General features: G+C 62.2%; 53 protein-coding genes and 3 pseudogenes (1 of these 56 running past the window's edge). 34 read left to right on the top strand and 22 right to left on the bottom strand.

The genetic code is table 11. From position 1 onward, the window contains the following. Positions 1-188: 188 nt before the first annotated feature. From ACF8GF_RS08220 to mfd, 3 genes are read right to left on the bottom strand one after another with little or no spacing between them, the layout of a single operon-like run. On the bottom strand, positions 189-3,506 hold the full coding sequence (locus ACF8GF_RS08220) for an SNF2-related protein (RefSeq protein ID WP_176684850.1): 3,318 nt from the start codon (positions 3,504-3,506) through the stop codon (positions 189-191). Positions 3,507-3,510: 4 nt separating this feature from the next. Then, on the bottom strand, positions 3,511-4,083 hold the full coding sequence (locus tag ACF8GF_RS08225) for a CsiV family protein (RefSeq protein WP_176684851.1): 573 nt from the start codon (positions 4,081-4,083) through the stop codon (positions 3,511-3,513). A 9-nt stretch (positions 4,084-4,092) separates the two neighbouring features. Further along, a complete protein-coding gene (gene mfd, locus ACF8GF_RS08230; RefSeq protein ID WP_176684852.1) occupies positions 4,093-7,542 on the bottom strand; it encodes a transcription-repair coupling factor in 3,450 nt (1,149 codons plus the stop codon). A gap of 167 nt (positions 7,543-7,709) precedes the next feature. Here mfd and ACF8GF_RS08235 point away from each other — a divergent pair, with 167 nt between their 5' ends. The 3 genes from ACF8GF_RS08235 to sthA all read left to right on the top strand — a co-directional run bounded on the left by ACF8GF_RS08235 (position 7,710) and on the right by sthA (position 11,950). Beyond that, positions 7,710-9,173, top strand: a complete 1,464-nt coding sequence (locus tag ACF8GF_RS08235; RefSeq protein WP_176684853.1) for a glyceraldehyde-3-phosphate dehydrogenase — start codon at positions 7,710-7,712, stop codon at positions 9,171-9,173. Positions 9,174-9,352: 179 nt separating this feature from the next. Continuing rightward, positions 9,353-10,351 carry an FAD:protein FMN transferase gene (locus ACF8GF_RS08240; protein WP_209964643.1) on the top strand — a complete coding sequence of 333 codons (999 nt, stop codon included), beginning with the start codon at positions 9,353-9,355 and terminating at the stop codon, positions 10,349-10,351. A 204-nt stretch (positions 10,352-10,555) separates the two neighbouring features. Continuing rightward, complete coding sequence (gene sthA / locus ACF8GF_RS08245; protein WP_176684855.1) at positions 10,556-11,950, top strand: Si-specific NAD(P)(+) transhydrogenase; 1,395 nt, start codon at positions 10,556-10,558, stop codon at positions 11,948-11,950. A 48-nt stretch (positions 11,951-11,998) separates the two neighbouring features. Here the strand turns inward: sthA and ACF8GF_RS08250 are convergent, their stop codons facing one another. Together ACF8GF_RS08250 and ACF8GF_RS08255 are read right to left on the bottom strand one after the other, a co-directional pair. Further along, positions 11,999-12,715, bottom strand: coding sequence for a glycerophosphodiester phosphodiesterase (locus ACF8GF_RS08250; RefSeq protein ID WP_176684856.1), 717 nt, complete (start codon positions 12,713-12,715; stop codon positions 11,999-12,001). Positions 12,716-12,746: 31 nt separating this feature from the next. Further along, the gene (locus tag ACF8GF_RS08255; RefSeq protein ID WP_176684857.1) at positions 12,747-13,331 is read right to left on the bottom strand and encodes a PilZ domain-containing protein; all 585 of its coding nucleotides are present in this window, start codon (positions 13,329-13,331) and stop codon (positions 12,747-12,749) included. Between the two features lie 93 nt (positions 13,332-13,424). Here ACF8GF_RS08255 and ACF8GF_RS08260 point away from each other — a divergent pair, with 93 nt between their 5' ends. Genes ACF8GF_RS08260 through ACF8GF_RS08270 form a run of 3 tightly spaced genes read left to right on the top strand, consistent with a single transcriptional unit; the run spans position 13,425 to position 16,668 of the window. Then, positions 13,425-14,675, top strand: a complete 1,251-nt coding sequence (locus ACF8GF_RS08260) for a lipoprotein-releasing ABC transporter permease subunit (protein WP_176684858.1) — start codon at positions 13,425-13,427, stop codon at positions 14,673-14,675. A gap of 7 nt (positions 14,676-14,682) precedes the next feature. Then, entirely contained in the window at positions 14,683-15,366 is a 684-nt protein-coding gene (lolD, locus tag ACF8GF_RS08265; protein ID WP_392488162.1) for a lipoprotein-releasing ABC transporter ATP-binding protein LolD, read from the top strand. Positions 15,367-15,426: 60 nt separating this feature from the next. Continuing rightward, positions 15,427-16,668 (top strand): lipoprotein-releasing ABC transporter permease subunit, encoded by a 1,242-nt coding sequence (locus tag ACF8GF_RS08270; protein ID WP_392488161.1) that lies wholly within the window; start codon positions 15,427-15,429, stop codon positions 16,666-16,668. Positions 16,669-16,707: 39 nt separating this feature from the next. On the opposite strand, the gene cinS is transcribed toward ACF8GF_RS08270, so the two are convergent. Together cinS and cinR are read right to left on the bottom strand one after the other, a co-directional pair. Beyond that, positions 16,708-18,060: a two-component system sensor histidine kinase CinS gene (cinS, locus tag ACF8GF_RS08275; protein WP_392488160.1), complete on the bottom strand. Its 1,353-nt coding sequence runs from the start codon at positions 18,058-18,060 to the stop codon at positions 16,708-16,710. Continuing rightward, positions 18,057-18,737, bottom strand: coding sequence for a two-component system response regulator CinR (gene cinR / locus ACF8GF_RS08280; RefSeq protein ID WP_176684862.1), 681 nt, complete (start codon positions 18,735-18,737; stop codon positions 18,057-18,059). Before cinR ends, cinS begins: the two co-directional genes overlap by 4 nt. A 201-nt stretch (positions 18,738-18,938) precedes the next feature. Here cinR and ACF8GF_RS08285 point away from each other — a divergent pair, with 201 nt between their 5' ends. Both ACF8GF_RS08285 and queF read left to right on the top strand, forming a co-directional pair. Continuing rightward, positions 18,939-19,448, top strand: a complete 510-nt coding sequence (locus tag ACF8GF_RS08285) for a plastocyanin/azurin family copper-binding protein (RefSeq protein WP_176684863.1) — start codon at positions 18,939-18,941, stop codon at positions 19,446-19,448. Between the two features lie 68 nt (positions 19,449-19,516). Beyond that, the gene (gene queF / locus ACF8GF_RS08290; protein ID WP_392488159.1) at positions 19,517-20,347 is read left to right on the top strand and encodes an NADPH-dependent 7-cyano-7-deazaguanine reductase QueF; all 831 of its coding nucleotides are present in this window, start codon (positions 19,517-19,519) and stop codon (positions 20,345-20,347) included. A gap of 30 nt (positions 20,348-20,377) precedes the next feature. Here the strand turns inward: queF and ACF8GF_RS08295 are convergent, their stop codons facing one another. Further along, a complete protein-coding gene (locus ACF8GF_RS08295; protein WP_003248815.1) occupies positions 20,378-20,641 on the bottom strand; it encodes a DUF4404 family protein in 264 nt (87 codons plus the stop codon). Positions 20,642-20,763: 122 nt separating this feature from the next. Beyond that, positions 20,764-21,327: a phosphonoacetaldehyde phosphonohydrolase-related protein gene (locus ACF8GF_RS08300; RefSeq protein ID WP_176684865.1), complete on the bottom strand. Its 564-nt coding sequence runs from the start codon at positions 21,325-21,327 to the stop codon at positions 20,764-20,766. Positions 21,328-21,528: 201 nt separating this feature from the next. On the opposite strand from ACF8GF_RS08300, the gene ACF8GF_RS08305 reads away from it, so the two are divergent. Further along, positions 21,529-22,236, top strand: coding sequence for a VacJ family lipoprotein (locus ACF8GF_RS08305; protein ID WP_176684866.1), 708 nt, complete (start codon positions 21,529-21,531; stop codon positions 22,234-22,236). A gap of 35 nt (positions 22,237-22,271) precedes the next feature. Here ACF8GF_RS08305 and ACF8GF_RS08310 read toward each other — a convergent pair whose 3' ends face one another. Then, positions 22,272-22,571 (bottom strand): PilZ domain-containing protein, encoded by a 300-nt coding sequence (locus ACF8GF_RS08310; RefSeq protein WP_176684867.1) that lies wholly within the window; start codon positions 22,569-22,571, stop codon positions 22,272-22,274. Positions 22,572-22,841: 270 nt separating this feature from the next. Here ACF8GF_RS08310 and rssB point away from each other — a divergent pair, with 270 nt between their 5' ends. Next, on the top strand, positions 22,842-24,026 hold the full coding sequence (gene rssB / locus ACF8GF_RS08315; RefSeq protein ID WP_176684868.1) for a two-component system response regulator RssB: 1,185 nt from the start codon (positions 22,842-22,844) through the stop codon (positions 24,024-24,026). After that, entirely contained in the window at positions 24,023-24,505 is a 483-nt protein-coding gene (gene rssC / locus ACF8GF_RS08320; RefSeq protein ID WP_021785405.1) for an anti-sigma factor antagonist RssC, read from the top strand. Before rssB ends, rssC begins: the two co-directional genes overlap by 4 nt. A 148-nt stretch (positions 24,506-24,653) precedes the next feature. Here the strand turns inward: rssC and ACF8GF_RS08325 are convergent, their stop codons facing one another. The 3 genes from ACF8GF_RS08325 to dusA form a co-directional block, all read right to left on the bottom strand. Continuing rightward, positions 24,654-26,504 carry an alkaline phosphatase D family protein gene (locus ACF8GF_RS08325; protein ID WP_392488158.1) on the bottom strand — a complete coding sequence of 617 codons (1,851 nt, stop codon included), beginning with the start codon at positions 26,502-26,504 and terminating at the stop codon, positions 24,654-24,656. Positions 26,505-26,684: 180 nt separating this feature from the next. Continuing rightward, positions 26,685-27,611 carry a transaldolase gene (tal, locus tag ACF8GF_RS08330; RefSeq protein WP_021785403.1) on the bottom strand — a complete coding sequence of 309 codons (927 nt, stop codon included), beginning with the start codon at positions 27,609-27,611 and terminating at the stop codon, positions 26,685-26,687. Between the two features lie 156 nt (positions 27,612-27,767). Then, positions 27,768-28,778 (bottom strand): tRNA dihydrouridine(20/20a) synthase DusA, encoded by a 1,011-nt coding sequence (gene dusA / locus ACF8GF_RS08335; protein ID WP_252459324.1) that lies wholly within the window; start codon positions 28,776-28,778, stop codon positions 27,768-27,770. A gap of 94 nt (positions 28,779-28,872) precedes the next feature. Between dusA and ACF8GF_RS08340 the strand changes: the two are divergent. After that, positions 28,873-29,159 (top strand): annotated as a pseudogene (locus ACF8GF_RS08340) (site-specific integrase); the annotation flags it as partial. Between the two features lie 247 nt (positions 29,160-29,406). On the opposite strand, the gene ACF8GF_RS08345 reads toward ACF8GF_RS08340, so the two are convergent. Further along, positions 29,407-30,318 (bottom strand): LysR substrate-binding domain-containing protein, encoded by a 912-nt coding sequence (locus tag ACF8GF_RS08345; protein ID WP_176684872.1) that lies wholly within the window; start codon positions 30,316-30,318, stop codon positions 29,407-29,409. Between the two features lie 133 nt (positions 30,319-30,451). On the opposite strand from ACF8GF_RS08345, the gene ACF8GF_RS08350 reads away from it, so the two are divergent. The 5 genes and pseudogenes from ACF8GF_RS08350 to ACF8GF_RS08370 all read left to right on the top strand — a co-directional run bounded on the left by ACF8GF_RS08350 (position 30,452) and on the right by ACF8GF_RS08370 (position 32,848). Then, entirely contained in the window at positions 30,452-30,796 is a 345-nt protein-coding gene (locus ACF8GF_RS08350) for a hypothetical protein (RefSeq protein ID WP_176684873.1), read from the top strand. Continuing rightward, complete coding sequence (locus ACF8GF_RS08355) at positions 30,793-31,401, top strand: glutathione S-transferase (RefSeq protein ID WP_176684874.1); 609 nt, start codon at positions 30,793-30,795, stop codon at positions 31,399-31,401. Before ACF8GF_RS08350 ends, ACF8GF_RS08355 begins: the two co-directional genes overlap by 4 nt. A 75-nt stretch (positions 31,402-31,476) precedes the next feature. After that, positions 31,477-32,106 (top strand): glutathione S-transferase family protein, encoded by a 630-nt coding sequence (locus tag ACF8GF_RS08360; RefSeq protein WP_176684875.1) that lies wholly within the window; start codon positions 31,477-31,479, stop codon positions 32,104-32,106. Between the two features lie 85 nt (positions 32,107-32,191). Then, positions 32,192-32,317 (top strand): annotated as a pseudogene (locus tag ACF8GF_RS08365) (site-specific integrase); the annotation flags it as partial. Positions 32,318-32,539: 222 nt separating this feature from the next. Beyond that, positions 32,540-32,848 (top strand): chorismate mutase, encoded by a 309-nt coding sequence (locus tag ACF8GF_RS08370; RefSeq protein ID WP_012053142.1) that lies wholly within the window; start codon positions 32,540-32,542, stop codon positions 32,846-32,848. A gap of 45 nt (positions 32,849-32,893) precedes the next feature. Here the strand turns inward: ACF8GF_RS08370 and ACF8GF_RS08375 are convergent. Next, positions 32,894-33,184, bottom strand: a pseudogene (locus tag ACF8GF_RS08375) (LysE family translocator); the annotation flags it as partial. A 222-nt stretch (positions 33,185-33,406) separates the two neighbouring features. Between ACF8GF_RS08375 and ACF8GF_RS08380 the strand changes: the two are divergent. Beyond that, on the top strand, positions 33,407-33,970 hold the full coding sequence (locus tag ACF8GF_RS08380; protein WP_392487654.1) for a TetR/AcrR family transcriptional regulator: 564 nt from the start codon (positions 33,407-33,409) through the stop codon (positions 33,968-33,970). Further along, positions 33,967-34,941: an EamA/RhaT family transporter gene (locus ACF8GF_RS08385; protein ID WP_392487655.1), complete on the top strand. Its 975-nt coding sequence runs from the start codon at positions 33,967-33,969 to the stop codon at positions 34,939-34,941. Before ACF8GF_RS08380 ends, ACF8GF_RS08385 begins: the two co-directional genes overlap by 4 nt. Positions 34,942-35,012: 71 nt before the next feature. Here ACF8GF_RS08385 and ACF8GF_RS08390 read toward each other — a convergent pair whose 3' ends face one another. Both ACF8GF_RS08390 and ACF8GF_RS08395 read right to left on the bottom strand, forming a co-directional pair. Next, positions 35,013-35,852 carry a GyrI-like domain-containing protein gene (locus tag ACF8GF_RS08390; RefSeq protein ID WP_209964732.1) on the bottom strand — a complete coding sequence of 280 codons (840 nt, stop codon included), beginning with the start codon at positions 35,850-35,852 and terminating at the stop codon, positions 35,013-35,015. Between the two features lie 128 nt (positions 35,853-35,980). Next, positions 35,981-36,370, bottom strand: a complete 390-nt coding sequence (locus ACF8GF_RS08395) for a GFA family protein (protein WP_176684880.1) — start codon at positions 36,368-36,370, stop codon at positions 35,981-35,983. Between the two features lie 189 nt (positions 36,371-36,559). On the opposite strand from ACF8GF_RS08395, the gene ACF8GF_RS08400 reads away from it, so the two are divergent. Next, positions 36,560-37,168 carry an alpha/beta fold hydrolase gene (locus ACF8GF_RS08400; RefSeq protein ID WP_176684881.1) on the top strand — a complete coding sequence of 203 codons (609 nt, stop codon included), beginning with the start codon at positions 36,560-36,562 and terminating at the stop codon, positions 37,166-37,168. Positions 37,169-37,267: 99 nt separating this feature from the next. Here the strand turns inward: ACF8GF_RS08400 and ACF8GF_RS08405 are convergent, their stop codons facing one another. Both ACF8GF_RS08405 and ACF8GF_RS08410 read right to left on the bottom strand, forming a co-directional pair. Then, entirely contained in the window at positions 37,268-37,972 is a 705-nt protein-coding gene (locus ACF8GF_RS08405; RefSeq protein ID WP_392487656.1) for an SDR family oxidoreductase, read from the bottom strand. Between the two features lie 99 nt (positions 37,973-38,071). Beyond that, entirely contained in the window at positions 38,072-38,965 is an 894-nt protein-coding gene (locus tag ACF8GF_RS08410) for a LysR substrate-binding domain-containing protein (protein WP_176684932.1), read from the bottom strand. Positions 38,966-39,179: 214 nt separating this feature from the next. Here ACF8GF_RS08410 and ACF8GF_RS08415 point away from each other — a divergent pair, with 214 nt between their 5' ends. From ACF8GF_RS08415 to ACF8GF_RS08460, 10 genes are all read left to right on the top strand, one after another. Then, positions 39,180-39,734: a helix-turn-helix domain-containing protein gene (locus ACF8GF_RS08415; protein ID WP_209964741.1), complete on the top strand. Its 555-nt coding sequence runs from the start codon at positions 39,180-39,182 to the stop codon at positions 39,732-39,734. A 27-nt stretch (positions 39,735-39,761) separates the two neighbouring features. After that, entirely contained in the window at positions 39,762-41,108 is a 1,347-nt protein-coding gene (locus ACF8GF_RS08420; RefSeq protein ID WP_176684884.1) for a glutamine synthetase family protein, read from the top strand. A gap of 72 nt (positions 41,109-41,180) precedes the next feature. After that, entirely contained in the window at positions 41,181-41,954 is a 774-nt protein-coding gene (locus ACF8GF_RS08425; protein WP_176684885.1) for a gamma-glutamyl-gamma-aminobutyrate hydrolase family protein, read from the top strand. A 69-nt stretch (positions 41,955-42,023) separates the two neighbouring features. Beyond that, positions 42,024-43,382, top strand: a complete 1,359-nt coding sequence (locus ACF8GF_RS08430; RefSeq protein WP_176684886.1) for an aspartate aminotransferase family protein — start codon at positions 42,024-42,026, stop codon at positions 43,380-43,382. Positions 43,383-43,565: 183 nt separating this feature from the next. Continuing rightward, on the top strand, positions 43,566-44,120 hold the full coding sequence (locus ACF8GF_RS08435; RefSeq protein WP_176684887.1) for a helix-turn-helix domain-containing protein: 555 nt from the start codon (positions 43,566-43,568) through the stop codon (positions 44,118-44,120). A gap of 123 nt (positions 44,121-44,243) precedes the next feature. Next, on the top strand, positions 44,244-44,759 hold the full coding sequence (locus ACF8GF_RS08440; RefSeq protein WP_392487657.1) for a ProQ/FinO family protein: 516 nt from the start codon (positions 44,244-44,246) through the stop codon (positions 44,757-44,759). A gap of 401 nt (positions 44,760-45,160) precedes the next feature. Continuing rightward, on the top strand, positions 45,161-45,643 hold the full coding sequence (locus ACF8GF_RS08445) for a formate dehydrogenase subunit gamma (RefSeq protein ID WP_209964750.1): 483 nt from the start codon (positions 45,161-45,163) through the stop codon (positions 45,641-45,643). Next, positions 45,637-47,196 (top strand): formate dehydrogenase beta subunit, encoded by a 1,560-nt coding sequence (locus tag ACF8GF_RS08450; RefSeq protein WP_392487658.1) that lies wholly within the window; start codon positions 45,637-45,639, stop codon positions 47,194-47,196. The genes ACF8GF_RS08445 and ACF8GF_RS08450 overlap by 7 nt, the downstream gene beginning before the upstream one ends. Beyond that, complete coding sequence (fdhF, locus tag ACF8GF_RS08455; RefSeq protein WP_392487659.1) at positions 47,193-50,075, top strand: formate dehydrogenase subunit alpha; 2,883 nt, start codon at positions 47,193-47,195, stop codon at positions 50,073-50,075. Before ACF8GF_RS08450 ends, fdhF begins: the two co-directional genes overlap by 4 nt. Beyond that, positions 50,072-50,275 (top strand): formate dehydrogenase subunit delta, encoded by a 204-nt coding sequence (locus ACF8GF_RS08460; RefSeq protein ID WP_021785376.1) that lies wholly within the window; start codon positions 50,072-50,074, stop codon positions 50,273-50,275. Before fdhF ends, ACF8GF_RS08460 begins: the two co-directional genes overlap by 4 nt. A gap of 114 nt (positions 50,276-50,389) precedes the next feature. Here ACF8GF_RS08460 and ACF8GF_RS08465 read toward each other — a convergent pair whose 3' ends face one another. Further along, on the bottom strand, positions 50,390-51,253 hold the full coding sequence (locus tag ACF8GF_RS08465; RefSeq protein WP_176684892.1) for a universal stress protein: 864 nt from the start codon (positions 51,251-51,253) through the stop codon (positions 50,390-50,392). Between the two features lie 154 nt (positions 51,254-51,407). Between ACF8GF_RS08465 and ACF8GF_RS08470 the strand changes: the two genes are divergently transcribed. Further along, positions 51,408-52,025 carry a tRNA-(ms[2]io[6]A)-hydroxylase gene (locus ACF8GF_RS08470; protein ID WP_003248869.1) on the top strand — a complete coding sequence of 206 codons (618 nt, stop codon included), beginning with the start codon at positions 51,408-51,410 and terminating at the stop codon, positions 52,023-52,025. 22 nt (positions 52,026-52,047) lie between these two features. Here ACF8GF_RS08470 and ACF8GF_RS08475 read toward each other — a convergent pair whose 3' ends face one another. Further along, positions 52,048-52,368: a YqjD family protein gene (locus ACF8GF_RS08475; protein ID WP_176684893.1), complete on the bottom strand. Its 321-nt coding sequence runs from the start codon at positions 52,366-52,368 to the stop codon at positions 52,048-52,050. Between the two features lie 127 nt (positions 52,369-52,495). Here ACF8GF_RS08475 and ACF8GF_RS08480 point away from each other — a divergent pair, with 127 nt between their 5' ends. Continuing rightward, positions 52,496-52,759 carry a hypothetical protein gene (locus ACF8GF_RS08480; protein ID WP_003248880.1) on the top strand — a complete coding sequence of 88 codons (264 nt, stop codon included), beginning with the start codon at positions 52,496-52,498 and terminating at the stop codon, positions 52,757-52,759. Positions 52,760-52,776: 17 nt separating this feature from the next. On the opposite strand, the gene ACF8GF_RS08485 is transcribed toward ACF8GF_RS08480, so the two are convergent. Further along, a complete protein-coding gene (locus tag ACF8GF_RS08485; protein WP_176684894.1) occupies positions 52,777-53,259 on the bottom strand; it encodes an LEA type 2 family protein in 483 nt (160 codons plus the stop codon). Between the two features lie 131 nt (positions 53,260-53,390). Here ACF8GF_RS08485 and ACF8GF_RS08490 point away from each other — a divergent pair, with 131 nt between their 5' ends. Further along, a complete protein-coding gene (locus ACF8GF_RS08490) occupies positions 53,391-54,515 on the top strand; it encodes a sigma-70 family RNA polymerase sigma factor (protein ID WP_176684895.1) in 1,125 nt (374 codons plus the stop codon). 228 nt (positions 54,516-54,743) lie between these two features. Beyond that, positions 54,744-55,718 carry the 5' portion of a TonB-dependent receptor gene (locus tag ACF8GF_RS08495; RefSeq protein ID WP_392461046.1) on the top strand. The gene runs 1,452 nt beyond the window's last position, so only the first 975 of its 2,427 coding nucleotides appear in the window; the start codon lies at positions 54,744-54,746; its stop codon lies beyond the right edge, outside the window.

Below are 55,718 nucleotides of genomic sequence, written 5' to 3' on the forward strand. Positions count from 1 at the left end.
CGGGTAAACCCGCGCCTACGACGGCCTGCGTCCAACCTCCGATGTGTGCCCACCACCCATTGCGTTGTAGGAGCGGGTTTACCCGCGAATACGGTAGCGGCGGCAACGGTGAGCGGCAGGTGGAGATTGGTCAGCAGGCCCGGCCCTTTCGCGGGTAAACCCGCTCCTACGCTCCATCCCCCTTTGGCCTACCGCCCGCGCTTTCCGGGCAACGGCGCAAACAGGGCCTCGATTTCTTCATCGCCAAGCCGCCATTGCCCAGCCTGCCCGCCGTCCAGCAGGCTGGCTGCCAGTGCTGCCTTTTCCTGCTGCAGCAGCTGGATCTTCTCTTCCACCGTACCCCGGGTAATCAACTTGAACACGAACACCGGCTTGTCCTGGCCGATGCGGTAGGCACGATCGGTAGCCTGGTTTTCGCTGGCCGGGTTCCACCAGGGGTCGAAGTGGATCACGGTGTCCGCTGCCGTCAGGTTCAAGCCAACGCCCCCCGCTTTGAGGCTGATCAGGAACACTTCGCTGTTACCTTGCTGGAACTGCTGCACTGGCGTGCGACGGTCGCGAGTGTCACCGGTCAGCAGGCTGTAGCGGATCTTGCGCTTCTCGAGTTCCTGCTCGATCAGCGCCAGCATCGAGGTGAACTGTGAGAACAGCAACACCCGGCGCCCTTCGCTGAGCAGTTCTTCGAGCATTTCCAGCAGCGCCCCCAGCTTGCCCTTGTCGGCCTGGTTGCCTTTGCTTTCTACCCCCTTGACCAGGCGCAGGTCGCAGCACACCTGGCGCAGCTTGAGCAACGCGTCGAGGATCACGATCTGGCTGCGTGCGGCGCCATTGCGGGCGATTTCATCGCGGACTTTCTGGTCCATGGCCACTCGCACGGCCTCGTAGGTATCGCGCTGTGCATCACTGAGCTCGACCCAGTGCACCATCTCGGTCTTGGCCGGTAGCTCGGTGGCCACCTGCTCTTTGGTGCGACGCAGCAGGAACGGCCGGATGCGGCTGGCCAGGTGGGTCATGCGCTCGCTGTCACCGTGGCGTTCGATCGGGTTGCGGTAATCCTGATTGAAGCGCTTCAGGTCGCCCAGCCAGCCAGGCATCAGGAAGTGGAAGATCGACCACAGTTCGCCCAGGTTGTTTTCCATCGGCGTGCCGGTCAGGCACAGGCGCTGGCCGGCCTGTAGCTCGCAGACGGCGAGGGCGGCCTTGCTGCTACTGCTCTTGATGTTTTGCGCCTCGTCCAGTATCAGCATGTGCCAGGCCTGGGGGCGCAACTGTTCGAGGTCGCGTGGCATCAGGGCGTAAGTGGTCAGGACCAGATCGTACTCATGGAGCTTGGTGAAGTACTTGCTGCGCCCCGGCCCATGCAGTGCCAGGACGCGCAGGTCGGGCGCGAAGCGCTGGGCTTCGTCCAGCCAGTTGGGTATGAGGCTGGTTGGCATGACCACCAGGGCCGGTGTACTCAGGCGCCCGGATTGTTTCTCCAGCAGCAGATGGGCCAAGGCCTGCAGGGTCTTGCCCAGGCCCATGTCGTCGCCGAGGATGCCGCCGGTACCCATCTCGCGCAGGGCCTGCAGCCAGTTCAGGCCTTGCTGCTGATAAGGGCGCAAGCTGGCCTGCAGCCCGGTGGGCGGTTCTACCTGCAGGTCGCGGGCATCGCGCAGGCGGCGACCCAGATCGCGTACATGCTCGCCACCTTCCCAGTGCAGGGGCAGGCCTTCGATTTCGTTCAGGCGCGCGGCGTCGGCGCGCTCCAAGCGCAGGGACGGGCCTGCCGTGTCCTCATGCAAGTAGAGCTCGCCCAGGGTGCCCATGACGGCCTTGATGCGGCCGTAAGGCAGGGCGACGCGCAAAGCGGGGGCATCGAGACGGCCGCGGTTGAGGTCGATCAGCAGGTGTTCATCGTCACTGCGCCGGGCCAGTTCGCTAGGGCGTAGCAGCTCCGGGCTGCTGCGCAACAGTTGCAACACGATCGGCAGCAGGCTGTGGCGCTGGCCATCGACCACGATGCCTAGTTCCAGGTCGAACCATTCATGGCCGGGCGCTTCGTTGATGGTCGCATACCAGTCGTCCACCTCCTGCAGGTTGAAGGCGAAGTCGCGGTGAATGTCGATGTCCCAGCCGGCTTCGCGCAGGCGCGGCAGGCCTTCGCGGGCAAAGTGCAGCCAGGCTTCGTCGTCCGGCAACTGGTACATTTCGCCGGCGCTGTCGGGTAGGGCCTTGCTCTGGCGTGTGGCGGGTTTGAAACCGAAATCGCGCAGCATCTGGCGCAGCGCCTGCTCGGCTTGAGTCTGGCGGCGAATGCGCTGGCTGGTGCTGCCCGCCAGGCGGGTCAGCGGCTTTTCGTCGGTGCCGCTGGCCTGCAAGCCGTCATAATCGAACGCCAGTGCGGCGCGATGTTGCATTTGCCGCTGCATGCGACCGGTTTTTGGCATGTAGGCGGTGTATTCAAGGCTGCCGAGAGCAAGAAGGGGCTTTGGCTGGATGTTATCGAGCAGTTGCTCCTGCACTTGCGTCGGCGTCGGCACCTTGTGGCTGAGGGCATTGAGCTTGTGGCTCAAGGGTACGACAAGGTGTTCCGGTACATCGGGTGCGATGGTCAGCTGAACGGCGACGTGCGGATCCAGGCTGTGTTCGACCTTGCCCACTTCACGGGTCAGCAGGTTCAAGTAGTAAAGCGGCAGCAGCGGGATGACGCAGCGCAGCGTCTCTTCGCCGCTGTACCACCGCCCCCGGTAGTTTCCGTTGTCCAGGCGTACCCAGCGAAACTCGGCATGGCGCACCGGGCCTTCGTGAAGCAGGGGGAAGTCGGTATCGAAGAACATTCGCCCGGTTTCGAGGGCGCGCTGGAACAACTCACCACCTTCGTGGCCCTTCAGTCTGTAGCCGCGATCCTGGCCGCCACCCTGATTCAGGGCCGAGAGCAGACGCAGAATGCGGGTGTCTTCGTCTGTTACGAAGCGCGGTGGCTCGTAGAGAAAATCGTAAAGTGACTGGACGCGGCTGAAGCGGATGCCATCCTCCGTACGCGTGCCCTTGCGGACAAGCAGGGCGCAGCCGGCATCGTCGGTGAGCTGGAGCTGATAGCACACCATGCGTCCACGCTTGTCTTCGGTAGCGTCGGCTTTGGGCGGGGCCTGCTCCAGGCCGCTCAACCAGTGCTGCAGTTCGGCGGACAAGGTGCCCGGGTTGGCTTGCGTTACCTCACTGTTGGAAAAGCGGTCGCTCACGCAGAAAAGTGCAGCGGCGCAATGCTTGCAGTTGTGTCGTACCGGGCAATCGCATTCGCCGCGCACATGGCACCGGCCGCCCGCAACGTGCAACTCGATGTGTTGCCGGTAGTGGTTGTTGCCGCTTCCCTGGCAATTGGCCGTTATGCTCTGCCCATGAATGCCTTCCAGTTCGACCCTGCCTTCCTCGGCATAGCGCTCACCGCGCTGCAGGGTGGCCTTGCTGAATGATTGAATCCAGTTCGGATAGGCGTTCACCATCTCGGCAGCATCGTGCTTCATGGGCTTACTGCTCCATCATCTCCGGGTCCATCACTGGCATTTTCGGCGTGCCCGGTGGTGTCACCTTCAGCAGCACTGCCAGGTGCCCACCGTCGAGAAAGGTCAGCTGGCCGCCCTTGACGTTGCTGTTGCTCTGCCTGAACTGCTCGCTTTGCAGCACGTTGCCGTTGCCATCCAGCTGGTTGACCCAGAAGTTGGCCTCGACTGTGATGAAGCGGCCTTCAGCGATGCTCAGGTTGCCTTCGATAGGGAAGTGCCCGAACTGTTCGGTGCCTTCGCCCACGGCGATGCGGCTGGGTTCGCTGCCCACCTGCTGCTGCCAGGCTTTGTGCATGAGCACGGTGTAGTCGGCTGTGGCTGCCAGGCGGGTGGCTTCATCTTCCAGTGCCAGGCGGTGCTCGGCGTCTTTGCTCAGGCGTGGGGCGCCAGCGCTCCAGTCTTCGGGGGCGAACGGGCTGGTGAAGGCGGGCACGCTGTTCTGCCGCACCAGAATCATTTCTACCTGATACAGGCCTTCGCCGAAGGCAGCCGGGGCGAACAGCGCCAGCAGCAGGGTCAGGCAACGGATGGCACGCATGGGTCTTCCTTAGGCAGGCTGTGGGGTCAGGCGCTCGAACAGCGCCTCCAGGGTATTGAAACGTTCGTCGGGGCGTTCCATCGGTACCAGGAAGCGGAACTGGGTAGCGCCTTCGAACTTGTAACGTTTGGGCTGGCCCTGGATCAGCTTGATCAGGGTCAGTGGGTCGACCGGGGTTTCGGCTTCGAACTCGAGCTTGCCACCGTTGGGCCCCGCATCGACTTTCTTGATGCCGAGCTTTTCCGCGTGCAGCTTGAGCGACGTCAGGCGCATCAGGTTCTTGGTCGGCTCCGGCAGCAACCCGAAGCGGTCGATCATCTCGACCTGCAGGTCCTTGAGGCCTTCCTCGTCGGCAGCCGAGGCAATGCGTTTGTACAGGATCAGGCGCGCATGCACGTCAGGCAGGTAGTCTTCGGGGATCAGTGCCGGCAGGCGCAGGTTGATCTCCGGGCCGCCGCCCAGTGGCTGCTCAAGGTTCGGCTGGGTACCTTTACGGATTGCCTTGACCGCACGCTCGAGCATTTCCATGTACAGGGTGAAGCCCACCGCCTGGATCTGCCCGCTCTGGCCTTCGCCCAGCAGCTCGCCGGCCCCGCGGATTTCCAGGTCGTTGGTGGCCAGCACGAAGCCTGCGCCCAGGTCTTGCGTGTTGGCGATTGCCTCCAGGCGCTTTTCGGCGTCGGCGCTGACCTTCTGACGGGTAGGTGTGAGCAGGTAGGCGTAAGCCTGGTGGTGGCTGCGGCCAACCCGGCCACGCAGCTGGTGCAGCTGGGCCAGGCCGAACTTGTCGGCGCGCTCGATGACGATGGTGTTGGCGCTGGGCACGTCGATACCGGTTTCGATAATGGTCGAGGCCACCAGCACGTTGAAGCGCTTGTGGTAGAAATCGCTCATCACCTGTTCCAGCTCGCGTTCGCGCATTTGCCCGTGGCCGATGCCGATGCGTGCCTCAGGCACCAGTTCGGCAAGGTCGGCGGCGCATTTTTCGATGGTTTTCACATCGTTGTGCAGGTAGTACACCTGGCCACCGCGCAACAGTTCGCGCAGCAGCGCCTCCTTGACCGTGCTCTTGTTCTGCTCCATGACGAAGGTGCGCACCGACAGGCGGCGTGCTGGCGGTGTGGCGATGATCGACAGGTCGCGCATGCCCGCCACCGCCATGTTCAGCGTGCGCGGAATCGGCGTGGCAGTCAGGGTGAGGATGTCGACCTCACTGCGCAGCGCCTTCAATTGTTCTTTCTGGCGCACGCCAAAGCGGTGCTCTTCATCGATGATGGCCAGGCCCAGGTCTTTGAAACGCACGTCGTCCTGCAACAGCTTGTGGGTGCCGATAAGGATGTCGATCTTGCCTTCGGCTAGGTCCGCGGCGGCGGCGGCCACTTCCTTGGCCGACTTGAAGCGGCTCATCACTTCCACGGTCACGGGCCAGTCGGCAAAGCGGTCGCGGAAGCTGTTGTAATGCTGCTGGGCAAGCAGGGTGGTGGGCACCAGTACGGCCACCTGACGGCCACTGTGCACGGCGATGAACGCTGCGCGCATGGCCACTTCGGTCTTGCCGAAGCCCACGTCGCCGCAGACCAGGCGGTCCATTGGCTTGGGTGCCAGCATATCGGCGCGCACGGCCTCGATGGCGGCCTGCTGATCCGGGGTTTCCTCGAACGGGAAGCCGGCGCTGAAGGTGGCGTAGTCGACGGACGGGTCGGCAAACGCGTAGCCCTTGCGTGCGGCGCGGCGAGCATAGATGTCGAGCAGTTCGGCGGCCACGTCGCGGACCTGTTCGGCGGCCTTGCGCTTGGCCTTCTGCCAGGCCTCCGAACCCAACCGGTGCAACGGTGCCAGGGCGTCGTCGCTGCCGGTGTAGCGGGCGATCAGGTGCAGGTTGGCCACCGGCACATACAGCTTGGCGTTTTCGGCGTATTCCAGCGTCAGGAATTCGGCGGCCTGGCCGTCGATTTCCAGGGTGGCCAGGCCCAGGTAGCGGCCGACGCCATGGTCGATGTGCACCACCGGCGCACCTTCGCGCAGCTCGGTGAGGTTCTTGATGACCGCGTCGTTGGCGGTTTCGCCGCGCTTGTCACGGCGCCGGCGCTGCATCACCCGCTGGCCGAACAGTGGGCTTTCGGCAATCAGGGCCAGGCCTGGGTCGTCCAGCAGCAGGCCGTCGTCCAGCGGGGCGATGGTGATCGCCAGGCGCTCGGCACCGGTAATGAAATCGTCCCAGCCTTCGACGGTCTGTGGGCGCAGCTTCAGCCGTTCGAGCAGTTCCAGCAGCACTTCACGACGGCCTGCTGATTCGGCAGTGAACAGTACGCGGCCGGGGAACTGGTCGAGGAAGTTGGCCAGCTCGGCCAGCGGCTGGTTGGCCTTGGCCTCGATGGCCAGGTTGGGCAGGGCGCGCGCCGGGAAGCGCTCGCGGCCCGCGCCAGGGTCGAGCGCTTCGCTGCTGACCACCACCCGGGGCCACTGCTTGAGCTGGGCGAAGCAATCTTCCACCGGCAGGAACAGCTCGGCCGGCGGCAACAGCGGCCGGCTGAGGTCGCCGCGGCGGTCTTCATAACGCCCGCGCACGTCGTTCCAGAAGTGCTCGGCGGCCTGTTCCACACCGGGTAGCGAGAACACCTGGGTGTCGGTCGGCAGGTAGTCGAACAGGGTCGAGGTTTCTTCGAAGAACAGCGGCAGGTAGTACTCGATACCGGCGGGGATGATGCCGCTGGCCAGGTCCTGGAAGATTGCACTGCGGCGGAAGTCGACGTCGAAGCGCTCGCGAAAACGTGCCTTGAAGCGGGTCACTTCTTCCTTCTGCATCGGGAATTCGCGTGCTGGCAGCAGGCGCACCGAATCCACCTTGTCGATCGAGCGCTGGGTCTCGGGGTCGAAGGTGCGCAGCGTCTCGATCTCGTTATCGAACAGGTCGATGCGATAGGGCAGTTTGCTGCCCATCGGGAACAGGTCGATCAGTGCACCGCGCACGGCGAACTCGCCATGCTCGTAGACGGTGTCGACACAACGATAGCCGCTGGCCTCCAGGCGCGTGCGCATCTGCTCCACGTCGATGGTCTGGCCCACATCCAGCACCAGGCTGCTGCCCAGCAGAAAACGCGTGGGCGCCAGGCGGTGCAGGGCGGTGGTGATCGGCACCACGAGGATGCCGTGGCTCAGCTCCGGCAAGCGGTACAGGCTGGCGATGCGCTGGGAGATGATGTCCTGGTGCGGCGAGAACAGGTCGTAGGGCAGGGTTTCCCAATCGGGGAACGGCAGCACGGGCAGGTCCGGGGCAAAGAAGCGCAGCTCCTGCTCCAGACGGTCGGCGGCCTGGCTGTCGGCCGTCAGCAGCAGGGTGAAGCGGCCAGCGCTGCTGGCGGCTTCGGCGATGGCAAGGCTGAGGGCGGCACCGGGCAGGTTGCCCCAGGTTTGTTTGCCGGCCGTGGCCGACATTTGCGGTAGGCGCAGAACTGACACGGGAGATTGCACTCCAAGCGTTGCGGCAAAGAGACCGATTGTACCGGTGACCGTGTCGGCTGTCAGGCTCGAAAGGGCATGAGCACTGGCTTGTGTCGCTGCGACAGGCACTCATTGCCGGTTCCGCGTTGGGGCGTCATAATGTAGCCCCTTTTTTCTGTCCCTACATGTGGAAGGTTCCCGTGACTCAGAAGCCCGACCAGTGTCTTGGTGAGTGGATTGATCGTGAAGCCCTGGCTGAAGCGATGATCCCGCTTATCGGTCAGCTCTACCGCAATAACAACGTGGTGAGCTCGATTTATGGCCGCAGCCTGATCAACCGTTCGGTTATCTCGATCCTCAAGGCGCACCGCTTTGCGCGCCACCGCCAAACCGACGAAACCGAACTGTCCGTCCACGAGACATTCCCCCTGCTCAAGGCCATGAGCGAGCTGAAACTGGGCGCCGCATCGGTCGACCTGGGCAAGCTGGCCAACAAGTTCAAGCAGGAAGGCAATGGCCGCACTGCCGAGCAGTTCGTCCGTGAAGAGCTGGCCGACGTGGTTGGCCAGCAGAACGCGTCGGCGCGCAAAGGCACCGACGTTGTCCTGTACGGTTTCGGTCGCATCGGCCGCCTGCTGGCGCGCATCCTGATCGAGAAGACCGGTGGTGGTGACGGCCTGCGTCTGCGTGCCATCGTCGTGCGCAAGGGCGCCGAAAACGACCTCGTCAAGCGTGCCAGCCTGCTGCGCCGTGACTCGGTGCACGGTCCGTTCGATGGCACCATTACCATCGACGAAGCCAACAACACCATCACTGCCAACGGCAACCTGATCCAGGTTATCTACGCCAAGAACCCGAGCGAAGTCGACTACACCCAGTACGGCATCGACAATGCGCTTATCGTCGACAACACCGGTGTCTGGCGTGACGCCGACGGCCTGGGCCAGCACCTGGCCTGCCCGGGTGCTGCCCGCGTGATCCTCACCGCACCTGGCAAGGGCGCGCTGAAGAACATCGTGCACGGAATCAACCACGGTGACATCACTGCCGATGACAAGATCATCTCGGCGGCCTCCTGCACCACCAACGCCATCGTGCCGGTGCTCAAGGCCATCAACGATCAGTACGGCATCGTCAACGGCCACGTCGAAACCGTTCACTCGTTCACCAACGACCAGAACCTGATCGACAACTTCCACAAGGGCAGCCGCCGTGGCCGTGCCGCGCCGCTGAACATGGTAATCACCGAAACCGGCGCCGCCACCGCTGCTGCCAAGGCTCTGCCAGTGCTGAAGGGCAAGCTGACCGGCAACGCCATTCGTGTCCCGACGCCGAACGTTTCGATGGCCATCCTGAACCTGAACCTGGAAAAGGCCACCACCCGCGACGAGATCAACGAGTACCTGCGCCAGACCGCCATGCACTCGGAGCTGCACAAGCAGATCGACTACGTGGCTTCGCAGGAAGTGGTTTCGACCGACTTCGTGGGCTCGCGCCACGCCGGTGTGGTTGACGCAGAGGCGACCATCGCCAACGACAACCGCGTTGTTCTGTACGTCTGGTACGACAACGAATTCGGTTATAGCTGCCAGGTGGTTCGTGTGATGGAAGACATGGCCGGTGTGAACCCGCCAGCGTTTCCACGCTGATTCGCTTGTAAGGCAATGAAAAAACGGGAACCTTCGGGTTCCCGTTTTTTTTATTCTGAATGTGTGTTGTCAGTGCTGGCCCTTTCGCGGGTAAACCCGCTCCTACAGGATTATCACTGCCCCTGTAGGAGCGGGTTTACCCGCGAAGAGGCCAGCACCGGCAACCGAGAAACCCTACTGTGCGCACAGCCCTACTGTTCATTCTGCTGCTACTCACCGCCTGCAACCAGGGCCCCACCCTGGAGCGCCTGGGTGGCCCGACCATGGGCAGCAGCTACAGCATCCAGTACGTCCGCGAGCCTGGTGGTCCGGTGCCAGCACAGGTGCAGAGGGCGGTTGAAACCATCCTGCATGACATCGACCACCACTACTCGACCTACCGCGGCGATTCCATCGTCAGCCAGTTCAACCGGTTACCCGCCGGCCAGTGCCTGGCCCTGCCGCCCGATATGCTTGAATTGGTCAGCCTCGGCCAGCACCTTGCCGAACAGAGCGATGGCGCTTTCGATCTCACGGTGGAGCCTTTGCTCGACCTGTGGGGCTTCGGCCCTCAGGCCCGTCACGAGCAGGTGCCCGAACCACAGGCACTGGCCCAGGTACGCCGGCGTGTGGGTTACCAGCACCTGCGCGTCAAAGGTCGAGCCCTGTGCAAGGATGCCCCGGTGCAGCTCGACTTCAACAGCATCGTCGCCGGCCATGCTGTCGACTTGATCGCTGCGCGCCTGCAGGCCATGGGTGTCAGCAGTTTTGTTGCCGAGGTCACTGGCGAGTTGAAGGCGGTTGGCCGCAAGCCTGACGGCGGCCCTTGGCGCATTGCCCTGGAACTGCCCCGCGAAGACCGGCAGGTCGCCCGCCAGATCATCCCGGTCAATAGCCTTTCAGTATCAACCTCGGGTGACTATCGGCACTATTTCGAGCAGAATGGCCGGCGCTATTCGCACACCTTCGATGCCCGCCTCGGGCGACCGGTCGAGCATGACCTGGCGGCCGTTACGGTGCTGGACGCCTCAGCACTGCAGGCCGACGGCTATTCGACGCTGCTGCTCATCCTGGGGCCGCAGCGAGGCTGGGATTTTGCCGTGGCGCATGACCTGGCGGCGGTTTTGGTGACTCGGGCGGAGGGTGGCTTCGTCTCCCGAGCTACGCCCGCGTTCGAACGGGCAGTGAAAGGCCAGTGAAAGCACAAGCAGGGATGATTGCCGCCAGGGAATGGGTGAAGCATATGTAGTGCGGGCGAAATTGGCCTACGACGCGACCAAGGGTTAATGTGCGCGGCGTTCAGGGTTGATTAGACTGCACCCGAATTTTCTCATGGCGCCCCGGCGGCATGATCGTGCCCCGCGAGCGACCGTGGCTTGCGGGCCAGTTCTGAAGGAGTACGCATGGCTGTCTACAACTACGACGTAGTGGTGCTGGGTTCCGGCCCGGCCGGTGAAGGCGCGGCAATGAACGCCGCCAAAGCAGGGCGCAAGGTAGCGATGGTCGATGACCGTCGCCAGGTCGGTGGCAACTGCACCCATCTGGGTACCATTCCGTCCAAGGCACTGCGTCACTCGGTGCGGCAGATCATGCAGTTCAACACCAACCCGATGTTTCGTGCCATCGGTGAGCCACGCTGGTTCTCGTTCCCGGACGTGCTGAAAAGCGCCGAGAAGGTCATCGCCAAGCAGGTGGCATCGCGCACTGGCTACTATGCCCGTAACCGCGTCGACGTGTTCTTCGGCACCGGCAGCTTCGCCGACGAGCAAACCGTGGAAGTGGTGTGCCCGAACGGGGTGGTCGAGAAACTCAACGCCAAGCACATCATCATCGCGACTGGTTCGCGCCCCTACCGCCCGGCCGACATCGACTTCCACCACCCGCGCGTCTACGACAGCGACACCATCCTCAGCCTCAGCCATACCCCGCGCAAGCTGATCGTGTACGGTGCCGGCGTGATCGGTTGCGAATACGCTTCGATCTTCAGTGGCCTGGGCGTATTGGTCGAGCTGGTCGACAACCGTGGCCAACTGCTGAGCTTCCTCGATTCGGAAATTTCCCAGGCACTGAGCTACCACTTCAGCAACAACAACATCACCGTGCGTCACAATGAAGAGTATGAGCGCGTCGAAGGTTTGGATAACGGGGTGATCCTGCACCTCAAGTCGGGCAAGAAGATCAAGGCCGACGCCTTGCTGTGGTGCAACGGTCGTACCGGCAACACCGACAAGCTGGGCCTGGAAAACATCGGCATCAAGGTGAACAGTCGCGGCCAGATCGAGGTCGACGAGGCCTACCGCACCGCCGTGCCGAACATCTATGGCGCCGGTGACGTGATCGGCTGGCCAAGCCTGGCCAGTGCGGCCCATGACCAGGGCCGGTCGGCCGCTGGCAGCATTGTCGACAATGGCAGCTGGCGCTTCGTCAACGACGTGCCGACCGGTATCTACACCATTCCGGAGATCAGCTCGATCGGCAAGAACGAGCAGGAACTGACCCAGGCCAAGGTACCGTACGAAGTGGGTAAGGCCTTCTTCAAGGGCATGGCGCGTGCGCAGATCGCCGGCGAGCCGCAGGGTATGCTGAAGATCCTGTTCCACCGCGAAACCCTGGAAATCCTCGGCGTGCATTGCTTCGGCTACCAGGCTTCGGAAATTGTCCACATTGGCCAGGCGATCATGAACCAGCCAGGTGAGCACAACAACCTGAAGTACTTCGTCAACACCACGTTCAACTACCCGACCATGGCCGAAGCCTATCGGGTAGCTGCCTATGACGGCCTGAACCGGCTTTTTTGAGCGGCTCCGACCGGTGGCCTGAGCCGGTCGGAGAGACCGATTTCAACCCTACCCGAGGGTGGTCTTGGCCAAACCGGGAAAGTCTGTAATCAGGCTGTCCACACCAAAGTCAGCCAGCCGGCGCATCAGTGCCGGCTCGTTGACCGTCCACACCGACACATGCAAACCCTGGCCCTGTGCTTTGAGCAGGCGCTCGGGGGTGCACAGTGTCCAGTTCAATGCCAGCAGCTCGCAGCCATAGTTATGTGCCACCTTCAGCGGGTCGAGCCAGGCGTATTCGGCCACCAGCCCGCGCTTCACGTCTGGCACCAGTTCCAGGGCGGCGCCCAGTACTTCGCGTGAACTGGAGGTGATGGTCACCTTGTCCAGCAGGCCATATTGCTGGGCCAGTTCACGGATCGCCAGGACAGTGGTAGCCGCACGGGTGCGCGAGGCGCTTTTCACTTCCAGCTGCCAGTGCTCGAACGGGCATTTTTTGAACAGCTCTTCCAGTTTCGGGATCGGGCAGGGCTGCACATGGCCCGGGCCGCCTTTGCGGGCATCGATCATGACCAGTTCGGCGGCCGGGTGCTCGACTACTTTGCCGCGCCGGCCAGTGGTGCGCTTGAGGGTGGGGTCGTGGATGACCATCAGTTCGTTGTCGGATGACAGGTGCAGGTCCAGCTCGCAGCGGGTCACGCCATGTGCCAGGCATTGCTGAAAGCTTTTCAGGGTGTTCTCGGGTGCTTCGCCCTTGGCGCCGCGATGGCCGTAGATCAGGGTCACGTTCGTTCCTTCAAATCAGGGAAAAATTGGCTCAGGAGGCGGGGTCGTTCAGTTCCAGCTGCTGGCGCCGTTGTTGTTGCTGGCGCTGCAGGATGTAACGGGCCAGCAGTTGTCGTTGGGCGTCGGTCATGTCGATGAACTCGGTGCCGACCTCGAAGCCGCCCTCCGGGCGAGGGTCGCAATGGCTGACTCTGCCGCGCAGCAGCAGGCCATGGGCGCGCGGCATCAGCACCATTTTCACTTTCACCCGGGTACCGGGGGCAATCGGTGTGGCTTGGACGGATTCGATGCCGCCTTCGGAAATGACCACCGGTAGTGGCTCGCCGACTTCGCCAAGCAGGGTTTGCGCAACCACCGCGCTGAGCAAGTCGAGGCGCTTGCTCTGTGCTCGCAGGAAGGCGGCGAGGGTGCGGTCCTTGTCGCTCAGCTGGCGCAACAGGTGTTGCGACTCGAAGTCTGACAGGTGCAGCTCGCTGAGCAGGTTGAATAACGGCGAATCATCTTGCAACACATCTGGCTCGAGGGCTTCGGCCGCGCTAAGGGGGCTTATTTGAAGTGCGATCCGATCTTCGATGCGGTAGTATTCGCGGCGATCTTCTTCGTCTAATGTCGTCATGGCGAACCCAAGGTAGCGGCGGTGGTCCGAGTGTAAAGCCGCCGTAGGCGCCTCGCCACAAGGACGTTCCCTTTCATCCGAACAAGCCCCGACATGTTCAGACCTCTTTTCGCATTCATCGGCACGCGTTATACCCGTGCCAAACGTCGCAATCACTTCGTCTCGTTCATTTCCCTGACCTCGATGATCGGCCTCGCCCTGGGCGTGGTGGTGATGATCGTGGTGCTGTCGGTGATGAACGGTTTCGACCACGAGATGCGCACCCGCGTGTTGGGCATGATTCCCCATGCCACGCTGGAGAGCGGCCAGCCCATTGCCGACTGGCAGGCCCTTGCCCAACAAGTAAAGCAGAATCCGCAGGTGGTAGCGGTTGCGCCGTTCACCCAGATGCAGGGCCTGCTGACCCATGATGGCAAGGTGCAGAAGGTGCTGCTCAATGGCATCGACCCCGCTCGCGAGCGCGAGGTGTCGATCATCGACAACTTCGTCCAGCAAGGCCGCCTTGACCAGTTGGCACCGGGCGAGTGGGGCATCATGATCGGCGACAAGGCGGCGGCCAAGCTGGGCGTTGCCATCGGCGACAAGCTCACCTTCGTCGCCCCCGAGGTCAGCGTGACCCCCGCCGGCATGTTCCCGCGCATGAAGCGCTTCACCGTGGTCGGCACCTTCCACGTTGGCGCGGGCGAGATCGATGGCTACCTGGGCCTGACCAATATCAGCGACCTGTCCCGCCTGCACCGCTGGAGGCCCGACCAGGTCCAGGGCCTGCGCCTGAAGTTCGACGACCTGTTCCAGGCGCCACGCGTAGCCTGGAGCATCGCCCAGCAGCTGGGCGACCAGGAATTCTATAGCCGCGACTGGACCCGTACCCACGGTAACCTGTACCAGGCGATCCGTATGGAAAAGGCCATGATCGGCCTGCTGTTGCTGCTGATCGTGGCGGTGGCAGCGTTCAACATCATTTCCACCCTGGTGATGGTGGTGAACGACAAGCGCGGCGACATCGCCATCCTGCGTACCCTGGGTGCCACGCCCGGGCAGATCATGCTCATTTTCATGGTTCAGGGCACGGTGATCGGGGTGATCGGTACCCTGATCGGCGCCGTGGTCGGGATCTTCGCGGCGCTGAACGTAAGCGCGGCGATCGCAGGCATCGAGAAACTGATCGGGCACAAGTTCCTCAACGCCGACGTGTACTTCATCGATTACCTGCCGTCGCAGATCCTGGCCCAGGACGTGTACATGGTCTGCGGTGCGGCACTGGTCCTGAGTTTCTTCGCCACCCTGTACCCGGCCTGGCGTGCGGCCCGCACCCAGCCTGCAGAGGCGCTACGTTATGAGTGAGTCGCGCATGAGTGATAAAGCCGTTCTGAGTTGCCGCAACCTGGGCAAGTCCTACGACGAGGGCCCGGAGTCGGTGCAGGTACTGTCCGGGCTCAACCTGGAGCTGCAGGCCGGTGAGCGGGTGGCCATCGTCGGCAGTTCCGGCTCTGGCAAGAGTACCTTGCTCAACCTGCTGGGCGGCCTCGACCGGCCGACCCAAGGCAGCGTATGGCTGGCTGGCGAAGAGCTGTCGGCACTGGGCGAGCGGGCCCGTGGCCTGCTGCGCAATCGTGAGTTGGGCTTTGTCTACCAGTTTCACCACCTGCTGCCGGAGTTCACCGCCATCGAGAACGTGTGCATGCCGTTGCTGATCGGCCGAACGTCCATCCCCGAGGCCCGGGAGCGTGCCGAGGCGCTGCTCAAGCGGGTAGGCCTGGGTCACCGCTTGAGCCACAAGCCGGCCGAACTGTCCGGCGGCGAGCGCCAGCGCGTGGCGATTGCCCGGGCGCTGGTCAACCGCCCCGGCCTGGTGATGCTCGACGAGCCGACCGGCAACCTCGACCACCATACCGCCCAGGGCATCCAGGAGCTGATGCAGGAGCTGTCCGGTGCCTCGCGCACGGCATTCCTGGTGGTCACCCACGACCTCAACCTGGCGCGGCAGATGGACCGTGTGCTGAAGCTCGACGATGGCCACCTGGTGGCCATCTGATCGACTGCCGGGGTGGCAGGTGCTGCCCCGTTTTCCTGTTTTCATTGGGTGATTTCGTACATGTTCAGACCCTTGCCCATCTTTATCGGCGCGCGCTACACCCGAGCCAAGCGTCGCAACCACTTCATTTCGTTCATCTCGATGACTTCGATGATCGGCCTGTCGCTGGGCGTGCTGGCGATGATCGTGGTGCTGTCGGTGATGAACGGCTTCCAGCGCGAAATGAGCTCGCGCATTCTCGGCCTGGTGCCGCATGCCGCCATCCTTGGCCTGCAGCCGCTGGACGATTGGCACAAGGTGGCCGATGCAGCCATGAAGAACCCGGCGGTGATGGCAGTGGCGCCGATTACCGAGATGGAAGGCATGCTGTCGTACAAGGGCGCCATGCAGCCGATCCAGGTGGGGGGTATCGACCCGGCCGAGGAGGGCAAGGTTTCCATCGTTGGCCAGCACATCGTCCAAGGCCGCCTGCAGGGCTTGCAGCCAGGTGAATTCGGCGTGGTCATCGGCGAGCTGACCGCACGCCGCTTCCGTCTGAATACCGGCGACAAGCTGACCTTGATCGTGCCGGAAATCAGCAAGGAACCGGGTGGCATCACCCCGCGCATGCAGCGCCTCACCGTGGTTGGCATCTTCAAGGTCGGCGCCGAGCTGGATGGGTCGCAGGCCTATATCCATGTTGCGGATGCCGCCGAGATGCAACGCTGGGCGCCAGGCCAGGTGCAAGGTGTGCGGCTGAAGCTGCACGACCTGTATGCCGCTCCGCAGGTGTCCAAGGCGATTGCTGCCGGGCTTGGTGACGCTTACCGCGCCGATGACTGGTCGCATACCCAGGGCAGCCTGTTCAGCGCCATGAAGATGGAAAAGACCATGATCGGTCTGCTGCTGATGATGATCATCGCGGTGGCGGCGTTCAATATCATCGCCACCCTGGTGATGGTGGTGAACGACAAGGGGCCGGACATTGCCATCCTGCGTACCTTGGGTGCCACGCCGGCGCAGATCATGGGTACGTTCATGGTCCAGGGCAGCCTGATCGGCATTGTCGGCACGCTGATTGGTGGCGTACTGGGCGTGATTGCGGCGTTCAATGTCAGTCAGATTGTCGGTTGGCTGGAGCGGGTGAGCGGGCAGCACATCTTCACGTCGGATGTGTATTTCGTCAGCAGCTTGCCGTCGCAGTTACAGTGGGGGGATGTGGTGATCATCTGCACCGCCGGCCTGGTGATGAGTTTCCTGGCGACCATTTACCCGGCCTACCGGGCGTCGCAGGTGCAGCCGGCGATTGGCCTGGCGGTTTGATGCTTGCCTGAGATCCTGGGGGCGTAAAGCGCCCCAGGGTTACCGATCTTGAGTGAAGTCGATCACGAATCGGGTCCACCCACCCTCGCACTCCGCCCGTATGCACCCGCCATGGGCCTGCACGATCGACCGGGTAATCGCCAAGCCCAGCCCTGCATGCTCGCTGCTGCCTTCCCGCCGAGCCGGGTCCACCCGGTAGAACCGGTCAAACAGCCGCGGTAGCGCCGCCGGGTCGATAGCCAGCCCGGTATTGGCCACGTTAATCGTCGGTCCCGGCCCCAAGGTTACCTTTATCTGTCCTCCTGCCGGCGTGAAGCGCATGGCGTTGTCCAGCAGGTTGGACAGCGCCCGGCGCAGCATATGCTGGTCACCGAGCAGCACGGCTTCACCCTCGCGCAGCATTTGCACGTCGCTGTCTTCGGCCAGCGGCGCATAGTACTCCAGCAGCGCATCCATCTCGTCATGCAGCGCCAAAGGCGCGTGGCCCGGTACCAGCAGGCCGTGGTCGGCCTTGGCCAGAAACAGCATGTCGTTGATCATCTGCGCCATCCATTGCAGTTCTTCCAGGTTGCCATGCAGCGCCTCGCGGTATTCTTCGAGGCTGCGTGGGCGGGTGAGGGTGACCTGGGTGTGGGTCAGCAGGTTGGACAGCGGCGTACGTAACTCGTGGGCGATATCGGCGGAAAACGCTGACAGGCGCTGGAAGGCATCGTCCAGGCGCTGCAGCATCGCGTTCATGCTGCTGGCCAGTTCGGCCAGTTCTTCGGGCATCTGCGCCACCGGCAGACGGGTGGTGAGGGAGCGCGCTGACACGCTGGCGGCCACCTGGCCCATCTGCCGCAATGGTCGCAGGCCGCTGCGGGCGGCCCAGGCACCCAGTAGTGCGGTGGTTAGCGCCGACAGGCCGACCGTCAGCCATATCAGCCGTTGCATGCCTTGGAGGAAGTGCTGGTGGTGGGTGATGTCGAGGTACAGGGTCAGTCGCGGCGACTGCATGGCGCTCTGCATCAGGGGTACGGACAGGCTGCGGTAGTCGATGCCTGGCGCATGCAGGGTGGCCAGCCCGGTGGCCTGCGCTGCAAGCGGCAGCCCGCTGCGGCTTTCGAACCAGGTAACGCCATTGCTGGCGCTGATACGCAGGGCCAGGTCTGCCTGGTGACTCAGTTCATCGTGCAGGGCAGGCAGGCGGGCCTGGAGTTCATCAGCCGTGCTGACGCCAGCCAGTTGCGTACGGAACAATGACAGGCGCGAGTCCAGCAGTTGTTGGTCGAGCTCGATGAAGTGCTGCTCGCTGGCCCGGCTGAATAACAGGCCGGCGCCCAGCGAGACGGTGGCGGTGCAGGCGGCGAACAGCAGGGCCAGGCGGCTGCCGAGGGAAATCCGGCGCATCACTCGGTGCGCTCTTCAAGTACGTAACCCATGCCGCGTACGGTGTGGATCAGCTTGTTGGGGTGCGGGTCGTCGATCTTCAGGCGCAGGCGGCGGATGGCCACTTCGATCACGTTGGTGTCGCTGTCGAAGTTCATGTCCCATACCTGCGAGGCGATCAGCGATTTTGGCAGCACCTCGCCCTGGCGGCGCAGCAGCAGTTCAAGGAGTGAAAACTCCTTGGCGGTCAGGTCGATGCGCAGCCCGGCACGCTCGGCACGGCGGCGGATCAGGTCCAGACGCAGGTCGGCCAGGCACAGGGTGGTGTCCTGGCTCGGGCTGGTGCCTCGGCGCAGCAGGCTGCGTACCCGGGCCAGCAGTTCGGAAAAGGCGAACGGCTTGACCAGATAATCGTCGGCGCCCAGTTCCAGACCATGCACACGATCCTCGACGGCGTCGCGGGCGGTCAGGAACAGCACTGGGGTATCCAGGCCAGCCTGGCGCACGGCCTGAAGGATCTGCCAGCCGTCGCGGCCGGGCAGCATCACGTCGAGGATCAGCAGGTCGTGGTCGCCAGTCAGGGCGAGGAACTGGCCGGTCTCGCCATCGGTAGCCAACTCGGTGGCAAAGCCGGCCTCGCTCAGGCCTTGGCTCAGGTACTGGCCGGTGCGGGCCTGGTCTTCGACGATCAGCAGTTTCATGCACTGTCCATAATCTGAAAGTTAGCGTAGCCAATGGGCGTTGTTTTACCCTGCTAGCACAGGAGCAATGTGATGGCTGAAATGATACGTGACGATGTGCCCGCTCGCCCAAGCTGACAAAGTTGTAATGTGCCTGTCAGGTAGCTGCCAGTCGCCCCCGGCTAACGTGGCTTCATCCCGATTGTGTAACCCGGAGTCATCATGAAACACCTGCTCATTGCCGCCACCCTTGCCCTGGGTAGCCTGCCGGCTGTTGCTGGCCAGGCGCAGACCTTCGCCTTTGGCGAGCCTGCCCCGGCAGCCAAGGCCACCCGTACGGTCAACGTGGTGCTCAAGGACATCGCCTTCGAGCCCAAAAGCCTGCAGGTAAAAGCCGGCGAGACGGTGCGCTTCGTGCTGGTCAACGAGGGCAAACTGCCGCACGAATTCAACCTGGGCGACAAGGCCATGCATGCCGAACACCAGAAGGAAATGGTCGCCATGCAAGGCAAGATGTTCACCCAGGCCATGAACCACGAAGGCATGGATCACGGCAAGATGATGAACCACGGTGACGGCCATGGTCACGGGGCTGGCAATACCGTGCTGGTCATGCCCGGCCAGCGCGCCGAGCTGACCTGGACCTTCCGTCAGTCGGCACCCATCGAGTTTGCCTGCAACGTGCCGGGGCATTACCAGGCGGGTATGGTCGGGGCATTGACCATTGAGTGACTGGCCCTGCAAGGCGGGGTGCAAAACCGTTAGACTAGAGGTAAATCCGAACCTCTAGGTCAGTTTCCATGCATCCCGCTGCCGAACATTCCCCGCTGGGCAAGTCCAGCGAATACATCGCCACCTACTCCCCGGAACAGCTGTTCCCGATCCCGCGCACTGCCAAGTGGGCCGAGCTGGGCGTCACTGCACAGACGTTGCCCTGGCAGGGTGTGGATTACTGGAACTGCTTCGAGCTGAGCTGGCTGCTGCCTTCGGGCAAGCCGGTGGTGGCGATCGGCGAGTTCGCCATCCCGGCTGACTCGCCAAACATCATCGAGTCCAAGTCATTCAAGCTGTACCTCAACTCGCTGAACCAGACGGTGTTCGCCTCGCTGGGCGAGTTGCAGGCATGCCTGGAAAAAGACCTGTCCTCCGCTGCCGGCAAGCCGGTGGGGGTGAAGGTTCGCACGTTGGCCGAGGTTGAAGCCCAGGGGGTGGTGGCTTTGCCGGGGCAGTGCATCGATGCACTGGACGTGGCCATCAGCAACTACGAGCAGCCACAGCCAGAGCTGTTGCGCTGCAACCCGGAGCGGATGGTGGAAGAAACCCTGCACAGCCATCTGCTGAAGTCCAACTGCCCGGTCACCGGCCAGCCGGATTGGGGCAGCGTGGTGGTCGAGTACAAGGGGCGGGCACTGGACCACGCCAGCCTGCTGACCTATCTGATCAGCTTCCGCCAACATGCCGACTTCCATGAGCAGTGTGTGGAACGGATTTACCTGGACTTGAAGAATCTGCTGCAGCCGGAGCACCTGACGGTCTATGCGCGCTATGTGCGCCGCGGTGGGCTGGATATCAACCCGTACCGCAGCACCGGGGCGATCAGCCCGGATAACAAGCGCCTGGTTCGGCAGTAATACAGGGGCCGCTTTGCGGCCCCCGTTATTTCAGATCCCCATGCTGTGCAGCGAGTTGGCAATGCTGCGCAGGGTGGCTGTGAGGTCGGGGTGGTCGGCCTCGAAGCGTTCGATCGCCAGGTTCACGCCGTCCACCAGGTTGTTGTCTGGCGTGGCTTCTTCAAGTTTCAGTTGCGCCTCGATCTGGCGCGCCTCTTCGTGCAGGGCAGCCAGCTCTTCTTCCGAAAGCGGTACGTTGCGGTCCAGTTGCTCGCGCAAGCTGTTCAGGCGCTCTTGCAATTCGCGGGCAGGCATTGGTTATTCTCCATCAATGGCTTGGCAAGCCATGGACCTCGGCGACGTGGCAAAGGTTCTGGCCTGTCTTCAGGGTAATCTACCTGCTGCCGATTTGCATGATCCGCGTCAAGGCTGCTGTATCAGGGTTTTTCACCCTTGCGTCGGCGCTGGGCGATGTCCTGCAGGCAGGTGTCCAGCGCTTCCAGATGGTCGATCACCGAGTGCACGCCCAGGCTGAACAGCGCCAGCGTCGCCTTGCTGCGTGCCAGATCCTGCTCTTGCGGGCCCAGGGCTTGCCATTGTGCAGAAGTGCGGTCGCATAACGGGCTGCAGGCGGCCAGGCCTATCGTCCACAAGCCGGCGTTAAGGCCAGACTGCAGCAGGCGCGGGTCGCCGCTGACCAATACGCAGCCATCCAGGCGCTCGCTGTCCAGCGCCATCAGTGCCTGCCAGCAAGCGTTTGGCGCTGGCCAGGGCACGCCGTTGACCGCATGCCCTGGCAGCCAGTCGGGCAGCACATGGGCCAGGTGCTCGCTTTGCGTGGTATTGAGGTCATCCAGCCAGATGCACGGCACTTGGCGCTGACGCAGGCTGGCAAGCGTGGCCAGGGCGCCGGGGGCGGGGGAGGGAGCGCCATTGGCGGCCTGCACCAGGCAGCCGCGCAAGCCGAACAGTACAGCAGTGAAGGCAGGCGCAGTGTCCATGGCAACTTCCCCCAAATAGTTCGCAGGCTATGCGTTGATTGTTACCGTCCTGTGACACCGCCCGCTGTGCAACAGTTGTTCACAAAATATTGAGCAAAAATGTGTAAGGCTGTTTATCAGCCCGCAAGTCTCTATACTGCCGCCTTGATAGCAGCGCGACCTGTTGCGCTTGCGGCCGAGAAATTCGATGGAGAAACATCTATGCGTAGGATCGGTGCCAGTGTGATCGAACGAGTCACCCAGGCCTGTGTCTGCGCCAGCATGCTGCTGGCGCCCGTGGCTGCCACCCAGGCCGCCACCGAGGAAGATCCCTGGGAAGCGGTCAACCGCCCGATCTTCCGCTTCAACGATACCCTCGACACCTATGCCCTCAAACCATTGGCCAAGGGCTACCAGGCGGTCACTCCCCAGTTCCTCGAAGATGGCATCCACAACATCTTTCGCAACCTGGGTGACGTGACCAACCTGGCCAACAACGTGTTGCAACTCAAGCCGCATGCGGCGGGCGTGGATACGGCGCGGTTGATCGTCAACACCACCTTCGGCCTGGGTGGCTTCTTCGATGTGGGTACCAAGATGGGCCTGCAGCGCAACGACGAGGACTTTGGCCAGACCCTGGGCTACTGGGGGGTGCCGAGCGGGCCGTATGTGGTCATCCCGCTGCTGGGCCCAAGCACTGTGCGTGACGGCGTGGCCAAGTACCCGGACACCTACACCAAACCCTATCGCTATATCGACCACGTGCCTACGCGCAACTCGATCTTTGCGCTGGACGTGATCGACACCCGCGCCAGCCTGCTCTCGGCCGAAAAGCTGATTCAGGGTGACAAGTACATCTTCATTCGTAACGCCTACCTGCAGAACCGCGAGTTCAAGGTGAAGGATGGCGAGGTCGAAGACGACTTCTGACTTGTGAACCCGGGGCCGCAACGCGGCCCCATTGTTCAATGCATGGCCAGAATCCTCAGCCCGAATTTCTGCTGCCCGCCCGGCTGGTCGGCGATCCATACCACTTCGGTACTGGCATGCAACCCCTTCAGTGCCGGATGGTCGGAGTCGATCCGTACCTCAATGCGATCACCCACCAGAAAGCGCTGCGGCGCCTGCACCTGCATGCCGCCGCTGGACAGGTCCAGGCACACCGCCGTAATCACCTGGCCTTCGTGCAAAAGGCTGATCTCGGTGTCGATGCGCATACGAATGAAGTCGCGTTTCTCGCTGTGGCTGGAGGGCGTGTGGGGCATGCTGCATCCTTCCCGTCGGGTTGCGCTGGTCGACTTTCTTATAACTCCCGGTGATTTGCCCTGTAAAGAGCAGCGAGGTCGACCCCAGCATGCTTGAAACCCCTGCCGGATGGGAGTACCGTCTGCGCCTTACAAGGTACCTCTGACAGTTGCCGGGCAGGTGTTCTTGTCCTACAACTCAAGTAGAGTGTGATCATTAAGAATCCCCGTAGCTGGCCGTCTGCCTTGCCGACACCGCTGCACCAACCTAAATCGGCGCCGTTCGCCCACATGCAGAAAACCAGTGCAACGCTGCTGATCATCGATGACGACGACGTGGTCCGTGCCAGCCTCGCCGCCTACCTTGAAGACAGTGGTTTCAGCGTCCTCCAGGCCGGTAATGGCCAGCAGGGGCTTCAGGTCTTCGAAGAACACCAGCCCGACCTCGTGATCTGCGATCTGCGCATGCCGCAGATGGGCGGCCTCGAACTGATCCGTCAGGTCAGCGAGCGTGCGCCGCAGTTGCCGGTGATCGTGGTGTCCGGTGCCGGCGTCATGAGTGATGCGGTGGAAGCGTTGCGCCTGGGTGCCGCTGACTACCTCATCAAGCCGCTGGAAGACCTGGCCGTACTCGAGCATTCGGTGCGCCGCGCCCTCGACCGCTCGCGCCTTGTGCTGGAAAACCAGCGCTACCGCGACAAGCTCGAAGCCGCCAACCGCGAACTGGAGGCCAGCCTGCACCTGCTGCAGGAAGACCAGACCGCCGGTCGCCAGGTGCAGATGAACATGTTGCCCGAAAGCCCCTGGGTAGCCGGCGAGTTTGCTTTCGAGCACCAGATCATCCCGTCGCTGTATCTGTCGGGTGACTTTGCCGATTACTTCCGCGTGGACGAACGGCGTATTGCCTTCTACCTCGCCGATGTTTCCGGGCATGGTGCATCATCAGCGTTCGTCACCGTCCTGCTGAAGTTCATGACCACGCGGCTGTTGTTCGAATTCAAGCGTGGCGGCAAGATGCGCGAGTTCAAACCTTCGCAGGTGCTTAGCCATATCAACCGTGGGTTGATCAACTGCAAGCTGGGCAAGCATGTGACCATGGTGGGTGGGGTGATCGACGAAGACACCGGCCTGCTGACCTACGCCGTTGGCGGCCATCTGCCGCTGCCGGTGCTGTACACCCCCGAGCACACCCGCTACCTGGAAGGCCGCGGCCTGCCGGTGGGGCTGTTCGATGAGGCCAGCTACCAGGACCTGGTGGTGGAACTGCCCCCGCAGTTCAGCCTCAGCCTGATGTCCGATGGCATTCTGGACCTTTTGCCGGGTGATACGCTCAAAGATAAAGAAGCCGCCTTGCCGGAGATCGTCAAGGCAGCAGGTGGCAGTCTGGATGGGCTGCGTCAACGATTTGGATTGGCTACGCTTGGGGAGATGCCGGATGATATCGCCCTATTGGTGTTGAGCAGGAACCTTCAATGAGTACCGGTAGAATTCAGTTCGCCGAGCAGAGCGGTACCTTCGTACTGAAATTCGTTGGTGAAGTGCGCCTGACCCTGTGTTCGGCGCTGGATGCGACGATCGAGAAGATTTTCACTGCACTGAACTTCTCGGCGATTGTCATCGACCTGACTGAAACCGAGAGTATCGACAGCACCACACTGGGCCTGCTGGCGAAGCTGTCGATCCTGTCGCGGCAGAAGGTAGGCCTGCTGCCGACCGTGGTGACTACCAATCCAGACATTTCACGGTTGTTGCAGTCGATGGGCTTCGATCAGGTGTTCAACATCGTCGATCGGCCGATTCCCTGCCCCGAATGCCTGACCGACCTGCCGTCGCAGGACCAGAGTGAAGAGGTGGTGCGCTCCAAGGTGCTGGAGGCGCACAAGATCCTCATGGGCCTGAATGACTCCAACCGCGAAGCCTTCCATGACCTGGTCAATGCGCTGGAGCGGGGCTGATCTCTGGCCTGTGCCGGCCTCTTCGCGGGTAAACCCGCTCCTACGACGGCCTGCGCCCAAGCACCAATGTGTGTCCACCCCCAATCAGGTGTAGGAGCGGGTTTACCCGCGAAGAGGCCGGCACAGGCTGTAAAAACTCTGAATCTCACTACTCCCGGTTTCTAAACTCTGTAGCCTCACCCCCGCCCGCATCCAGCTGATACACCCGCGCCGGCCGCCCCTGTTCATCAAAAAACACCTGTCCCAGCCCGGCACCATTCCACAGCCGTTCCCCGGCCTTGCTGTGGCTGGGCGTACGCGGCACCACCTCCATTTCTCGGCGCTTGGTAAACCAGTTGAGTGGCGAGCGCGGCGCATACAACCAGCGGTTAAGCCGGTCGAGCACATCCAGCAAGCGCCGGGGAAACTCGTTCTTGATTCCGCTGCTGGTCACCTGCCACAAGTGCGGGCTGCGCTGGCGGTGGCGAATCAGCACCTCATACACGAACGAGTAATGCACATCCCCCGACAGCACCACGTAGTGCCCCGGTGTGCGCGAGTGGCGGAAAATATTGAGGATGACCTGTGCTGAACCGCGGTGGGCCATCCAGTTCTCGGCATCCACCAGCAGCGGGTAGCCCAGCCAGCTGAACACCTTCTGCACCGCTTCAATCAGCTTCACCCCGAAAATCGGCGCTGGTGAGACGATGACCGCCGAGGGATGATCGAGCAGTGCTTGCTGCAATTCACTCAGCGCTTCCCAGTCCAGCAGGCCGGACGGCTTGGCCAGGCTGCTTTCACTGCGCCAGCGGCGGGTGCGAGTGTCCAGGACCAGCAGCGGTGGCTCGGTAGGCAGGCTGAACTGCCAGCCCTGGAAGCGCAGCAGCTCGCCAATCAGCTCATCCTGGTTCTGGCGGGTCAGCGCCTGGCACTGCTTGATCAGCGGATTGCAATCGTCCGGGCTGTTGCCCCAGGCCTGGCAGAGCAGGTAGCCGAGCAAGGCGTTGCCGATGATCCTTCGCGAGAATGGGTGGCCGTAGGCCGTTTCCTCCCACTGCGCCGAGAGGTTCCAGTCGTCGGTGATGTCGTGGTCGTCGAAGATCATCAGGCAGGGCAGGTGGGCCATCACCCGCGCCACCTGACCGAGATTGTCGGCAAACCCCTGAATCAGCGGCAGCTCATGCCGGTATCGGGCTTGATGCTCGTCGCTGAGCCCGCTGGGGATGCCCAGGTCCACCAGCTGCCAAGGCACCGGCGACCACACCAACAGGTACATGGCCATGACTTCGGCCAAGGTCACCAAGTGGTTGTCGGCGTTGCTGGACGAGAAGATCGGCTTGCGCTTGCCGCCGAAAAAACGCTCGCGCAGGGTGTCGTTGCGCTCCAGCGCCGGCAGCAGGTCGGCGCGGTGGTAGTAGCTGGCCGGGTGCTGGTACAGCGCCTGACTGTCGGCTACCACCGCACCCTCCAGTTGCTCGTCGAACAGGCCCAGGCGCGCGATCAGGCCATGGATGGCACGCAGCATCGGGCCGGCGACGTCGTCGGCATATACCTGGTCGCCGGTCATCAGCAGGACGGCGGGGCGATCTTCTGGTCTTGTAGAGGCCTGTAGCAGGCGGTCGGCGCACAGCAGGCCGTCGGCAGCAGGGTGGTGCGGCTTGCGGCAGGAGCCGTGCAGCAAATGGTCGAGGCGCTCACGCAGCACCAGGCTCGGGCGTGGGTTGCCGGGGTAGAGCAGGTGTGGGGCCCAGTCGGCGATACCCTGGCCGTTGATCAGCAGGTCGTAGTCGAGCAGCTGGTTGCAGGGCAGGGGGCTGGCGAATCGGATGTCCAGCAGGTGAACGTGGGCGTGCCGGCCTATCGGCACCACCTGGCAATCGACTTGGGCCGCGCTTGCCAGGCAGACGAATTCGGGCTGCAGCGGTTGGGTAGTGACCAGCCAGATGGCCAGACGCTGGGGTTCCAGGCGGCGCAGTACCGGGCCAGCGAGTACGAGGGGCAACGGGTTAGGGGAGGTCATCGACAGCTCGGGTGGCTATGGCGGCCTGTTCGTGGGCAAGCCCGCCCTTACATCGATCGGTGTAGGAGCGGGCTTGTCCGCGAGCAGGCCCGAGAATTCAATACACAGCTAAGGCGTGGCAAAACAAAACGGGCGGAAAATACTGAACACTTCCCGCCCGTCGGGCAAACCCGAACTGTATCAGGCCTTTTCAGCCATCAACTTCTCCAGCTTTTCCTGGTCCCGCGCAAACTGGCGGATACCTTCGGCCAGTTTCTCGGTGCCCATGGCGTCTTCGTTCATCGCCCAGCGGAACTGGCTTTCGTTCAGGTGCTGCTTGGCTTCACCGGCGTTGCCTGGTTTCAGCACCTGCGGCAACTCACCCTGGTCATCGCTGAGCTGCTGCAGCAGCTCGGGGCTGATGGTCAGGCGGTCGCAGCCGGCCAGTTGTTCGATCTGGCCGATATTGCGGAAGCTGGCGCCCATGACCACGGTGTTGTAACCATTGGCCTTGTAGTAGTTGTAGATGCGCGTGACCGACTGCACGCCCGGGTCCTCGGCGCCCACGTATTCCTGGCCGGTGCTCTTCTTGTACCAGTCGTAGATACGGCCCACGAACGGCGAAATCAAAAACACCCCGGCATCGGCGCAAGCCTGGGCCTGGGCGAAGGAGAACAGCAGGGTCAGGTTGGTCTGGATGCCTTCCTTCTCCAGCTTTTCGGCGGCGCGGATGCCTTCCCAGGTGGAGGCCAGCTTGATCAGCACACGCTCTTTTGGCACTCCGGCCGCCTCGTACAGGGCGATCAGCTGACGAGCCTTGTTCAGCAGGGCTGGCTCATCGAACGACAGGCGTGCATCCACCTCGGTGGAGATACGCCCCGGGATGACCTTGAGAATGCCCGAGCCCACGGCCACCGCAAACTTGTCGCAGGCCAGGTCGACATCACCCTTGGCGTCGGCCTTCACCTGTTTCAGCAGATCGGCGTAACCCGGGATGGCAGCAGCCTTTAACAGCAGCGACGGATTGGTGGTGGCATCGACCGGCTTCAGGCGGGTGATGGCGTCCAGGTCCCCGGTGTCGGCGACCACGGTGGTGAACTGCTTGAGTTGTTCCAGCTTGGAGGTCATGGGCGTGCTCTGTCCTGTGCATTTACTCGACATTACCCGAGCCCCGGCAGCCGCTCAAGGGCCGCCGAAACCCTGCGGACCCGCTGGTCCGCACGGGGCTGTGCGAAAGGTGAAGATTCGAGTCGCAAGCAAGCCCGAGGTTCCCTCCTTCTGAGGTCACCGCCCCTGCAACAACTCCACGGCCTGGTCAAACACCGCCAAGGGTTCAGCCGCCTTGTGAATGTCTGCCGACAGCAACTGGCGGAAGCGCCGCGCCCCTTTGAATCCTTGGGCCAGCCCCAGAATATGCCGGGTAACGTGGTGCATCGCACCGCCACTTTCCATATGCGCCACGATGTAAGGCCGCAGCTGCGCCAATGCCTCGCTACGGCTGACCACCGGCGCATCGCTGCCAAACAGTTGCTGGTCCACCTCGGCCAGCAGATAAGGGTTGTGATACGCCTCGCGCCCCAGCATCACGCCATCGAAGGTTTCAAGGTGCGCCTGGCACTCGTCCAGGGTCTTGATCCCGCCATTGAGCACGATCTCCAGGTCCGGGAAGTCCCTCTTCAACTGCGCTGCGATGTCATAGCGCAGCGGCGGGATCTCGCGGTTCTCTTTCGGCGACAGCCCTTCCAGAATCGCGATGCGGGCATGCACGGTAAAACTCCGGCAGCCGGCCTCACGCACCTGGCCGACGAAATCGCTCAATTCGGCGTAGCTGTCACGGCCGTTGATACCAATGCGGTGCTTCACCGTCACAGGCGTCGATACGGCGTCACGCATGGCCTTCACGCAGTCGGCCACCAGTGCCGGGTGAGCCATCAGGCACGCGCCGATCATGTTGTTCTGCACCCGGTCACTCGGGCAGCCAACGTTGAGGTTGACCTCATCGTAGCCCGCTTCTTCAGCCAGGCGCGCACACGCGGCCAGGTCGGCCGGCACACTGCCACCCAGTTGCAGGGCCAGCGGGTGCTCAGAGGCATCGTGGCGCAGGAAACGGTGGGCGTCGTTGTGCAGCAGGGCACCGGTGGTGACCATTTCGGTGTAGAGCAGGGTATGCCTGGAGAGTAGGCGCAGGAAGAACCGGCAGTGCCTGTCGGTCCAGTCCATCATCGGTGCAACGCTGAAGCGGCGTGACGGCTCAGGGCGTGTGGTTTGTGGCTTTGAAGCTAATTCTAGGGGCATTCTGGTCTACGCATTTATGTACCACTTTTCCGGTTTTTTGGTGAGACAGTGGTGCGATGTAGCACCGCCATTCACGCTTGTACCCCCGGAAATCATGGTAACAATCAGAGCAAGGAAAAAGGCCGATGGAACGGTCAGCTATACCGTCCAGATCCGCCTCAAGAAAAAGGTGTCCTAGTCTACCAAGAAGCCCAGACGTTCGCCCGTAAGCAGGCAGCGCAGGCTTGGGCGAAGCGACGAGAGACAGAGTTGACAGAGTTGACAGAGCATGGTGCCATCGAGCGGGCCAACCGTGGAGGGTACGCAATCAAGGACATGATTGATCGCTACCTGGTGGAAGCCGAGAAAGCCCGGCCGCTGGGTAAGACGAAGCGGCAGACCCGCCTGGTTTGTACGACGCGATACCGAGCCATGCGCCAAGGCGTTCGCGCGCAAAATCCTCAGGAACAATTGGCCCGAAAAAACGTAGGAGCGAGCGCCAGCTCGCGATGCGCCGCGCGGGCGGCGCTCGGTCTGATAACCACCAAAAACCTCATGACGAACACCTCAAGGCCCCCACCGAACCCAATGCCATGACCGTCCGCTCCGGGTCGGTTAGCAGCCCCTTGGCAAGGGCAACAATCGGCCATCATCGGACCGTCTTGCTGCCATGATCCAGTTTGTTCAGATATACAGCGACCTCATGTGTCAGCCAACTTGAGAACACCTGCTGCTTTGTTTCCGAACGCTCGCGGTTGGGTAATACCAGCCAATACGGGTAGGGATAGGGAGCGATCACGGGGGAGAGTTGCACCAACTCCCCTCGTTGGATCGCGTCGTGCACAAGGCTGCGGCGCTCCAGGGCGATCCCCTGGCCCAAGCGCACGGCTTGAAGTACCAGGTTGGAGTCGTTGCTGCACAGGCCGATGCGTGGGACTTCCCTATCCAGCCCGGCCGCTTGACACCACGGTTGCCATGATTCCATGTTGAAAATAATGTTGCTGCCGATGATCTCTTCAGGGGTCTGTGGTAGCGCCCCGCCGTTGAAGTGCGGAGCGGCAACCACCAGCGTCTCGTCATGAAAGAGCAGATGCTGCTCCACCCCGTCCCAGTCGCCCTTGCCCATGCGGATCCCTACGTCGACAGATTCCCGCGTCAGGTCCGATAACGCCAGATTGGCCTGCAGCCGGACGCTGATATGCGGCTGTAATTGCTGGAAGCGTGGCAAGCGGGGCAACAACCAGCTGAGTCCGAACGAAGGGAGAACGGCGACCACCAGTTCCGTTGACTTGGGTTGCGTCTTGATCAGTCGCGTGGCTTCGGCGATTCCGCCCAAGCATTCGCGGATCTGCAAGGCATACAGTCGTCCGTCCTCACTGACCCGCAGACCCCGTCCTTCACGGACGAACAGGGTGACGCCGATCATCTCTTCCAACACCTTGATCTGCTGGCTGATGGCCGAATGGGTGACATGCAGTTCCTTGGCGGCTGCGGTGACGCTCCCCAGCCTTGCAACCGATTCGAAGCAGCGTAGGCAGGTGATTGGAGGAATATTCGACATGTAAGTGTTTCTTACAAATAGTGGAAAAAAAAACTGATTTATAAGTGGCAAGGCTCTCATTAATGTAAGTGACGGTAAAGTCTTCGACTGGCGAGAGGACTGGAGCCATAGACGGTGCGGGGGAGCACGGCAAATGACAACGGGTAATCCTGACTGTGAAGACCGCCAGTGGTTGCAGATTTCATTGACCAGCGCGCAATTGGTTTCGGTGCGGTTTACTCACGACATCTACACGCGTGCGGTGAGCGGCAAGCATTGGATCAGCGCGGACGGTGTCGACTTCGCGATTGGCCCCGGCGAGCGCGTGAAGTTGTCTGCCGGGCTAGCGCTGATTGATGGGGAAGGTCTTCTGCAACTGGAGCCAGTCAGGGCACAGAAGCAGCACCCGGCGTATCCGTTCCCATGGCCGCTGCCCCTGCTGTTCAAACGCCAGACAACGGCATTAGAGGCCAACATCAATCAAGGAAACTATCGATGAAACTCATTGGGATGCTGGATTCACCTTACGTTCGCCGGGTAGCTATATCCCTGGACCTTCTAGGCATCGAGTTCGAACATGCCCCACTGTCGGTGTTCAGCACATTCGAAGAGTTTTCGAGGATCAATCCGGTGGTCAAAGCGCCGACTCTGCTGCTCGATGACGGCTCCGTACTGATGGACTCGACGCTGATCATCGATTATTTCGAGACCCTCAGCACACCCGAGAGCAAGCTATTGCCAAGCCAACCGCAGGCGCTGGCCAGAGCTTTGAGTACATTGGGGCTGGCGCTGACGGCATGCGAGAAGGCCGTCCAGATCGTCTATGAACACAATCTTCGACCGGCGGAAAAGCTTCATCAGCCCTGGGTCGAACGCGTCACCCGGCAGTTGCTGGCGGCGTGCGCGGAGTTGGACAAGCGGTTGGCGGCACAAGCGTCGCACGGCGTGCGCCCAGACCAGGTTGAGGTCACTTGTGCGGTGGCCTGGTCGTTCATGCAGTTGATGCTGCCCGACGTAGTCAAGGCCAGCGATTTCCCGGCCATCAATGCCCATGCGGCCCGCCTGGAACAGACCGATCTGCTCAAGCGTTATCCGATTGCCTGAGCCCTGGCGGAACGGGCCGGGCTCAACCGCGCCGCTGCCCCTCCCGCCACTGATTGGTTTTTGCGAGCCGTATCCATGTACACACTTTATTTCGCGCCGACGGCCAATGGTCACAAGATCCTGATCATGCTAGAGGCGCTTGGCGTGCCCTACCGGATCCATCGGATAAACCTGGCGCAGGGTGAACAACACCAGCCGGACTTCGCGCGCCTGACAATCCACCGAAAGATCCCGTTGTTGGTCGATCACGATCAGGCGCTGATCCTGCCCGAGTCCGGAGCTATCCTTCAATATCTGGCGGAAAAGCACTTGCGATTCCTACCGTGCGTAGGGCCTGAGCGCTATGCGGTGCTCCACTGGCTGGCCTGGCAAATCAGCAGCCTGGGGCCGATGGCCGGGCAGAGCTATCACTTCATTCATCAAGAGGCCGAAGGCAACCAGTACGCAATATCGCGCTATCAGGAACAAACCGTCAATTTGTTCAACACAGTGGAAAAGGCTTTGGCCGGAAGCGATTTCATTGCTCGGATGTACTCGATTGCCGACATGGCCATCTATCCCTGGCTGCGCATCCACGCTCAATTGCAGGTGGATATCCAGACATTGCCCAATGTGACCGGCTACCTGAAGCGAATGGCGGCCCGTGAAGAAGTGCTGACCGCCTATGCCAAGGGGGCAAGGTCAACATCGACGCTCCCGGGATGATGCACCGAGAGTCTCCCTGAAATAGCCCAGACCGGACAAATAGCCGGAATGGCCTCCGCCAATCACACTCGTACCACCGGAAATCATGGCAACGATCAGAGCAAGGAAAAAGGCCGATGGGACGTTTATCTATCCCGTCCAGATCCACCTCAAGAAAAAGGATGTCCTGGTCTACCAAGAGCCCCAAACCTTCGCCCGCCAGCAGGATGCTTGAGCCTGGGCGAAAGATGGTTCGTGTGGAGGATCTGCATTTTCGCGACCTGCGCCACGCAGGCGTGAGCTGGTTGTTCGAAATGGATTGGGATATCCCTGCGGCGTTACACCCTCTGAGGCGTGTGAAGCGAACCTGGCATAGCAGCTACACTGTACGCCCCGATCACCCACGACAGCCTGCTTCAATCCAGCGCAGGCTCATGAAAAGGAAGTCAAGCAAATGGATGTACCTTGCACCTCTCTGGACGAAGTCCGTCAACGGATCGATGAAATCGACCGCAGCCTCGTTTCGCTTCTCGCCAAACGTGGAAGGCTCGTAACGCAAGCAGCAGGCTTCAAGAAAACCACCGATGATGTGCGTGCGCCTGCCCGGGTCGAGCAAGTGATCAAGAAGGTTCGTGAGATGGCTGACGAAACCGGTGCCTCGGCTGAGGTGGTGGAGCAGGTCTACAGGGCGATGATTTCGGCCTTCATCGCTGAGGAACTGAACACCCATGCGAAGCTGGCCGACGAGGCTTCTGCATCGTGATGAAGTGCGGGGCTCATACGCAGCCCCGCCACCTTTTCCTGCTTGCTATCTCTGGCTCAACGCCGCAATTGAGACGCCAGACGCGACGAAGGTGAGGCCTGCGCCCACGTTCAGCCCATTCACCAGTCGTGGCCGCCGGTACAGGTAGCGAGACAGCCCCGTGGCGAAAATGCCCATCAAGGCAAACCCCAATGCAGTGAGTGCAGCGAACCACAGGCCGTAAACCATCATCTGCACACTGACCGACCCGCGTGCGGGGTCGACGAACTGGGGAATGAACGCCAGCACGAACAAACCTGGCTTGGGGTTGAGCGCAGCCGAAAGCAGACCGGTCATAGGCGAACCACACGTTCATGGGAAACACGGCTCTCTCCTTAAGCCTGATGAAGCATCCCTCCTGACGGTGGAATCAGCCCCGGCGCTGCCAAAAATGCCGAAGGCCTAGTTTTTACTGCTGCAGTCTATGTCGTAGCGACCATGCTTCAGGTCGTATCTGGATGCACCTGAATCTTACCGGTCAGTATAGTCAACGCCGTGCCTTTGCCGGAGTGCCTTGAATTGGACAACACCCGTGAGCGCTTGATTGATGCCGCGCTGAAGCTGTTTCTGTCGCAAGGCGTGTACGTCACCGGGGTAACGGCCATTGCCGCGATGGCGGGCGTTACCAAAATGACACTCTACAGTCATTTTCCCTCCAAGGATGCGCTGATAGTGGCGTGCCTTGAGGAGCGTGACCGACGCTGGCGTGAAGAGGTAGCGCGCACCCTGGCTGGGCATCCTGATCCGGTCAGTGGCATGCTCGCCTTTTTCGATTTGTATGAACGCTTTCTTTTGAAAGATAGCGAGCGCGGGTGCCTGTTCGTTAACAGTGCGGCTGAATTCCCCCAGTTTAGCCACCCCGTGCATTTGGCGGTGAGCCGGCATAAGCAAGGGATACGCGAAAACCTTGCTGCCTTGGCCATGAGCGCCGGTATAAACGACCCTGACGCAGTTGCCCAAGGGTTGTTTATCTTGCTGGAGGGCAGCTTTGTCAGCGGTGCGATGGGCCAGGACATGCGGGTATTCGACACTGCCCGGCAAATAGCTCATTGCTGGATCCAGCGCCAGGAGCACAGCGTATGACCCTGGGCTTGTTAGCGGCCATTGCCGCCACTTTTTCCTGGTCGCTGCTCTATATCTTTCCGGGGCTGGTCGGCGACTACAGCCTTTTTGACCTGGCGGTGGTGAGCTATGCCTTTGCCGGGTTGGGTAGCCTGCTGGTGCTGTTCGTTTACCGCAGCGAAGTGCGGCAATTGCGACTGGGTGACTGGGCCTGTGCCGCACTGCTGGGCTTCTTGGGATACATTGGCTACTTCTTCCTGATCACCACTGCGGTTTTGGCAGCCGGGCCGGTGATCCCTCCGGTGATGATGGGGTCAGTACCGATCGTGCTCGCGATTGCCGGCAACATGCGCAGCGCCAGCGTGCCTTGGCGTGCCATTGCCGGGCCACTGCTGGTGGCGGCCCTGGGCATCAGCCTGGTCAATCTGAGTGTGTTTGATGCTAGCCGTGCGTCGGTAGTGCTCCCGACCGCGTCGTTACTGCTTGGGTTGCTTGCATCGTTGCTGGCAATCGCATTCTGGACCGGTTTTGGCCTGTTGAATGAAAGTGCGTTGGCTCGACGCCCAAGCATGTCTCCCATGTTGTGGTCAGCCATGTTGATCTTCATGTGCAGCGTCGAAATGCTGGCGTTCATCCCGGTTGGGCTGCACTTGAAACTGTCTCATTTCGCTAGCCATCCGAGCGGTTTGGCAGGTACTCAGGCGCTGATCGTCTGTGGGCTGATTCAGGGGTTAGGGGCCACCCTTGCAGGTGCCTGGGCATGGTCAATCGCAACGCGGCGTCTTCCGCTGGCGCTGAGCGGGCAATTGATCGCCAGCGGGACCATTTATGCAACTACGATGGGCCTGCTCATCAACCAACGCTGGCCGTCTCCTATGGAAGCGCTTGGTACAGCCTTGTTGTTCGTAGGGGTGGTGTGGGCTATTCACGCCTTTTATCGCAAGCAAACACGCCTCCAGACGCATGGCGAGGCATCCAGGGTACGTATCTGATCCCCGGCCCGGTTGCCCGGCCATGCGCCTGGGCCGGCCAAGTTGGCTACGCCCGCTACCCATGGCCCAGCCTACTTCAGCGGCACGTAGATGTCCGTTTGCCATTGCTCCAGTGGTGTTTCCGGGTAGGCGCTCAGGTAATGAAAGAACAACGGATGATCACGCAGTTCTTCGTTGCTCGATGGCAGCCAGTCACGATAAAGCGGGTAGATGGTTTCGCCAATGTAGTCAGGCGAGCCGGTATGTCGAATCACGGCACAACGCCCTGCCGGTATAACCCGTTCTTGCACGCCGAAATCGTTGGGCTGCACCGCCTCTTCTATCTCGCCGCACACGGCAAAGCGAAAGGCGTGGGCCGGGGTGGTGTCGGGGTTGTCGTAGGGGATACCGAAAGTACGGCTGCTGGTCACAGGCGACTGGCCGCTTTGCATGCGCCATTGGCGAAAACGCGCGACGCTTTCGCTGACCAGGCCGGGCGGCCCCTGGTGTTCGAGCGCGGCCACGCGGGTTTCGGCGAAATGCACGATACGGATCTGCATGGTGATACTCCTGGATCGGTGAGGAACATTGAATACCGCACTCCAGGCCTGCCAGTTCGGCGCCTTGGCGAACGCGCTCGGCGCCATGCCGAAGGCGCGCCTGAACGCTCTGGCAAAGGCTTCGGGGCTTTCGAAGCCGGCGCCGAATGCGGCCTCCAGTATGGGCGTCGCGGGCGAGGCGACCAGTTGATGCGCTGCGCGTCGAAGCCTCATCAGTTGCACATACCGTGAAACCGGAACACCCATGTAAGCCGTGAACTGCCGGTGGAAGTGAAACGTCGAGAAGTTGGCGATGCGGCTCAAGGCGTTCACCGACAGGTCACCTTCGAGGTGGCTGTCGATGTAGGCAAGCACGGTTTCGAACCGTTTCATGTAGCTTGGGTTGTGCTGTGAGTCAGTCAACGAACGGAATCTCTGGAAGGTGCGGTAAGCGCTAGCATCCGTTGTTCAGGCACTGAGGTGCCTAGCCGTGATTGCTCTATTGGTCCTGCGCTGGGTGATCAGTCAGGGTTGCAGGGTGAGTACCAAGGGGCAGCAGCGTCGACGTGAACATGTTTCTGCTTCCTGGGCAGGAACGGCGTATCAAGCGTTCCCAGCGCTATCGAAATCCAGTCGGCAAACTCACCCTGGGCGCGTGACCAGAACAAGGTCGAGCCGCACTCCGTGCAGAACTCGCGCGTAACCGTCGGTGATGAAGAGAAGGCCTTGATGCTGGCAGCGCCGCGCAGTATGCGCAGCATGCTGCGCGGAATGCTGCCGTACGAAGCGAATGCGGCGCCGTGACTTTTGCGGCACTGGCTGCAGTGGCAGTGGCTCACTGCCTTGGGTGGGGTGAGTAACAGGTAAGAGACTGCTGCGCACAAGCAGCTTCCTTGGTATGTCTCTGTCATTGGCGCTTCCGTGCAGGTGGGAAAACGCCAGCGTAAACGCCTTGGCCTGATCAGTCGACTGGCCTGCGATCACGGGCGAGCAAAGCTGTTCAGCCCGATCCTGAGGCGCTGACTGCCCTGAGCGGACATCATTTGCGAACAGCGCTGAATGGCCGTAAGTTTCTTTATCCCTGACTCAAGGACCGAGCCATGACTAATACCCCCGAAAAGATTCTGTTTCTTCCCGGCGCCTCCGGCAACACACAATTCTGGTGCCCGGTCGCCGAAGCCCTCGAAACGTCAATTGCCGTGCAACACATGGGCTGGCCTGGATTTGGCAATACGCCAGCCAAACCGAACATCACCGGTTTGAAGCATCTCGCCGCGATGGCGATCGAAGAAATCGACAGGCCCACGGCCTTGGTGGCGCAATCAATGGGCGGGGTCGTCGCCGTGCTTATCGCACTTGCGCGCCCCGACTTGATTACTCACTTGGTTCTGGCCGCCACCTCGGGCGGCTTGAACCTCCCTGCTTTGGGTGCTACGGACTGGCGCGAGGCGTTCGAAGCAGATCACCCAAACCTGCCACGCTGGTTCCTGGATGATCGCACCGACCTGTCCAGCCGTTTGCACGAACTGCAACTTCCGGTACTGCTGCTTTGGGGCACAGAGGACGCGATCAGTCCGATCACGGTTGCTCAGCGGCTAGCGCAATTGATACCTGATGCCACGCTGGAGGTGTTCCCCGGGGCCGGCCATGACCTCGGACATACGCATGCCAAGGCTATCGCGCGACTGATCGACGAGCATCTTGGCTGAAGGCCGCGTTGGTGTAAGGCTGGGTGCTCCCGTCTACCAGGCCAGCTCCGTCATCCTCGCAGGAAGCGACGGCAGCAACGCATGCAGGCCGACAGACAATCAAACGCTACGTGTCACGCCGCCATCGACCTTGATGTTCTGCCCGGTGATGTAGGCAGCGCCTTCGCTGGCGAGAAACGCAATGGTGGCGGCGATTTCCTCGCGGGTGCCATAGCGTTTGAGTGGCACGCTGTCGCGGCGCTGTTCGGTGGCTGGCAGGCTGTCGATCCAGCCGGGGAGGACGTTGTTGATCCTCACGTTGTCCCCGGCGAATTGGTCGGCGAAGATTTTGGTGAATGCGGCCAGGCCCGAGCGGAACACTGCAGACGTCGGGAACAGCTCAATCGGCTCGAACGCCCAGGCCGTGGAAATGTTGATGATCACGCCCCCTTTCTGGCGCTGCATGTAGGGCGTTACCAGGCGCGTCGGGCGAATGACATTGAGCAGATAGGTGTCCATGCCCTTGTGCCAGTCTTCGTCGCTGATGTCCAGGATTGGCGCGCGCGGACCATGGCCGGCGCTATTGACCAGCAGGTCGATGCGCCCCCATTTTTCCACCACGGCATCGACCAGGCGTTTCAGGTCCTCAACCGACTGGTTGCTACCTGTTACGCCAATACCACCAAGCTCGGCAGCCAGTGCTTCGCCCTTGCCCGAGGAGGAAAGGATGCCAACCTTGAACCCGTCAGCGGCCAGGCGCTGTGCCGCTGCGGCACCCATACCACTGCCACCTGCCGTGATGATCGCAACTTTTTCTACTGACATTCTGCCTCCGTAACGCGAATGGATGATTGCCTGTAAGCACTAAAATTAGCAGCAGAAGTGGCGGCGAGGGAGACAGCTAAACTTTACTGATGCAGTAGATTATCTATTGCTGGCTTGTTGCTTGAACCAGTGCCGGACAATGCCTAGCGACTCCGGCTGCTGCATCTTTCGTGGCCACACAAGATAGAACGCCTTATCGAGCCTGAGCTGTTGAGCGAAGACCTGGGTCAACCTGCCCGCGACGATGTCATCACTAACGAACGCCAGGCTTGCCAACGCAATACCCTGACCACTGATGGCCGCATCGATGGCCAATGAGGTCTGATTGAAGCGCAGGTTTTTGGCAGTCGCTTGCCCGTGCTGCGGGAACAGTTGTGCGAGGTACCGAGGCCAGAAATCATGGGCATCGTGAAGCAGGGTGAACGCTTGAAGCTGCTCGAAGATGGCGGGGGCCTTGCCGGCTTCGAACAACGTTGGGCTGGCCACGGCGACGATACGGTCGTCCATCAACAGTTCGCTGTTCAAACCCGCACCGAAGTCGGGCTTGCCATAGCGGACTGCGATATCCACGCCGTCAGTATTGAAGTGGGACAGCCGATCTGTGGCCAGTACACGTAAATCGATGTCCGGATGGCTTTGCGCAAAGTTGCCCAGCCGGGGAATTAGCCATTTGGAGGCAAAGGTCGGTGTCACGCTGACCGTCAGGTGAGCCGCCTGTGGCCGCAACAGGCGGGTTGCCTCATCGATCATCGCCAAGGCGTTGCGAATGCTGCCGCTGTAGCCCAGGCCCGCATCGGTCAGTGCCAGGCCCCGGGGCAGGCGCTCGAACAAGCGAAGGTCCAGGCTCGCTTCCAGCCCGCGTATCTGCTGTGCCACTGCCGCCTGGGTCACCCCCAGCTCTTCGGCGGCCAGGCGGAAGTTCAGGTGACGGGCAACCACTTCGAACACACGTAGCGCATTGAGCGAGGGCAAATCAGGGAAACCGTTTGGCATGGCGATGGACGTGGTCGGGCTGGAGGAATTCACCCACGAGGCTACTCGCCGAGCGCCTGTAAAGAAACCCGCGCCATCGCAGCCAATCCGCCACGCGGCGCAGCAAGCCCTCTGTTGGCGGCTGCACATTTCCATCGTTTGGCTTGACGCGTGAAAATTTTCATGTAAATTTTCATGAAAAATAAGTCTAAAAATTTCACGGCAGTCCGAAACGATGAAGATGCACGAAGAGGTTGAAGCCCTCGCGATCCTTATTCACGACCTGCGCAAATTCAAGAACCTGACCTTGAGTGAACTGGCCGAGCGCATCAACCGTTCGGTGGGCTTCCTCTCCCAGGTCGAACGCGGCGTTTCGCGCCCGACCGTGGCAGACCTCACCGCTATCAGCGAAGCGCTCGGCGTATCAACCGCGTACTTCTACAACCTGAGCAAGCCCCGCAGCATTGGTTGGGTCACGCGTCCCCACGAGCGGCGCACGCTGTACCTGGAGTCGGGCATCACCGACGTGCTGGCTTCGCCGACCATCACAGGCGCCTTCGCCATGCTCGACAGCCATCTCGAGCCGGGCGCCACCAGTGGGGAGGCGTACTTGAGCGACCGTTCCGAGCAGGGCTGTTTCGTGCTCGAGGGCGAACTCACGGTGTGGCTGGACCAGGGCGATGCCGTGACCCTGCAGGCCAACGACTGCTTCCAGCTGCAACCCCATGCGCCGTTCCGTTACGCCAACCTGACGGATAAAGCCACCCGTGTGCTCTGGGTCTTCAATTGAATTCGTTCACCTCACAAGGATAAGAAGATGAGTGTCATCTTTCCGGATCTGCTGGCTGAAGTGCGCTCGTTCCGAGCAGAACACCCGGCAATTCGCTATGTCGACCTGATTGCGCTGGACATCCCCGGGCACTTCTACGGCAAGCGCTACCCCATGGAGATGCTGGAGAAAGTCGCAGCCGGTGCGCCACTGAAGCTGCCGCAGAACTGCGTGCTGCTGGGTACCCAGGGTGGCCTTTACCCGATTGGGGACTATTGCTTCGCCGACGGCGACCCGGATGCCGCCCGGCGCCTGGTGCCGGGTACACTGAAGCCGGTGCGCTGGGAAAAGGAAGTGATCGCCCAGATGCTGATCACGTCCGACGGCACTGCAAAGCCGATCGAGTTCGAGCCCCGTGAAGTGCTGGCGCGTGTGCTTCAGCGTCTGGCCAAACGTGGCATCCGCCCGGTGGTAGCGTTCGAACTGGAGTTCTACCTGTTCGACCGCAAGCTTGATAACGGCCTGCCACAGTATCCACGCGACACGGCAACCGGGGATGAAGACGATCAGCCGAACATGCACATCGAGCGGCTGTCGCGCTTTTCGTCGGTCCTGCACGAGATGGTCGACGGCGCCAACGAGCAGGGCGTACCGGCGAACGTCATCACCGCAGAGCTGGGCCCAGGCCAGTTCGAGATCAACTTCTCGCACAGCGACGATGCCTTAAGTGCGGCGGACTGGTCGGCACTGTTCTGCCGCAGTACCCGCGGTATAGCGATGAAGCATGGCTACCGTGCCAGCTTCATGAGCAAGCCGTACCTGGACGCGCCAGGCAGCGGCATGCATGTGCACGTCAGCCTGTACGACGCCGCCGGCAATAACATCCTGGCGGGAAGCGAACAGCGCAAGCTGCGCCATGCGGTGGCAGGCTGCCTGGAACTGCTGCCGCACTGCATGCCGATCTTTGCCCCCAACCACAATGCCTACCGACGTTATGGCGCCATGGTCAACGCGGCGAGCAAGGCCAGCTGGGGGTTCGAAGACCGTGACGCGTGCATCCGCATTCCCGAGTCCGACCCGCGCAACCTGCGCATCGAGCACCGCCTCGCTGGCGCCGACGCCAACCCGTATCTGGTACTGGCGGCCATTTTGACCGGGATGGAGCATGGCCTGGATCGCGGCGTGGAGCCCATCGCCCCGCTGAACGACAACCGCCAGAGTGGCATCGACTTCCCCAAGGATGCCCTCAGCGCCTTGGCCGCCATGCGTCATCACCCGGTGGTCAACCAAGGCCTGGGCAGTGAGTTCGTGATGGTCTATTGCGAAAACAAATACCAGGAGCAACTGGACTTCATGCACCACATCGATGCTCGCGAATACCGCTGGTTCCTGTAGGTGCAGCGACGCTGCACGCTCCCTTTCTACCGTTTCAATACAACGTGCAATATGGATTTGCCGGAGGAAGATATGCCACGTGTGCCCGTGATTGGCATTACCGCATGCACCAGCATGATTGGGCTGCATGCAACCCAGACCATCAGCGAAAAATATGCGCGCGCGGCAGCCAAGGCAGCGTGTGGGCTGCCCATCGTCATTCCCAGCCTCGGTGAGTTGATGGACAGCGCCGATATTCTCGACGTGGTGGATGGGCTGATCTTCACCGGTTCGCCGTCCAACATCGAGCCGTACCATTACAACGGCCCGGCCAGTGCTGCGGGTACCCATCACGACCCTCTGCGCGATGCCACCACGTTGCCGCTGATGCGCGCGGCCATCGCCGCCGGCGTACCGGTACTCGGCATTTGCCGTGGCTTCCAGGAAATGAACGTGGCGCTGGGTGGCACCCTGCACCAGAAGGTCCACGAGACCGGCATGTTCATGGACCACCGCGAAGGCAAGGATGAGCCTCTCGACAAGCAATATGGGCCGCGCCACACCCTGCATGTAGAGCCTGGCGGCATGCTCGACCGCATGGGTTTGCCGGCGATGTTCGACGTCAATTCGATCCACGGCCAAGGCATCGACGTATTGGCCCCCGGGCTGAGGGTGGAAGCGCTGGCGCCCGATGGCCTGGTGGAAGCGGTTTCGGTCGAGAACAGCAAGGGTTTTGCCCTGGCCGTGCAATGGCACCCCGAGTTCCAGGTCATGGATAACCCACATTACCTGGCCATCTTCCAGTCCTTTGGCAAGGCCTGCCGGCATCGCTCGGTCCTGCGTCAGAGGCTGTTGCTGTCTGCCTGAGCAGCGACCTTTCCCACCTGTAAAAAGTACCCTCGCAGCACGGCTGCGCAACTTGATGGAGTGAAGTCAATGAGTGAACAGAATTCGCAGACCCTTGCCTGGCAAACCATGAGCCGCGACCATCACCTGGCCCCGTTCAGTGATGTCAGGCAACTGGCCGAGAAAGGCCCGCGCATCATCACCTCGGCCAAGGGCGTGTACCTGTGGGACAGCGAGGGCAACAAGATTCTCGATGGCATGGCCGGCCTGTGGTGCGTGGCAGTCGGGTATGGCCGCGATGAGCTGGCCGAGGTCGCCAGCCAGCAGATGAAGCAGTTGCCTTACTACAACCTGTTCTTCCAGACCGCGCACCCGCCCGCGCTGGAGCTGGCCAAGGCCATCGCCGAGGTGGCCCCGCAAGGCATGAACCACGTGTTCTTCACCGGCTCCGGCTCCGAAGGCAACGACACCGTGCTGCGCATGGTCCGCCATTACTGGGCACTGAAGGGCCAGAACAACAAGAAGGTTATCATTGGCCGTATCAACGGCTACCACGGCTCTACCGTGGCGGGCGCGGCCTTGGGCGGCATGAGTGGCATGCACCAGCAGGGCGGGGTGATCCCGGATGTCGTGCACATCCCGCAGCCATACTGGTTTGGCGAAGGTGGCGATATGGCCGAGGCTGACTTCGGCGTGTGGGCGGCCGAGCAACTGGAGAAGAAGATCCTCGAAGTTGGCGTGGACAACGTTGCCGCCTTCATCGCCGAGCCGATCCAGGGCGCCGGTGGCGTGATCATTCCGCCGCAGACCTATTGGCCGAAGATCAAGGAAATCCTGGCCAGGTACGACATCCTGTTCGTCGCCGACGAAGTGATCTGCGGGTTCGGCCGTACCGGTGAGTGGTTCGGCACCGATTACTACGACCTCAAGCCTGACCTGATGACCATCGCCAAGGGCCTGACCTCCGGTTACATCCCCATGGGCGGGGTGATCGTGCGTGACGAGGTGGCCAAGGTCATCAGCGAAGGCGGCGACTTCAACCACGGGTTTACCTATTCCGGCCACCCGGTGGCGGCAGCGGTAGGCCTGGAGAACCTGCGGATCCTGCGTGACGAGCAGATCATCCAGCAGGTGCACGATAAAACCGCGCCTTATCTGCAACAACGCCTGCGCGAACTGGCCGACCATCCGCTGGTAGGCGAAGTGCGCGGCCTGGGCATGCTCGGGGCGATCGAGTTGGTGAAAGACAAGGCCACCCGCGCCCGTCATGAAGGCAAAGGTGTCGGCATGATCTGTCGCCAGCACTGCTTCGACAACGGCCTGATCATGCGCGCGGTGGGCGACACCATGATCATCGCGCCACCGCTGGTGATCAGTATCGAAGAGATCGACGAGCTGGTGGAGAAAGCCCGCAAGTGCCTGGACCTGACCTATGAGGCTGTTCGGTAAGGGCAGAGGGCTTGTTTAGCCATTCTCAGCGCCTGTGAAATCGAGCGCCGCCCGCGCGGTGCTCGATCGGTGCCCCAATCGCACATTTCACGTCAGGCATCTCCCGCAAAGCATTTTGCTTTGTGAAATGAATCCTGTACTTTTCCGGGCATCCATTTCCCGTCTGAAAGTCGCGATTCAACCATGAAAGTGCACGAAGAAATCGAAGGCCTGGCAGTACTGATTCGCGACCTGCGCAAGTTCAAGGGCCTGACGCTGGGCGAACTGGCACAGCGCATTGGCCGTTCGGTGGGCTTTCTGTCCCAGGTCGAACGCGGCGTATCACGCCCGACCGTGGCCGATCTCACAGCCATCAGCGAAGAGCTGGGTGTATCGACAGCCTACTTCTACAAGCTGGACAAACCCCGCGAGCTCGACTGGGTGACCCGCCCGCACGAGCGTCGCACGCTGCACCTGGCGGGAGGCATCACCGATGTGCTGGCATCGCCTTCGATAACGGGCGCGTTCTCCATGCTCGATAGCCATTTGCAACCGGGGGCCAGCAGTGGCGAGGAGTACCTGGACGACAGCTCGGAGCAGGGCTGCTTTGTGCTCGAGGGCGAACTGACCGTGTGGGTGGGCGATGCTGAGCCGGTTACGCTGCACGCCAATGACAGTTTTCAGCTGCAACCCCACGCCCGTTTTCGTTACGCCAACCTGACCGACAAGCCCACACGCGTGCTTTGGGTGTTCAGCTGAGGGCCTTCGCACTGGCATGTACGTTGTGCCTCGGCTAGCCGGGAAAGTTGGCCTGCAAGCAATGTGCAGGCTGCATGGGGTATCCTTGCACCACGCAATCAACTTCGAAGCAGTGAATGAACAATGGGTTTTGAACAACTAGCTGAGCTACGAGACCGCCTGCGGGCGGAAAAAGGGCAGGTAAAGGCCGATAGCGCGAAACCGCCCAAGCGCAAGTCGCCCCCGCAGGCGAAGCCGCGTGAGATGGACCCGGCGGTGGCAGCGATCTGGCCCCTGCAGAAGCATTTTCCCTTGGCTTTCCCGGTCAACCCGGCCCCCAAGGTGCCGCTCAAGGAGGGCATCTTCAAGGATGCCGAGCAACACCTGGAGCTGCTTGGGTTGACCCGCGAACAGCTCAAGCTGGGCATTTCCACGTGGTGCCGGGGCGCTCGATACTGGGCGAGCATGGTGGAGAATGCTCCGCGCCTTGACTTGAACGGTCAGGCCGCGGGTACTGTGACCGCCGCTCAGGCGCTGCATGCCAAGCAGCAAGCTGCGCGGCAACGCAGCCAGGACCGACGCAATCGCGCGAAGTCAAAGGCCCAGGCCCAGGCCCAGGCTCCCGCCGCCGACACCGCGGCGGTGCAGTCCACCGACTGAATTCAGTCGCGTTCTGTCCCGTAGCCACGCTGGATGGCAGCCCATTGCCGGGGCTGCCGTCTGGCAGGCCCGGCAATGGGCCAGGTCCGGTTTCGAGGACTTGGCGCATGCAACGATGGTTTCAAGACACACCTGACCGGCAAGCCGCGGCACAGGATGCCGGGGCGCAAATACGTGCGTCGGTTTCAGAATGCGCCTGGTCGCTCGTATACAACCCCTCGGCGCCACAAGTGCCATGCTAGCAGGATGCCCAAGGGTCAGTGCGCGCAGACGTGCGGCCGTGGGCGAGGAGGCCGCCAGTACCACGCAACTGTGACGTGGACGGTGCGCCGCAGCAGAACACGCCGGAAACCTGCCCTTTCAAACATTCAGGCAGGGTCCGTGATGCCGAGGTCCGCTGTATGCCTGATGAATTGCTCCACCTGCCTGTGATCCAGCGTATTCTGGACCGCGACAAGGACACCCCAGGTGCCCTGTTGCCGATCCTGCATGCCGTCCAGCACGAGATTGGTTACATCCCTGATGCCTCGGTCCCCGAGATCGCCCATGCGCTCAACCTCAGCCTGGCTGAAGTGCGTGGGGTTATCAGTTTTTATCACGACTTCCGCACCGCGCCGCCCGCTCGTCACACCCTGCGCCTGTGCCGTGCCGAGTCGTGCCAGAGCCGTGGCGCTGAAGCCCTGGCCGCGCAGTTGCGTGAACAGTTGGCACTGGACGACCACGGCACCAGCGCTGACGGGGCCATCAGCCTGCGCCCGGTGTACTGCCTGGGTGCCTGTGCCTGCTCGCCAGCGCTGGAGCTGGACGGCCAGGTGCACGCGCGCCTCACCCCTGAGCGCCTGCGGGACTTGGTCAACGGTTGCCAGGAGGACTCAGCATGCTGAAGCTGTATATTCCCTGTGATTCGGTTGCCCGCGCCGTGGGTGCCGATCAGGTTGCCGAGGCCCTGCTGCGCGAGGCCGAGCGCCGCCAGTTGCCGCTGGACATCCAGCGCACCAGCTCGCGCGGGCTTTACTGGCTGGAGCCGCTGATCGAGTGCGACAGTGCACAAGGGCGCCTGGGTTTCGGTCCGGTTACGCCACACGATGTGCCGTCACTGCTTGATGCCCTGGCGGGCGAAACCGGTGGCCACTCGCTGGCACTGGGGCCGGTCGAAGAAATACCCTATCTCAAGACCCAGCAACGCCTGCTGTTCGCTCGCGCTGGCATTACCCGGCCATTGTCGCTGGACGACTATCGTGCCAATGGCGGGTTCGCGGGCCTCGAGGCTGCCGTTGCGCTGGACGGTGCCGAAGTGGTTGCCGCAGTACTCGATTCCGGGCTGCGTGGCCGTGGTGGCGCGGCGTTCCCGGCCGGCATCAAGTGGCGCACCGTGCGTGACGCTGGTGCCGGGCAGAAGTACGTGGTGTGCAACGCCGACGAGGGTGACTCGGGCACGTTCGCTGATCGCATGCTGATGGAGGGCGACCCCTTCCTGCTGATCGAGGGCATGATCATTGCCGGCCTCGCCGTGGGTGCCGACAAGGGCTACATCTATGTGCGCTCGGAGTATCCCGACGCCATCCGGGTACTCGACCAGGCCTTCGCCATCGCGCGTGACGCTGGCTACCTGGGGGCTGACGTAGCCGGCAGCGGCCAGGCGTTCGACCTGGAAGTACGGGTGGGCGCCGGCGCCTATATTTGCGGCGAAGAAACCGCGCTGCTTGAATCCATCGAAGGCAAGCGTGGCATCGTCCGCGCCAAGCCACCGCTGCCTGCACTGCAAGGGCTGTTCGGCCTGCCAACGCTGGTGCACAACGTGCTTACCCTGGCCTCGGTGCCCATCATTCTGGCCAAGGGGGCAGCGTTCTATCGCGATTTTGGCATGGGCCGATCGCTGGGCACCATGCCGTTCCAGCTGGCCGGCAACATTCGCCAGGGTGGCCTGGTAGAGCGCGCGTTCGGCCTGACCCTGCGCGAGCTGGTGGAAGGCTATGGCGGTGGCACGGCCAGTGGCCGCCCGCTGAAGGCTGCGCAGGTCGGTGGCCCGCTTGGTGCCTGGGTACCCCCCAGCCATTTCGACACCCCATTGGACTATGAAGCGTTTGCTGCCGTGGGCGCGATGCTCGGCCACGGCGGTGTGGTGGTGGCCGACGATACGCTGAACATGGCCAGCATGGCGCGTTTCGCCCTGCAGTTCTGTGCCGAGGAGTCCTGCGGCAAGTGCACCCCGTGCCGCATTGGCTCCACCCGGGGTATGGAAGTGGTTGACCGGCTGATCGCCAGCAGCGACATCACCGAGCGCCACGACCAGGCGCTGTTGCTGCGCGATCTGTGCGACACCCTGCAGTACGGTTCGCTGTGCGCCATGGGCGGTATGACTGCCTATCCGGTGGCCAGCGCGCTCAAGTACTTCCCCGCCGATTTTGGGCTGACCACCACGGAGGCCGCACAGTGATCAATTTCTTCGACCCCGCTTCTGATAAAAGCAGCGACCTCGGCACCCCGGCCCGCGAAAGCGAAGTGCAGGTCAGCCTGAGCATCGACGGCCGCGCCATCAGCGTGCCGGCTGGCACCTCGGTCATGCGCGCCGCCGCCATGCTGGGCACCAGCATCCCCAAACTGTGCGCCACCGACAGCCTCGAAGCCTTCGGCTCCTGCCGTATGTGCATGGTGGAGATCGAAGGCATGCGCGGCTACCCGGCATCCTGCACCACGCCAGTCAGCGAAGGCATGGTGGTGCGCACCGAAACCCCGCGTCTGGCCGGCCTGCGTCGCAACGTGATGGAGCTGTACATTTCCGACCACCCGCTGGACTGCCTGACCTGTTCGGCCAACGGCAACTGCGAGCTGCAGACCGTCGCCGGCCAGGTGGGCCTGCGTGAGGTGCGCTACGGCTATGACGGCGCCAACCACCTGGACGAGAAAAAAGACGTTTCCAACCCGTATTTCGACTACGAGCCGAGCAAGTGCATCGTCTGCAGCCGCTGTGTGCGCGCCTGCGAGGACATCCAGGGTACGTTCGCCCTGACCATTACCGGGCGTGGTTTCGAATCGCGGGTGGCGGCAGCGGGGGGCGAAAACTTCCTTGCTTCCGAATGCGTGTCGTGCGGCGCCTGCGTGCAGGCCTGTCCGACCGCGACCCTCACGGAAAAGAGCCTGGTGCAGCTGGGCCAGCCTGAGCGTTCGGTCATTACCACCTGCGCCTACTGCGGCGTTGGCTGCTCGTTCCGCGCCGAAATCAAGGGTGACCAGCTGGTGCGCATGGTCCCGGACAAGAACGGTGGCGCCAACCACGGCCACGCCTGCGTCAAGGGCCGCTTTGCCTGGGGCTACGCCACCCACCCGGACCGCATCACCAAACCGATGATCCGCAAGCGCCTGGAAGACCCGTGGCAGGAAGTCAGCTGGGACGAGGCCGTGACCTATGCTGCCAGCGAGTTCCGCCGCATTCAGCTCAAGTACGGGCGCGACTCCATCGGCGGCATCACCTCCAGCCGTTGTACCAACGAAGAAGCCTATCTGGTGCAGAAACTGGTGCGCACGGCGTTCGGTAACAACAACGTCGACACCTGCGCACGAGTATGCCATTCGCCCACCGGTTATGGCCTGAAGCAGACCCTGGGTGAGTCAGCCGGCACGCAAAGCTTCGACTCGGTGATGCAGGCCGACGTTGTGCTGGTGATCGGCGCCAACCCCACCGACGCCCACCCGGTGTTCGGCTCGCAACTCAAGCGCCGCCTGCGCCAGGGGGCGCGGCTGATCGTGATCGACCCACGGCGCATCGACCTGGTCGACTCGCCGCACGCCCGCGCCGACCTGCACCTGCAACTGCGCCCGGGCACCAACGTGGCCATGCTCAACGCCCTGGCCCACGTGATCGTCACCGAGGGCCTGCTGGCCCAGCGCTTCATCGATGCCCGCTGCGAAACCGAAGACTTCGCCCGTTGGCGCGACTTCGTCAGCCTGCCAGAAAACGCCCCCGAGGTGCTCGGCCCGGTTTGTGGTGTGCCCGCTGAGCAGATCCGCGCTGCGGCCCGGCTGTATGCCACCGGCGGCAACGCGGCAATCTACTACGGCCTGGGCGTGACCGAGCACAGCCAAGGCAGCACCGCAGTGATGGGCATTGCCAACCTGGCCATGGCCACTGGCAACATCGGCCGAGAAGGGGTAGGGGTGAACCCGCTGCGCGGGCAGAACAACGTGCAGGGCTCGTGCGACATGGGGTCGTTCCCCCACGAGCTGCCCGGCTACCGGCATGTCTCCAACGAGGGCGTGCGCGCCGAGTTCGAACAGGCCTGGGGCGTGACCCTGCAGCCCGACCCGGGTCTGCGCATTCCCAACATGTTCGAAGCGGCGCTGGATGGCAGCTTCAAGGCGCTGTACTGCCAGGGTGAGGACATCGCCCAGAGCGACCCCAACACCCAGCACGTCACGGCGGCCTTGCTCGCCATGGAGTGCGTGGTGGTGCAGGACATCTTCCTCAACGAAACTGCCAAGTTCGCCCATGTGTTCCTGCCGGGCAGTTCGTTCCTGGAAAAGGACGGCACCTTCACCAACGCCGAGCGGCGTATTTCGCGGGTGCGCAAGGTCATGGAGCCGCTGGCCGGCAAGGCCGACTGGGAAGCTACCGTGGCCCTGGCCAACGCCCTGGGCTACCCGATGAACTACCGCCACCCTTCCGAGATCATGGACGAGATCGCCCGCCTGACGCCGACCTTCCGTCGTGTCAGCTACGCTGAAATCGACCGCCACGGCAGCCTGCAGTGGCCGTGCAACGACGCCGCGCCAGACGGCACGCCGACCATGCACATCGACCAGTTCGTGCGTGGCAAGGGCCGCTTCATGCTCACCGGCTATGTGCCCACCGACGAAAAGGTCAACAACCGCTACCCGTTGCTGTTGACCACCGGGCGCATTCTCAGCCAGTACAACGTCGGCGCCCAGACCCGGCGTACCGGCAACGTCGCCTGGCATGACGCCGACCGCCTGGAAATCCACCCGACCGACGCTGAAAGCCGTGGTATCCACGACGGTGACTGGGTCGGCATCGGCAGCCGCGCCGGGCAGACTGTGCTGCGTGCCAAGGTCAGTACGCGGGTGGCGCCGGGCGTGGTGTACACCACCTTCCACTTCCCCGAGTCGGGGGCCAACGTGATCACCACCGACAACTCCGACTGGGCCACCAACTGCCCCGAGTACAAGGTGACGGCAGTGGAAGTGGTGAAAGTGTTCCAGCCATCGCAATGGCAAAAGCGCTATCAGGACTTCAGTGATGAACAGCAGCGCCTGCTGAAAGAGCGCCGTACTGTGGAAAAAGCCGAGGTTCGCCGATGAGCAGCGAAAACCTGGTCAAGATGGCCAACCAGATTGCCCATTACTTCGACAGCGAGCCAGACCGGGCGCTGGCGGTGCAAGGGGTGCGGCAGCATATGAAGAGCTTCTGGACGCCGGCGATGCTCCGGCAGTTGGCAGAGTGGAACGAGGCCCACGCGGGGGAGGGGCTTGACCCAAAAGTGCGGGAGGCGTTGGTCTAGATTCCCGGGCGGCAACGGAACCTTGGGGGCGGGTTTGCCTGCGAATGTGGCGTTGAAATCAATGACGCATCCGCGGGTGAACCCGCTCCTACAAGGGGCCTGCATATTGCCTACTCAGCCGCGGGCCAGCTCCGCCAGGTGGGAGATGGCTTCCTCGCTCTTGAGCACCAGCACATCACCCTGCAGCGCATCCAGCACCACCTCCGAGGTATTACCAATCAACGCCCCGGAAATCCCCGTGCGGCACACCGTGCCCATCACCGTCACCACGGCATCGAGCTTCTGCTCGGTATGTGGAATCAACACATCCGCCGGCCCTTCGGCCACATGCAGGCACTCTTCGCTGATGCCGTATTCGACCTGGAACGCCTTGCACGCTTCACGGTAGCGCTTTTCGATCGTATCGCTCAGCTGGTACGTCGGGTCCGCCGCTGACAGCATCGGCGAGGGGTGGGCGCTGATGACATGCAGTTCTCCCTTGGCCAGTTTGGCAATCTCGAAGCCGTGGTCGATGATGCTGGCATGCAGGCGGCGGTGGTCTTCGTCCTGGTTGCCCACGTCCACCGCCGCCAGGATCTTGCCCCCGGTCCACGGCCGCTCGCTCTTGACCATCAGCACGGCACACGGGCATTGGCGCAGCAGCTTCCAGTCGCTGGGGGTAAGCAGGGCCTTTTTCAGCGGGTTGTCCGGACGGTGATCCTTGATCACCAGTTCGCAGCCTTCGGCCTGCTGTACATGGATGATGGTGTCGTGCAGGTTGTCGCGCCAGCCCTCTTCATGGGTGACATTGTCGAAGCCGTCATCATGCAACTGGCTGCTCAGCAGGCTCAGCAGCGCACTGTGATCATGCCGTTTGTCGCACATCAGCAAGTGCAGGCGTGCGCCGGTGATGCCAGCGATCAGCTTGGCCCGCGTAAGCGCCCGGCTATGGGCGTGTGTGGGGTCGAGGACGACGAGGATGCTGCGGACGGCTTGCATGGGCGTTAACTCCCTTCGATGATGGCGACCAGTGCCTGACTATAGTCGGCGCTTTCCCCTCCAGCGCTTGATGTACATCAAGCATAGTCACTGGCGTCGCCAGCCGCCGCCGGTATAATCGCCGACCCTGCCTGTTCTGTGTGGTTGCACGCTTATGTCCCTGATCCCCGAAATCGACGCCTTTCTTGGCTGCCCGACGCCAGACGCCTGGATCGAAGCGGCGCTCGCCGACCAGGAAACCCTGCTGATCGACCACAAGAACTGCGAGTTCAAGGCCGCCAGCACGGCCTTGAGCCTGATCGCCAAGTACAACACTCACCTTGATCTGATCAACATGATGTCGCGCCTGGCCCGCGAGGAGCTGGTGCATCACGAACAGGTGTTACGCCTCATGAAGCGTCGCGGTGTGCCGTTGCGCCCGGTGTCGGCGGGGCGTTATGCGTCAGGGTTGCGCCGGCTGGTGCGCGCCCACGAGCCGGTCAAGCTGGTGGATACGCTGGTGGTGGGGGCGTTCATCGAGGCGCGCAGCTGTGAACGTTTTGCTGCGCTGGTGCCGCATCTGGATGAAGAACTGGGCCGCTTCTACCACGGGCTGCTGAAAAGCGAAGCGCGCCACTACCAGGGCTACCTGAAACTGGCGCACAACTACGGAGACGAGGCGGACATCGCCCGCCGCGTCGAGCTGGTGCGCGCTGCGGAAATGGAGCTGATCCAGTCACCAGACCAGGAACTGCGCTTCCACAGCGGCATCCCGCAGGCTTTGGCCGCCTGATGTGCACCAGGCGGCGCAGGCCTTAATGGCGCCGACCCAGCAGCAGCCCCACTACCAGCCCGAGGCCGGCGGAAATGGCAACGGTTTGCCAGGGGTGGCCGCCGATGTAGTCCTGGGTGGCGTCCACCACCGGTTGCGCCTTGCTGCGCACGTTGCTGGCCGCCTGGCGAGCCTGACGAAGTTTCAGGCTTACCTGGGCGCGCAGCGTCTCTGCTTCTTCGCCGACCAGGGCGGCACTGTCGTTCAGCAGTTTTTCCGATTCCTCTATCAGCGATTGCAGTTCGCTGAATACCTGGTCCTTGATCTGATCGCTGTCCGTCAGCGTGGCGTTTTTCCGGGCCATGAACTCGTCCTCGTCAATGGGAGTGTGAACAATGGATGCCGCCACGTCGGGAAAGTTGCGGCGGCTTTCCGATGATGGGTTGCCTGGGTGTAAGATAGCGGCCATTTTCAAACCTGCAGGTAACCTCATGAGTTTCAATCTGGCCAACATGAGCTTCGAGGAACGGGCGCAGATCGAGGCAGAGAAGGCCCGGCTGTTCGAGATGTGGCAGAACAACCTGGGCAAAGCCAAGGGCGAAGCCGCCCGGCTGATTGCCGAAAAGCCACGGCGCAAGGGCAAATGGGCCGAGTGGGTGCGCGCCGAACTGGACGGCATGACGCCGCCTGAATACGCCAGCATGGTGCGCAGCGAAGTCAACAAGCTGATGGCCGCAGCCAGCGCCAACCGCTGAGCACTCCCGCTTGGTGCTTACCAGTAGGTGCCCTTGGGCAGGTCCAGCCTGCCTTCATCGGTAAAGCGCACGGTCCCCAGCGGCCCGCCGGCCAGTTTGCCGCGCAGCTTGTAGGGCAGCCCCTGCAGCGAATCCAGCTTGCCCAGCCCATAGGCCTGGCGAAGGAAGGAAAACGCCGTGATGCTGACCGGCACCACGATCACCGCTTCGTCGTAACGGCCAATGTGCCCCTGCTGGTCGCTGACCCCGGCGGCCAGCGGCTGGCCGTTCACTTCCAGGTTCAAGGCGATGCCGTTGTAATCGATCGGCGCCTCGTTGGGGTTTTGCACCCGCATTTTCACCGCCATGCGCAGTTCCAGCTCCTGCCCGGGCAGTGGTTCGATGCCGATCACGCTGATGTTCACCGGGTCGCGTGGCTGGAACAGCGCACAGGCCGCCAGCCCGCAGGTCAGCAGCAGGACCAGGAACAGGCGGGTGTTGCGGTACAGACGGGCAGTCATGGGCTGTGACCTTGCCGGAGTGGAGCTGGCAGTGTGGCAAATGCGCGTCGACGTTGAAAGTATCGGTTGATATGAAAGATACTGTTTCTCATTAACGCCCGCTAACCTCTCTTACTGGCTGTTCCCCAATCATGCTGACTTCACCCATGTCGGGCCTGCTGGCAAGTTTCCAGGAGCACTACGACGACCTGCTGCAGTTTCTGACGCGGCGCATGAGCGACCGCCAGCGTGCCGCCGACGTGGCCCAGGAAACCTACCTGAAGCTGGTGAACATCGACGAGCAGGCGGTGCCGGTGCTGCACGCGCGCAGCTTCATCTTCCGCGTGGCGGGCAACCTGGCGATTGACGCCTTGCGCCGTGAGCAACGCATCGCCGCCAGCCACGACGACAGCGACGGAGCCTGTGAGGTGGCCTGCCCGGCGCCGGCACCCGAGGCGGCGTTGCTGGCCCGTGAGCGCTTGCAGATTCTTGACCAGGCGCTGTTGCAGTTACCGGACAATGCCCGCCAGGCGCTGTTGCTCAACCGTGTCGAGGGCCTGACCCAGAAGCAGGTTGCTCAACGCCTGGGGGTTTCCGAGAGCATGGTGGCGAAGTACATCGGCCAGGCCCTGCGCCATTGCCGCGGCCGACTGAAACAGGCGGGTGTGGCGGCATCGGTGGTATTGCTGGTCGCCGCGGTGGCGGGTTGGCAGCAAGCCCCGATGCTGCTGGCCGATTATCACACCGCCGTGGGCGAGCGGCAGGTCATTACCCTGACAGATGGCACACGGGTGACGCTGAACAGCGCCAGTGCCTTGAGCGTGGCGTTCAACGAGCATGAGCGGCGTGTGGTACTCGATGCGGGTGAGGCACTGTTCGAGACCGCCGATGATTCACGACCGTTTGTGGTCGATACGGCCGGTGCGCGGGTGCAGGGCAATGCCGCCACCTTCAGCGTGCAGCGCGATGGCCACGTCGTGTTGGCTCGCGGTGAAGCCAAGGTGGGTGAACATCAACTGGCGGTGGCGGCCGATGCCGTCACGCAGATGGCCTGGCAGCGGGGCAAGCTGATCTTCAACGGCAAGCCGCTGGGGCAGGTGCTGACGGAGCTTGAGCGTTACCGGCATGGGCGCATTGTGTTGTCCGACAGCAAGCTGGCTGCGATGGAGGTGAGCGGGGTGTTCGACCTGGATGAACCTGAGGCCCTGTTGCGGACGTTGGAGCAGCGGTATGGCCTGAAGGTGACCTACCTGCCGTGGTTGGCCGTAGTGCATTGATGAGCTTGTACCGTCCTCTTGGCGGGCAAGCCCGTTCCTGCACAGGTCGCACGATATTCAGGCGGGCGCAGTCGTTGTAGGAGCGGGCTTGCCCGCGAAGAGGCCGGACAGAAATAAAAATATTTTTCATTTGGCACTGCAAGTTCCTGCAAGCCAGATCGTCGTAGTGAGACTGATCAGCAACCCATTCTCATTTACGACTTGTCAGGAAGCTCATTCGTGCCTCTGATGCTCAAGCCCTTGCACCGCCGTCGCGGTTCTTTTCACCATGCCTTGATGTCTTGCAGTGCCTTGGCCTTGTTGTTCGGTCCCCTGCACGCAGGGGCCGCGACGACCGCCGGACAGACCCAGATGCAAGCTCGCCAGGTCCAGCTCGACCTGCCCGCCCAGCCGCTGGACCAGGCGCTGACCACCTTCGCCGACCAGGCCGGCCTGCACCTGCTGTACACCACAGGCGATGTCGCCGGCCAGGTCAGCCCGGCGTTGCAGGGTAACTACAGTGTCGAGCAGGCCCTGCAGCAGTTGCTGGCCGGCAGCGGCATGAGCTGGCAGTTCAGCGAGGCTCGCACCGTCACCCTGCGCAAGGCCGAGGCCGCGCCGCAGGCGGTCAACCTCAAGCCGATCGAGGTCAGCGTAGCCTCGCGCACCAGCACCGCCATCAGCGAAATCCCCGGGACCGTCTGGGTGGTCGACCAGCAGCAATTGCGCGAGCAGATCGACAGCGGCGTCAGCCTGAAGGAAGCCATCGGCAAGCTGGTGCCGGGCCTTGACCTGGCGCCGGAAGGGCGCACCAATTACGGCCAGAACATGCGTGGGCGCAACGTGCTGGTGATGATCGACGGGGTCAGCCAGAACAGCTCACGCGGCCTGTCGCGTCAGTTCGACAGCATTTCGCCGTTCAACGTCGAGCGCGTCGAAGTGCTGTCTGGCGCCAGCGCCATCTACGGCGGTGGTGCCACCGGCGGCATCATCAACATCGTGACCAAGAAGGGCGAGCCCGGCCCGGCGCGCTTCGAGACCCAGTTGGGGGCCAGCAGTGGTTTCAACAACAGCGACGACCTGGCTACGCGTTTCGCCCAGTCGGTCAGCGGCGGCAACGAGCGGGTCAATGCCCGGTTGGGGGTTTCCGGTGAGCAGAACGAAGCCTTCTACGATGGTGCTGGCGACCAGATCTTCATCGACAACACCCAGACCGACCTGCAG

The organism is Pseudomonas sp. yb_5, assembly GCF_043103865.1.
In the GTDB taxonomy this organism is placed as follows: domain Bacteria; phylum Pseudomonadota; class Gammaproteobacteria; order Pseudomonadales; family Pseudomonadaceae; genus Aquipseudomonas; species Aquipseudomonas putida_Y.

Coding starts and splice junctions, on each gene's coding strand:
- ACF8GF_RS08220 (WP_176684850.1), bottom strand. CDS start 3,506: ATGAAGCACGATGCTGCCGAGATGGTGAACGCCTATCCGAACTGGATT.
- ACF8GF_RS08225 (WP_176684851.1), bottom strand. CDS start 4,083: ATGCGTGCCATCCGTTGCCTGACCCTGCTGCTGGCGCTGTTCGCCCCG.
- ACF8GF_RS08235 (WP_176684853.1), top strand. CDS start 7,710: ATGTGGAAGGTTCCCGTGACTCAGAAGCCCGACCAGTGTCTTGGTGAG.
- sthA (WP_176684855.1), top strand. CDS start 10,556: ATGGCTGTCTACAACTACGACGTAGTGGTGCTGGGTTCCGGCCCGGCC.
- ACF8GF_RS08255 (WP_176684857.1), bottom strand. CDS start 13,331: ATGACGACATTAGACGAAGAAGATCGCCGCGAATACTACCGCATCGAA.
- ACF8GF_RS08260 (WP_176684858.1), top strand. CDS start 13,425: ATGTTCAGACCTCTTTTCGCATTCATCGGCACGCGTTATACCCGTGCC.
- lolD (WP_392488162.1), top strand. CDS start 14,683: ATGAGTGATAAAGCCGTTCTGAGTTGCCGCAACCTGGGCAAGTCCTAC.
- ACF8GF_RS08270 (WP_392488161.1), top strand. CDS start 15,427: ATGTTCAGACCCTTGCCCATCTTTATCGGCGCGCGCTACACCCGAGCC.
- cinR (WP_176684862.1), bottom strand. CDS start 18,737: ATGAAACTGCTGATCGTCGAAGACCAGGCCCGCACCGGCCAGTACCTG.
- ACF8GF_RS08285 (WP_176684863.1), top strand. CDS start 18,939: ATGAAACACCTGCTCATTGCCGCCACCCTTGCCCTGGGTAGCCTGCCG.
- queF (WP_392488159.1), top strand. CDS start 19,517: ATGCATCCCGCTGCCGAACATTCCCCGCTGGGCAAGTCCAGCGAATAC.
- ACF8GF_RS08295 (WP_003248815.1), bottom strand. CDS start 20,641: ATGCCTGCCCGCGAATTGCAAGAGCGCCTGAACAGCTTGCGCGAGCAA.
- ACF8GF_RS08300 (WP_176684865.1), bottom strand. CDS start 21,327: ATGGACACTGCGCCTGCCTTCACTGCTGTACTGTTCGGCTTGCGCGGC.
- ACF8GF_RS08305 (WP_176684866.1), top strand. CDS start 21,529: ATGCGTAGGATCGGTGCCAGTGTGATCGAACGAGTCACCCAGGCCTGT.
- ACF8GF_RS08310 (WP_176684867.1), bottom strand. CDS start 22,571: ATGCCCCACACGCCCTCCAGCCACAGCGAGAAACGCGACTTCATTCGT.
- rssB (WP_176684868.1), top strand. CDS start 22,842: ATGCAGAAAACCAGTGCAACGCTGCTGATCATCGATGACGACGACGTG.
- rssC (WP_021785405.1), top strand. CDS start 24,023: ATGAGTACCGGTAGAATTCAGTTCGCCGAGCAGAGCGGTACCTTCGTA.
- ACF8GF_RS08325 (WP_392488158.1), bottom strand. CDS start 26,504: ATGACCTCCCCTAACCCGTTGCCCCTCGTACTCGCTGGCCCGGTACTG.
- tal (WP_021785403.1), bottom strand. CDS start 27,611: ATGACCTCCAAGCTGGAACAACTCAAGCAGTTCACCACCGTGGTCGCC.
- dusA (WP_252459324.1), bottom strand. CDS start 28,778: ATGCCCCTAGAATTAGCTTCAAAGCCACAAACCACACGCCCTGAGCCG.
- ACF8GF_RS08345 (WP_176684872.1), bottom strand. CDS start 30,318: ATGTCGAATATTCCTCCAATCACCTGCCTACGCTGCTTCGAATCGGTT.
- ACF8GF_RS08350 (WP_176684873.1), top strand. CDS start 30,452: ATGACAACGGGTAATCCTGACTGTGAAGACCGCCAGTGGTTGCAGATT.
- ACF8GF_RS08355 (WP_176684874.1), top strand. CDS start 30,793: ATGAAACTCATTGGGATGCTGGATTCACCTTACGTTCGCCGGGTAGCT.
- ACF8GF_RS08360 (WP_176684875.1), top strand. CDS start 31,477: ATGTACACACTTTATTTCGCGCCGACGGCCAATGGTCACAAGATCCTG.
- ACF8GF_RS08370 (WP_012053142.1), top strand. CDS start 32,540: ATGGATGTACCTTGCACCTCTCTGGACGAAGTCCGTCAACGGATCGAT.
- ACF8GF_RS08385 (WP_392487655.1), top strand. CDS start 33,967: ATGACCCTGGGCTTGTTAGCGGCCATTGCCGCCACTTTTTCCTGGTCG.
- ACF8GF_RS08390 (WP_209964732.1), bottom strand. CDS start 35,852: ATGAAACGGTTCGAAACCGTGCTTGCCTACATCGACAGCCACCTCGAA.
- ACF8GF_RS08395 (WP_176684880.1), bottom strand. CDS start 36,370: ATGACAGAGACATACCAAGGAAGCTGCTTGTGCGCAGCAGTCTCTTAC.
- ACF8GF_RS08400 (WP_176684881.1), top strand. CDS start 36,560: ATGACTAATACCCCCGAAAAGATTCTGTTTCTTCCCGGCGCCTCCGGC.
- ACF8GF_RS08405 (WP_392487656.1), bottom strand. CDS start 37,972: ATGTCAGTAGAAAAAGTTGCGATCATCACGGCAGGTGGCAGTGGTATG.
- ACF8GF_RS08410 (WP_176684932.1), bottom strand. CDS start 38,965: ATGCCAAACGGTTTCCCTGATTTGCCCTCGCTCAATGCGCTACGTGTG.
- ACF8GF_RS08415 (WP_209964741.1), top strand. CDS start 39,180: ATGAAGATGCACGAAGAGGTTGAAGCCCTCGCGATCCTTATTCACGAC.
- ACF8GF_RS08420 (WP_176684884.1), top strand. CDS start 39,762: ATGAGTGTCATCTTTCCGGATCTGCTGGCTGAAGTGCGCTCGTTCCGA.
- ACF8GF_RS08425 (WP_176684885.1), top strand. CDS start 41,181: ATGCCACGTGTGCCCGTGATTGGCATTACCGCATGCACCAGCATGATT.
- ACF8GF_RS08430 (WP_176684886.1), top strand. CDS start 42,024: ATGAGTGAACAGAATTCGCAGACCCTTGCCTGGCAAACCATGAGCCGC.
- ACF8GF_RS08435 (WP_176684887.1), top strand. CDS start 43,566: ATGAAAGTGCACGAAGAAATCGAAGGCCTGGCAGTACTGATTCGCGAC.
- ACF8GF_RS08440 (WP_392487657.1), top strand. CDS start 44,244: ATGGGTTTTGAACAACTAGCTGAGCTACGAGACCGCCTGCGGGCGGAA.
- ACF8GF_RS08445 (WP_209964750.1), top strand. CDS start 45,161: ATGCCTGATGAATTGCTCCACCTGCCTGTGATCCAGCGTATTCTGGAC.
- ACF8GF_RS08450 (WP_392487658.1), top strand. CDS start 45,637: ATGCTGAAGCTGTATATTCCCTGTGATTCGGTTGCCCGCGCCGTGGGT.
- ACF8GF_RS08460 (WP_021785376.1), top strand. CDS start 50,072: ATGAGCAGCGAAAACCTGGTCAAGATGGCCAACCAGATTGCCCATTAC.
- ACF8GF_RS08465 (WP_176684892.1), bottom strand. CDS start 51,253: ATGCAAGCCGTCCGCAGCATCCTCGTCGTCCTCGACCCCACACACGCC.
- ACF8GF_RS08470 (WP_003248869.1), top strand. CDS start 51,408: ATGTCCCTGATCCCCGAAATCGACGCCTTTCTTGGCTGCCCGACGCCA.
- ACF8GF_RS08475 (WP_176684893.1), bottom strand. CDS start 52,368: ATGGCCCGGAAAAACGCCACGCTGACGGACAGCGATCAGATCAAGGAC.
- ACF8GF_RS08480 (WP_003248880.1), top strand. CDS start 52,496: ATGAGTTTCAATCTGGCCAACATGAGCTTCGAGGAACGGGCGCAGATC.
- ACF8GF_RS08485 (WP_176684894.1), bottom strand. CDS start 53,259: ATGACTGCCCGTCTGTACCGCAACACCCGCCTGTTCCTGGTCCTGCTG.
- ACF8GF_RS08490 (WP_176684895.1), top strand. CDS start 53,391: ATGCTGACTTCACCCATGTCGGGCCTGCTGGCAAGTTTCCAGGAGCAC.